Source organism: Luteimonas salinisoli (assembly GCF_013425525.1).
In the GTDB taxonomy this organism is placed as follows: domain Bacteria; phylum Pseudomonadota; class Gammaproteobacteria; order Xanthomonadales; family Xanthomonadaceae; genus Luteimonas; species Luteimonas salinisoli.
In genome coordinates, this window is the sequence record NZ_JACCKA010000093.1 from 68,172 (window position 1) to 120,685 (window position 52,514).

41 protein-coding genes, 2 tRNA genes and 1 pseudogene are annotated in these 52,514 nt (G+C 70.8%); 21 read left to right on the plus strand and 23 right to left on the minus strand.

The genetic code is table 11. From position 1 onward, the window contains the following. A partial coding sequence (locus H0E84_RS20265) for a hypothetical protein (protein WP_219339843.1) occupies positions 1-210 on the minus strand: 210 nt, incomplete at its 3' end. Positions 211-236: 26 nt separating this feature from the next. Between H0E84_RS20265 and metX the strand changes: the two genes are divergently transcribed. After that, on the plus strand, positions 237-1,352 hold the full coding sequence (gene metX, locus H0E84_RS19020; protein WP_180680232.1) for a homoserine O-acetyltransferase MetX: 1,116 nt from the start codon (positions 237-239) through the stop codon (positions 1,350-1,352). A 163-nt stretch (positions 1,353-1,515) separates the two neighbouring features. Here metX and rlmB read toward each other — a convergent pair whose 3' ends face one another. Continuing rightward, entirely contained in the window at positions 1,516-2,265 is a 750-nt protein-coding gene (gene rlmB, locus H0E84_RS19025) for a 23S rRNA (guanosine(2251)-2'-O)-methyltransferase RlmB (protein WP_180680233.1), read from the minus strand. Positions 2,266-2,536: 271 nt separating this feature from the next. Next, positions 2,537-4,960, minus strand: coding sequence for a ribonuclease R (rnr, locus tag H0E84_RS19030; RefSeq protein ID WP_180680234.1), 2,424 nt, complete (start codon positions 4,958-4,960; stop codon positions 2,537-2,539). A gap of 115 nt (positions 4,961-5,075) precedes the next feature. Here rnr and H0E84_RS19035 point away from each other — a divergent pair. From H0E84_RS19035 to H0E84_RS19045, 3 genes are all read left to right on the plus strand, one after another. Beyond that, positions 5,076-5,162: transfer RNA gene (locus H0E84_RS19035), tRNA-Leu, on the plus strand. Between the two features lie 177 nt (positions 5,163-5,339). After that, the gene (locus H0E84_RS19040) at positions 5,340-5,840 is read left to right on the plus strand and encodes a type 2 periplasmic-binding domain-containing protein (RefSeq protein ID WP_180680235.1); all 501 of its coding nucleotides are present in this window, start codon (positions 5,340-5,342) and stop codon (positions 5,838-5,840) included. After that, a complete protein-coding gene (locus H0E84_RS19045; protein ID WP_257644311.1) occupies positions 5,837-6,829 on the plus strand; it encodes a cation efflux transmembrane domain-containing protein in 993 nt (330 codons plus the stop codon). Before H0E84_RS19040 ends, H0E84_RS19045 begins: the two co-directional genes overlap by 4 nt. Positions 6,830-6,837: 8 nt before the next feature. On the opposite strand, the gene H0E84_RS19050 is transcribed toward H0E84_RS19045, so the two are convergent. After that, positions 6,838-7,350, minus strand: coding sequence for a ferritin-like domain-containing protein (locus H0E84_RS19050; RefSeq protein ID WP_180680236.1), 513 nt, complete (start codon positions 7,348-7,350; stop codon positions 6,838-6,840). 249 nt (positions 7,351-7,599) lie between these two features. Between H0E84_RS19050 and cydD the strand changes: the two genes are divergently transcribed. Continuing rightward, complete coding sequence (cydD, locus tag H0E84_RS19055) at positions 7,600-9,444, plus strand: thiol reductant ABC exporter subunit CydD (RefSeq protein WP_257644312.1); 1,845 nt, start codon at positions 7,600-7,602, stop codon at positions 9,442-9,444. After that, positions 9,441-11,117, plus strand: a complete 1,677-nt coding sequence (gene cydC / locus H0E84_RS19060; RefSeq protein WP_180680238.1) for a thiol reductant ABC exporter subunit CydC — start codon at positions 9,441-9,443, stop codon at positions 11,115-11,117. Before cydD ends, cydC begins: the two co-directional genes overlap by 4 nt. A 201-nt stretch (positions 11,118-11,318) precedes the next feature. Here cydC and H0E84_RS19065 read toward each other — a convergent pair whose 3' ends face one another. Then, positions 11,319-12,083: a Crp/Fnr family transcriptional regulator gene (locus tag H0E84_RS19065; RefSeq protein WP_180680239.1), complete on the minus strand. Its 765-nt coding sequence runs from the start codon at positions 12,081-12,083 to the stop codon at positions 11,319-11,321. Positions 12,084-12,252: 169 nt separating this feature from the next. Here H0E84_RS19065 and parC point away from each other — a divergent pair, with 169 nt between their 5' ends. The 3 genes from parC to H0E84_RS19080 all read left to right on the plus strand — a co-directional run bounded on the left by parC (position 12,253) and on the right by H0E84_RS19080 (position 17,664). Continuing rightward, positions 12,253-14,496 carry a DNA topoisomerase IV subunit A gene (parC, locus tag H0E84_RS19070; protein ID WP_180680240.1) on the plus strand — a complete coding sequence of 748 codons (2,244 nt, stop codon included), beginning with the start codon at positions 12,253-12,255 and terminating at the stop codon, positions 14,494-14,496. Positions 14,497-14,507: 11 nt separating this feature from the next. After that, positions 14,508-15,179: a thiopurine S-methyltransferase gene (locus H0E84_RS19075; RefSeq protein ID WP_180680241.1), complete on the plus strand. Its 672-nt coding sequence runs from the start codon at positions 14,508-14,510 to the stop codon at positions 15,177-15,179. Positions 15,180-15,243: 64 nt separating this feature from the next. Continuing rightward, the gene (locus tag H0E84_RS19080; protein WP_180680242.1) at positions 15,244-17,664 is read left to right on the plus strand and encodes a penicillin acylase family protein; all 2,421 of its coding nucleotides are present in this window, start codon (positions 15,244-15,246) and stop codon (positions 17,662-17,664) included. 137 nt (positions 17,665-17,801) lie between these two features. Here the strand turns inward: H0E84_RS19080 and asnB are convergent, their stop codons facing one another. Further along, entirely contained in the window at positions 17,802-19,520 is a 1,719-nt protein-coding gene (gene asnB / locus H0E84_RS19085; RefSeq protein ID WP_180680243.1) for an asparagine synthase B, read from the minus strand. A 522-nt stretch (positions 19,521-20,042) separates the two neighbouring features. Here asnB and H0E84_RS19090 point away from each other — a divergent pair. The 3 genes from H0E84_RS19090 (at position 20,043) to H0E84_RS19100 (ending at position 21,387) form a co-directional block, all read left to right on the plus strand. After that, the gene (locus H0E84_RS19090; RefSeq protein WP_180680244.1) at positions 20,043-20,636 is read left to right on the plus strand and encodes a cysteine dioxygenase family protein; all 594 of its coding nucleotides are present in this window, start codon (positions 20,043-20,045) and stop codon (positions 20,634-20,636) included. 161 nt (positions 20,637-20,797) lie between these two features. After that, a complete protein-coding gene (locus tag H0E84_RS19095; RefSeq protein ID WP_180680245.1) occupies positions 20,798-21,250 on the plus strand; it encodes a DUF2214 family protein in 453 nt (150 codons plus the stop codon). 50 nt (positions 21,251-21,300) lie between these two features. Continuing rightward, positions 21,301-21,387: transfer RNA gene (locus H0E84_RS19100), tRNA-Leu, on the plus strand. 202 nt (positions 21,388-21,589) lie between these two features. Here the strand turns inward: H0E84_RS19100 and H0E84_RS19105 are convergent. Further along, positions 21,590-22,048 (minus strand): NIPSNAP family protein, encoded by a 459-nt coding sequence (locus H0E84_RS19105; RefSeq protein ID WP_180680246.1) that lies wholly within the window; start codon positions 22,046-22,048, stop codon positions 21,590-21,592. Positions 22,049-22,319: 271 nt separating this feature from the next. On the opposite strand from H0E84_RS19105, the gene H0E84_RS19110 reads away from it, so the two are divergent. The 7 genes from H0E84_RS19110 to H0E84_RS19140 all read left to right on the plus strand — a co-directional run bounded on the left by H0E84_RS19110 (position 22,320) and on the right by H0E84_RS19140 (position 30,504). Further along, positions 22,320-22,925, plus strand: a complete 606-nt coding sequence (locus H0E84_RS19110) for a CDP-alcohol phosphatidyltransferase family protein (RefSeq protein ID WP_345776354.1) — start codon at positions 22,320-22,322, stop codon at positions 22,923-22,925. A 29-nt stretch (positions 22,926-22,954) separates the two neighbouring features. Then, on the plus strand, positions 22,955-24,703 hold the full coding sequence (locus H0E84_RS19115; RefSeq protein WP_180680248.1) for a bifunctional alpha/beta hydrolase/class I SAM-dependent methyltransferase: 1,749 nt from the start codon (positions 22,955-22,957) through the stop codon (positions 24,701-24,703). A gap of 6 nt (positions 24,704-24,709) precedes the next feature. After that, positions 24,710-26,047 carry a phosphatase PAP2/dual specificity phosphatase family protein gene (locus H0E84_RS19120; protein ID WP_345776355.1) on the plus strand — a complete coding sequence of 446 codons (1,338 nt, stop codon included), beginning with the start codon at positions 24,710-24,712 and terminating at the stop codon, positions 26,045-26,047. Continuing rightward, positions 26,044-26,487, plus strand: coding sequence for a hypothetical protein (locus H0E84_RS19125; protein ID WP_180680249.1), 444 nt, complete (start codon positions 26,044-26,046; stop codon positions 26,485-26,487). Before H0E84_RS19120 ends, H0E84_RS19125 begins: the two co-directional genes overlap by 4 nt. A 12-nt stretch (positions 26,488-26,499) precedes the next feature. After that, positions 26,500-27,156 carry a lysophospholipid acyltransferase family protein gene (locus H0E84_RS19130; protein ID WP_180680250.1) on the plus strand — a complete coding sequence of 219 codons (657 nt, stop codon included), beginning with the start codon at positions 26,500-26,502 and terminating at the stop codon, positions 27,154-27,156. Then, entirely contained in the window at positions 27,153-28,100 is a 948-nt protein-coding gene (locus H0E84_RS19135; RefSeq protein WP_180680251.1) for a phosphatidate cytidylyltransferase, read from the plus strand. Before H0E84_RS19130 ends, H0E84_RS19135 begins: the two co-directional genes overlap by 4 nt. Before the next feature lie 85 nt (positions 28,101-28,185). Then, entirely contained in the window at positions 28,186-30,504 is a 2,319-nt protein-coding gene (locus tag H0E84_RS19140; protein WP_180680252.1) for a M20/M25/M40 family metallo-hydrolase, read from the plus strand. Positions 30,505-30,541: 37 nt separating this feature from the next. Here H0E84_RS19140 and yiaA read toward each other — a convergent pair whose 3' ends face one another. Continuing rightward, a complete protein-coding gene (yiaA, locus tag H0E84_RS19145) occupies positions 30,542-31,000 on the minus strand; it encodes an inner membrane protein YiaA (protein ID WP_180680253.1) in 459 nt (152 codons plus the stop codon). A gap of 394 nt (positions 31,001-31,394) precedes the next feature. On the opposite strand from yiaA, the gene H0E84_RS19150 reads away from it, so the two are divergent. After that, on the plus strand, positions 31,395-33,080 hold the full coding sequence (locus H0E84_RS19150; RefSeq protein ID WP_180680254.1) for a hypothetical protein: 1,686 nt from the start codon (positions 31,395-31,397) through the stop codon (positions 33,078-33,080). Between the two features lie 372 nt (positions 33,081-33,452). Here H0E84_RS19150 and H0E84_RS19155 read toward each other — a convergent pair whose 3' ends face one another. The 9 genes and pseudogenes from H0E84_RS19155 to H0E84_RS19195 form a co-directional block, all read right to left on the minus strand. Next, the gene (locus tag H0E84_RS19155; protein WP_180680255.1) at positions 33,453-34,541 is read right to left on the minus strand and encodes a T6SS immunity protein Tli4 family protein; all 1,089 of its coding nucleotides are present in this window, start codon (positions 34,539-34,541) and stop codon (positions 33,453-33,455) included. Further along, positions 34,538-35,461: a T6SS immunity protein Tli4 family protein gene (locus H0E84_RS19160; RefSeq protein WP_180680256.1), complete on the minus strand. Its 924-nt coding sequence runs from the start codon at positions 35,459-35,461 to the stop codon at positions 34,538-34,540. The genes H0E84_RS19155 and H0E84_RS19160 overlap by 4 nt, the downstream gene beginning before the upstream one ends. A 557-nt stretch (positions 35,462-36,018) precedes the next feature. Further along, positions 36,019-36,198 (minus strand): annotated as a pseudogene (locus H0E84_RS19165) (type VI secretion system tip protein VgrG); the annotation flags it as partial. 51 nt (positions 36,199-36,249) lie between these two features. Beyond that, positions 36,250-38,112 (minus strand): T6SS phospholipase effector Tle1-like catalytic domain-containing protein, encoded by a 1,863-nt coding sequence (locus H0E84_RS19170; protein WP_180680258.1) that lies wholly within the window; start codon positions 38,110-38,112, stop codon positions 36,250-36,252. Further along, positions 38,109-38,603 (minus strand): DUF3304 domain-containing protein, encoded by a 495-nt coding sequence (locus H0E84_RS19175; RefSeq protein WP_180680259.1) that lies wholly within the window; start codon positions 38,601-38,603, stop codon positions 38,109-38,111. Before H0E84_RS19175 ends, H0E84_RS19170 begins: the two co-directional genes overlap by 4 nt. Next, the gene (locus H0E84_RS19180) at positions 38,600-39,130 is read right to left on the minus strand and encodes a DUF3304 domain-containing protein (RefSeq protein ID WP_180680260.1); all 531 of its coding nucleotides are present in this window, start codon (positions 39,128-39,130) and stop codon (positions 38,600-38,602) included. The genes H0E84_RS19175 and H0E84_RS19180 overlap by 4 nt, the downstream gene beginning before the upstream one ends. Continuing rightward, positions 39,117-39,452 carry a hypothetical protein gene (locus H0E84_RS19185; RefSeq protein WP_180680261.1) on the minus strand — a complete coding sequence of 112 codons (336 nt, stop codon included), beginning with the start codon at positions 39,450-39,452 and terminating at the stop codon, positions 39,117-39,119. Before H0E84_RS19185 ends, H0E84_RS19180 begins: the two co-directional genes overlap by 14 nt. A gap of 21 nt (positions 39,453-39,473) precedes the next feature. After that, entirely contained in the window at positions 39,474-40,346 is an 873-nt protein-coding gene (locus H0E84_RS19190) for a DUF4123 domain-containing protein (RefSeq protein ID WP_180680262.1), read from the minus strand. Then, positions 40,343-43,183: a type VI secretion system Vgr family protein gene (locus H0E84_RS19195; protein ID WP_180680263.1), complete on the minus strand. Its 2,841-nt coding sequence runs from the start codon at positions 43,181-43,183 to the stop codon at positions 40,343-40,345. The genes H0E84_RS19190 and H0E84_RS19195 overlap by 4 nt, the downstream gene beginning before the upstream one ends. Before the next feature lie 175 nt (positions 43,184-43,358). Between H0E84_RS19195 and tssA the strand changes: the two genes are divergently transcribed. Next, a complete protein-coding gene (gene tssA, locus H0E84_RS19200; protein ID WP_180680264.1) occupies positions 43,359-44,420 on the plus strand; it encodes a type VI secretion system protein TssA in 1,062 nt (353 codons plus the stop codon). 212 nt (positions 44,421-44,632) lie between these two features. Here tssA and H0E84_RS19205 read toward each other — a convergent pair whose 3' ends face one another. The 6 genes from H0E84_RS19205 to H0E84_RS19230 all read right to left on the minus strand — a co-directional run. After that, complete coding sequence (locus tag H0E84_RS19205; protein WP_425600513.1) at positions 44,633-45,388, minus strand: OmpA family protein; 756 nt, start codon at positions 45,386-45,388, stop codon at positions 44,633-44,635. 2 nt (positions 45,389-45,390) lie between these two features. Then, complete coding sequence (gene tagF, locus H0E84_RS19210) at positions 45,391-46,374, minus strand: type VI secretion system-associated protein TagF (protein WP_180680266.1); 984 nt, start codon at positions 46,372-46,374, stop codon at positions 45,391-45,393. Next, positions 46,371-50,081 carry a type VI secretion system membrane subunit TssM gene (gene tssM, locus H0E84_RS19215; protein WP_180680267.1) on the minus strand — a complete coding sequence of 1,237 codons (3,711 nt, stop codon included), beginning with the start codon at positions 50,079-50,081 and terminating at the stop codon, positions 46,371-46,373. The genes tagF and tssM overlap by 4 nt, the downstream gene beginning before the upstream one ends. Positions 50,082-50,098: 17 nt before the next feature. Beyond that, positions 50,099-51,550 (minus strand): hypothetical protein, encoded by a 1,452-nt coding sequence (locus H0E84_RS19220; RefSeq protein WP_180680268.1) that lies wholly within the window; start codon positions 51,548-51,550, stop codon positions 50,099-50,101. Between the two features lie 46 nt (positions 51,551-51,596). After that, positions 51,597-51,752, minus strand: a complete 156-nt coding sequence (locus tag H0E84_RS19225; RefSeq protein WP_180680269.1) for a hypothetical protein — start codon at positions 51,750-51,752, stop codon at positions 51,597-51,599. Between the two features lie 110 nt (positions 51,753-51,862). Next, positions 51,863-52,514, minus strand: a 652-nt coding sequence (locus H0E84_RS19230; RefSeq protein ID WP_180680270.1) for a M15 family metallopeptidase, incomplete at its 5' end; no start/stop codon positions are given.

Consider the following 52,514-nt stretch of genomic DNA (forward strand, 5'->3'; position numbering starts at 1 on the left):
GGGCGCCGCACCGGCCCGCCCGCGAAGTTGCCCGCCCTTGCGGATCGCAATCCGCACCGCCTGCATCGCACGCCGGGGTCGCGACTTCCGTCGCTCCCACGCGGGCATCTTCGTACCAGCGCCGCCGCGTGCATCGCACGATGCGCGTTCGCGTTCGCGTTCGCGGGTGCGGGTGCGGGTGCGGGTGCGGGTGCGGAAGTTAGCGGGCATTGCGCCACCCCGCTAGACTGCCGCGCATGACCGAGTTCATCCCGCCCGGCAGCCGCTTCCATGCGCTGTCCTCGCCGCTGCCGATGAAGCGCGGCGGCACCCTGCACGGCGCGCGCATCGCCTACGAGACCTGGGGCTCGCTCGACGCAGCCCGCGGCAACGCCATCCTGGTCCTCACCGGCCTGTCCCCGGATGCGCACGCGGCTTCCCACCAGGCCGACCCGTCGGCCGGCTGGTGGGAGGCGATGCTCGGTCCCGGCAAGGCGATCGACACCGACCGCTGGTTCGTGGTCTGCGTCAACTCGCTGGGGAGCTGCAAGGGCTCCACCGGCCCGGCATCCCCTCATCCCGACGACGGCCGGCCCTGGCGCCTGCGCTTCCCCGACCTCTCGGTCGAGGACGTGGCCGATACCGCCGCGCAGGTGGTGCGCGCGCTCGGCATCGGGCAGCTGGCCTGCGTGATCGGCAACTCGATGGGAGGCATGAGCGCGCTGGCCTTCCTGCTGCGCCATCCCGGGCTGGCGCGCAACCACGTCAACATCTCCGGCGCCGCGCGGGCACTGCCGTTCTCGATCGCGATCCGCTCGCTGCAGCGCGAGGCGATCCGCCTCGATCCGGACTGGAACGGCGGCGACTACGACGAGGACACCTATCCCGAGAGCGGGATGCGCATGGCCCGCAAGCTCGGCGTGATCACCTACCGCTCGGCGCTGGAATGGGACGGGCGCTTCGGCCGCGTGCGGCTGGACTCGGACCGCCGCGACGACGAGGATCCCTTCGGCCTGGAATTCGAGGTGGAGAGCTATCTCGAAGGGCACGCGCGCCGGTTCGTGCGTCGCTTCGATCCCAACAGCTACCTCTATCTCAGCCGCTCGATGGACTGGTTCGACATCGGCGAGAGCGTGGGCGGCGACACCGACGCGGGCCTGGCGCGCATCCGCGTGGAGAAGGCGCTGGCGATCGGCGTGGAGACCGACATCCTGTTCCCGCTGCAGCAGCAACGGCAGATCGCCGACGGCCTGCGCGCCGGAGGCGCCGATGCCAGCTTCCTGCCGCTGCCCTCGCCGCAGGGGCACGACGCGTTCCTGGTCGACATCGCCCGGTTCGGACCGGCGGTGGCGGAGTTTCTGCAGACGATCTAGCGTCGTGCCCGTAGGAGCGGCCCATGGCCGCGAAGGCCGCGGCAGGCCCCGGCCGGATCGGCGGCGATTCCGGGCGTTGCAGACCGCGTCGGCTTTCGCGTGCATGGCACGCTCCTATGACGGCGCCACCCCTGCCGTAGACACGAAATCCACGCCGCGGGCGTCAGCCCGCCTGCCGCTGCCGCACCGCCTCGAACAGCACCACGCCGGTGGCGACCGAGACGTTGAGGCTTTCGAAGCCGCCGGGCATCGGGATCGAGGCCAGCCCGTCGCAGTGTTCGCGGGTGAGCCTGCGCAGGCCCTCGGCCTCGCCGCCCAGCACCAGCGCGACGTTGCCGCGCAGGTCCAGGCCGTACACCGAATCGCCCGCGTCGCCGGCCAGCCCGTAGAGCCACACCCCGAGCTTCTGCAGCTCGCGCAGCGCCCGCGCCAGGTTGCTGGCGCGGATGATCGGCACGATGTCGGCGGCCCCCGCCGAGGTCTTGCGCACGGTGGCGTTGACCTGCACCGACTTGTCCTTGGGGATGATCACCGCGGTCACACCGGCGGCCGCGGCGCTGCGCAGGCAGGCGCCGAGGTTGTGCGGGTCCTGCACGCCGTCGAGCACCAGGACGAGCGCGCGCCCTCCGGCGGCCTCTACCAGCCCCGGCAGCTCGTGTTCGTCCCAGGTCCGCGCCGCCGCGTAGCGCGCTGCGACGCCCTGGTGACGCAGGCCGCCGGCGACGCCGTCCAGCGCCTGCTGGGCGACGCGGCGCACGTCGATGTCCTTGCGCCGCGCCTCGACCTCGATCGCCGCGAGCCGCGGGTTCCTGCCGCCCGCCTCCAGCAGCACTTCGCGTACGTTCTCGGCGTCGTGCTCGACGGCGGCGGAGACGGCATTGATGCCGGCGATCCAGTGGTTGTCCTTGCTCATGGCGTCGGCTCCGGGCGGGGTGCATATTGTAGGAGCGTGCCATGCACGCGAAAGCCGGCGCGATTGCCGGTACCTAGAATCGCCGCCCGACTGGACGGGACTTCCCTCGGCCTTCGCGGCCATGGGCCGCTCCTACAGGGGAGCCGACGCTGCCGCCCTCGTAGGAGCGTGCCATGCACGCGAAGGCCGGCGCGGCCGGCCAGACCTGGAATCGCCGCCAACCGGCTGGAGGCTCCCGCGGCCTCGCGGCCATGGGCCGCTCCCACGGGGGTCAATACTTCTGCTTGCTGCGCTTGGCCGGCTTGCCGCGCTGTGCCTGCGCTTCCGGCGCCTGCGCGCCTTCCTCCACCAGGCCGAAGTCGATCTTGCGCTCCTCCAGGCTGGCCTTGAGCACGCGCACCGTGACACGGTCGCCGAGCCGGAACTCGCGGCCGCGGCGCTGCCCGGTCAATGTCTTGCGCACCGGGTCGAAGTGATAAAAGTCCTGCGGCAGCTGGGTGACGTGGATCAGGCCGTTGACCTTGGACTGGTCCAGCTCGACGAACAGGCCGAAGCTGGTCACGCCGCTGATCACGCCGTCGAACTCGCCGCCCACGTGCTGCTCCATCCACGCCGCCCGGTAGCGCTCGTCGACCTCGCGCTGGGCTTCGTCGGCGCGGCGCCCGCGCTCCGAACTCTGCAGCGACAGCGCCGCCATCTCGCGGTTGCCGTACTGGAACGCCGAGACCGGCTTGCCGGCGAGCATGTGCTTGATCGCGCGATGCACCAGCAGATCCGGATAACGCCGGATCGGCGAGGTGAAATGGGCATAGGCCTCCAGCGCCAGGCCGAAATGGCCGATGTTGTCCGGCGCGTACACCGCCAGGCTCTGGCTGCGCAGCAGCACCGACTCGATCAGCGGACCGTCCGGGCGCTCGCGCACCTTGGCCAGCAGATTGGTGAAGTCCTTCGGCCGCACCCGGCCCCACGGCGGCATGCGCAGCTGGAACTCCTTGAGGAACTCCAGCAGGTCCGCGTACTTGGACTCCGGCGGCTTGTCGTGGATCCGGTACGGGGCGGGCACTTCGGCCTCGAGCAGGAACTTGGCCGCCTCGACGTTGGCGGCGATCATGCACTCCTCGATCAGCTTGTGGGCGTCGTTGCGCGCCAGCATCCCCGCCTGCACCACCTCGCCGCGGTTGTCGAGCACGAAGCGGACCTCGGAGGTCTCGAACTCGATCGCGCCGCGCCGCGTCCTGGCCTTGGCCAGCAGCTGGTAGAGCTGATGCAGCCGGCGCAGCTGCGGCATCAGCGCGCCGACCTGCTCCTGCGCCTCCGGATCCTCCTCGCCCACCGCCTGCCACACCTGGGTGTAGGTCAGCCGCGCGTGCGAATGCATCACCGCCTCATAGAACTGCGAATCGCGCACGGTGCCGTCGCGGCCCACGTGCATGTCGCAGACGAAGCACAGCCGGTCCACCTGCGGGCGCAGCGAGCAGATGCCGTTGGACAGCGTCTCGGGGAGCATCGGCACCACGAAACCGGGGAAATACACGCTGGTCGCGCGCAGTTGCGCCTCGTCGTCGAGCGGGCTGCCCGGGCGCACGTAGTGCGAGACGTCGGCGATCGCCACCAGCAGGCGGAAGCCGTCGCGGGTGGGCTCGCACCAGACCGCGTCGTCGAAGTCCTTGGCGTCCTCGCCGTCGATGGTGACCAGCGGCAGCTTGCGCAGGTCGACGCGGCCCTTCGCCTCGGCGGCGCCGACCTGCAGCGGCACCGCGGTGGCCTCGTCCAGCGCGGCCTGCGGGAACTCGTGCGGCAGGTCGTGGCCATGGATTGCGGCCTCCACCACCAGCGATGGCGTCAGCGCATCGCCGAGCACCGCGAGGATGCGGCCGATCGGCGGCCGCCGCGTATCCGCGGCCTGGACGATCTCGCACACCACCAGCTGGCCGTGCTGCGCCTCCAGGCGCGCGTCGACCGGGATCTGCACGTTGCGCTGGATGCGGCGGTCGTCGGGTACCACGAAACTGATCCCGGATTCGATGGTGAAGCGACCGATCAGCCGGTTCAGGCGGCGCTCCAGCACCTCGACGATCACCCCCTCGCGGCGGCCGCGGCGGTCGACTCCCGACACGCTGGCCATCACCCGGTCGCCGTGCATCGCCTTGCGCATCTCGTAAGGCGGCAGGAACAGGTCGTCGCCGGCGCCGCTGTCCGGGCGCAGGAAGCCGAAACCGTCCGGGTTGGCGATCACCGTGCCGGCGATCAGGTCCAGCTGCGACGCCGGCGCATAGCCGCCGCGGCGGTTCTGCAGCAGCTGGCCATCGCGCACCATCGCGCCCAGGCGCTTGGCCAGGGCGTCGAAGCGGTCCGGTTCGGTCAGGCCCAACTGCTCGGACAGCTCGTGCGCCGACTGGGGGCCCTCGGCCTCGGCCAGCAGTTGCAGGATCGCCTCACGGCTCGCGATCGGGTTGGCGTAGCGGTTGGCTTCGCGGTCGGCATGGGGATCGGCCGGTGTCCGGCCGCCACCGCCCCTGCGGCGTCCTTCGGGCGCGGCGCCGCCGCTGGCGGAGGCCGTCTCCGGCATCCAGGGCGGTGGCTTCGCGCCGCGCCCGGCGCGGCCGCCGCCGGCCTTGGCCTGTCCAGGGGGGGCGTCCTGCGGGGACGACTGCTTGCCGCGGCGGCTGCCGCGCTTTCCGGGTGTTTTCGCCATTGCCGGGATGGTACACGCGGCGCCGCCGCAGTGGCGTGATCCGACCGTCCGGGCGGGGGTCCGTCGGAACGTTGACAACCCCGCCCCTGCACCGCAACATACGCGCCCTCGACCCGCCCAGGTGGCGGAATTGGTAGACGCACTAGCTTCAGGTGCTAGCGGGGGCAACTCCGTGGAGGTTCGAGTCCTCTCCTGGGCACCATGGGTCGAGCGATGCAGTCCGGGCTCCATGCCGGGCGCCAGGGAACCCCGCAGAACGCGGGGTTTTTTTGTGCCTGCGCGCCGGCGGCGGAAATCGGGGTGCTGGCGGTCCCGCGGCCGCGCAGCGGCACGCGCCCGCGTGACGCACCGTTGACGGGCGCGCAGGCATAAGCGGCCGATGAAGGTGCCGCTGCTCCCGTCGCTGCTTCTTGCCGTGCTGCTGCCCGCCCTCGCCGAGTGCGACCGCTATCCGCGCGATGCGGCCGGCAGCACCGAGCGCGCGGATCGCGCGGCGATTCGCGTTGGACTCAGCCACGAGCCGCCGTTCGTGGTGGTGCCGGCCGACGGCGGCGCGCCCTCGGGGGCCGAGGTCGAGATGCTCGCGGAACTGGCGCGCGGTCGCGGGACCCGCATCGAGTGGGTGGTCGGCGGCCACGACGCGCTGATGCGCGAGCTCAAGGAGTTCCGGCTGCACGCGGTCGCCGGCGGCCACCTGCGCAGATCGCCCTGGAAGCCCGAGGTCGGCTGGTCGCGCGAGTATCACCTGCGCCCCGCCGCGTCGGGGCCGCTCCACGCGCGCCGGCTGGCCCTTCCGCCCGGGGAGAATGCATGGCAGCTCGCGGTCGACGGCTTCCTGCATTCCCGCCAGGCGCGCGCGGCCATGGCGAGTGGCCGATGAGCGGCGCGGAGGCAGTCAAGCTGCGCGACATGCGCGGCCTGCCCGCAGCGCAGCGCGCGGCGCTGGCGCACGCGCGCCGTCTGTGCTGGTGGTCGCTGCTGTGGATGAGCCTGGTCTCGGCGATGATGTACTCGGTGATGGGCGGTTCGCAGGCGATGAAGACCGCCTTCGTCGAGGACCTGCTGAGCCTGCTGCCGCCGCTCGCCTTCCTGATCGCCTCGCGCTTCCAGGCGCGGCCCGCCGACGAGGAGTACGTCAACGGCCGCACCCGCGCGTTCGATATCAATTTCCTGATCGCCGGCGCGGCGCTCGCCGGGTTCGGGCTGTTGCTGCTCTGGGACGGCCTGCACACCCTGCTCACCGCGACCCATCCGGTGATCGGCACCGTGCTGATCGGCGACGCCGTGGTCTGGAAGGGCTGGCTGATGATCGGTGCGCTGCTGCTGTCGGCGATCCCGCCGGCCATCCTCGGCCGCCGCAAGCTGAAACTGTCGCGCAAGCTGTCGCTCAAGCCACTGCACGCCGACGCCGACATGGGCAAGGCCGACTGGAGTACCGCCCTCGCCGGCGTGGCCGGAATCGTCGGGATCGGCTTCGGACTCTGGTGGGCGGACGCGGCCGCGGCGGTGTTCATCTCCGCAAGCGTGCTGCACGATGGCCTGACCAACCTGAAAGGCGCGATACGCGACATGCACGATGCGCGTCCGCAGCGCATCGATCGCAGCGATCCGGATCCCCTGGTCGGGAAGGTGCACGATGCGGTATGCGGCCTCGAGTGGGTGGAAACCTGCCGGGTGCGCTTCCACGAGGAGGGCTTTCGGCTGTCGGGCGTGGTGTTCGTGCAGGCGCGCGACGGCGTGACCACCCCCGGGCGGCTCCGGCAGGCGCACGAGGCCGCACGCGCAGCGCACTGGCGCATCGACGAGATCATCGTCACGCTGCTGGGCGAAGAGCCCGAGGACGGCGAGGGCGATCAGGCCGCGACCTGAGGCGGGGCTCAGCGCCTGGCGAGCTCCGGTGCATTCGGTTCGCGCTGCAGGAACTCCTGCACGATGCCTTCGTGGTTCGCGCGCAACCACTCGGCCATCGCCAGTTCCTGCTGCAGGATGCGGTTGCAGACCTCGGCGATGTCGCTCTCGCCGGCGGCCTCGGCGGCGATCACCAGCGCGCGGTAGGTGGCCACCTCGAGGTATTCGAAGGCATATCCGGCGCCGATGCCCTTGACCACCTCGTCGCTCATCAGCGCGGTCCCGAGGGCCTGCATCGAGCCGATTGCGGTAGCCGCCATGCCCTGTGCGGCCGGCACCGCCCCGCCCAGCCGCTCGATGCAGCCCCTGACCTCGTCGGCCTGCTGCCGCGTCTCGGCCGCGTGCCCGAGAACCCGGTTGCGCAGGCTGGTGTAGTGCTCCAGGCGCTTGCCCAGCGCACTCATCATCGTTTCCGACTGCTGTTCCATCGCATAGGCGTCCTGCAGCCATTTCAGCAGGCGTTCGCGGGTGGATGTCGACATCGCAAGGCTCCTCCTGATCCCGGCCCGCGGTGTGCGGGGCGCGGGGCACGATGATGGCGCCCGCGGCGCCAAGCCGGCGTGAGGCCGGACCGCGGCCCTTTCCGCCATCGCCATGAGGCGATCGTGCACGGGCAGCGATCGGCCGGCGCCCCCCGATTCCCCTCCGCCGTACGGTCGGCAACTACAATGACGCCGTCGTTCCGTCCGGCCGGCGCCCTGCCGCCGCCCCTACTCCCCTCGCGATCCCGCATGGACCAGACCCTCGCGGCCGAACCGTTGCCGCAGCCGTCCGCCACGCGCGCAGCCGTGCTGCACCGCCTCGACGCGCTGGCCGCGCCGGTACGCGGTCGCCTGCGCGCGGCCGGCGCGTGCGCGGTGCTGGCCGGCTGGCTGCTGGTGGCGCAGGCCGCGCTGATCGCGCTGGCGGTGCAGCGGGTGCTGGTCGAAGGCCATGCGCCCGCCACGCTGTGGCCGGCGCTGGCCGCCCTGGCCGGTATCGGCCTGGCGCGCGCGCTGCTGGGCTGGGCCTCGCGCGAACTGGCCGACGGCGCCGCCACGCGCATCCGCACGCGGCTGCGCGGCACGCTGCCGCGGCGCCTGTTCGCCGCCGGGGTGCCGTGGCTGCGGCGCCAGCGCAGCGGCAGCCTGAGCGAGCTCACCGGCACCCACACCGACGCGCTGGAGGGCTACTTCGCCGGCTACGTGCCGGCGCGCGCCGAGGTGCTGGCGGTCCCGCCGCTGATGCTGGCCGCGGCGTTTTCGGTGGACTTCGTGGTCGGCCTGGTGCTGCTGCTGACCATGCCGCTGATCCCGTTCTTCATGATGCTGGTGGGCTGGGGCGCGGAGGCCGCCAGCCGTCGCCAGCTGCGCGCCCTGGCGCGCATGGGCGGCCACTTCGCCGACCGCCTGCGCGGGCTCGGGCTGATCCGTCTGTACGGGCGCGGCACTGCCGAACTGGAAGGGATCCGCGAGGCCGCCGAGGGCCTGCGCACACGCACCCTCAAGGTGCTGCGGCTGGCGTTCCTGTCTTCGGCGGTGCTGGAGTTCTTCGCATCGGTCAGCGTGGCGGTGATCGCGCTCTACCTCGGCCTCACCTATCTCGACATGATCGACCTGCGCGGTGCGCCGCTCACGCTCGGCACCGGACTGTTCTGCCTGCTGCTGGCGCCCGAGTTCTACGCGCCGATGCGGCGGCTGGCGGCGCATTACCACGACCGCGCCGGCGCGCTCGCGGCGCTGGAGGAGATCGAATCCGCACTGGGCACGAAGGCCTTTGCGCCCGCACCGTCGCCCTTGCGAGGCGAGGGAGCGGACGCGGCCGCAGCGGATGCCGAATCTCGCGTTCCGTCCCGGTCGCGACACGGTCGCCAGGCGGGCCGGGAGAGCCGCGACGACCAGGCGGGCAACGGGGAGCGGCTTGCCGCGTCTCCCGCGGCCACCCTCCTGCGGGACGGCGATCGCTCCGCGCCGGCCGTGATCCTCCGCGGCGTGGCGCTGCGCCATGCCGGCAGCGATTGCGATGCCATTGCCGGATTCGATCTCGAGATCGCCCCGGGCGAATCGGTCGCCCTCACCGGTCCCAGCGGCTGCGGCAAGAGCACCTTGCTGGAGGCGCTCGCCGGCTGGCTGCCGCCTGCGGCGGGCACGGTGCGCGTCGAACCGGCGGCACGGATCGGCTACGCGCCGCAGCGCCCGTTCCTGTTCCACGGCAGCATCGCCGACAACCTGCGCCTGGCCAAGCCGGATGCCACCGACGCGGAACTGCAGGCCGCCGCCGAAGCGGCGCAGGTGATGCGCTTCGCCGCGCGCCTGCCCGACGGCCTGGACACGATGATCGGCGAACGCGGCTTCGGCCTGTCCGGCGGCGAAGCGCGACGCGTGGCGCTGGCGCGCGTGTACCTGCGCGACGCTGGGCTGCTGCTGCTCGACGAGCCGACCGCCTTCCTCGATCCAGAAACGGAGGCGGCGCTGCTCGATGCCCTGCATGAGCACGCACGCGGCCGCACCCTCGTCTTCGCCACCCACAGCGGCGCGGCGCCGCGCATCGCCGACCGCGTGCTGCCGATGACCACCGCTGCTGAGCCTCCACGATGAGCGCGAGACCGCCGGACACGCTCGCCGGGGTGTTCCGCCGCCACGCCCTGCTGATGGCGCTGGCGGTGCTGCTGCTGCTCGCTACGCTGGCCGCCGGCACCGGACTGCTGGCGCTGTCCGGGCACTTCCTCACCGCGGCGGCGCTGGCCGGCGGGCTGGCGGCGGGATTCAACTTCTTCGCCCCGTCGGCGGGGATCCGCGCATTGACGTTCGCGCGCATCGTCTCGCGCTATGCCGAGAAGCTGTTCGGCCACGACGTCACCCTGCGCCTGGCGCGCGACCTGCGGCTGTGGTTCTTCGCCCGAATGCTGCCGCTGGCGCCGCTCGGGCTCGGCCGCGAGCGTGTCGGTGACCTGCTGGCGCGCCTGGTCGCCGACATCGACCTGGCCGACGGCGTGCTGGTGCGCGCGCTCGGACCGTTGCTGGCGCTGGCGGCGATGGCGCTGCTGGTGGTCGCGGCGAGCGCCGCGGTGCTGCCGGCCGCCGGCCTGTGGATGGCGCTGGTGCTGACGTTGCTGGGCGCGGGGGTGCCGCTGGTGGCGACGCTGGGCGCACGCACCGCCGAACGCCGGCGCGCGGAGGCTCGCGCAGCGCTGCGCCGGCAGGTGCAGGAAGCGCTGGAAGGCGCCGCCGACCTGGTGGCGCTGGACGCGGTGGAAGCCCGCGCCAGGGCGATCGACGGCCGGTCCGAGACGCTGGCCGGCGGCGAGCGGCAGCTGCAGCGGCGGCTCTCGGCCGCTACCCTGCTGCACGCCGTGGTGGTCGCGATCGCCCTGCCGGGGCTGCTCGGCCTGCTGCTGTTCGCCCATCACGATGCGCGGATCGACGCCCCGACCGCGGCAGCGCTGCTGTTCGCGGGCATCGCGATGTTCGAAGCCGCCGCCGGCATCGGCCTGGCCTGGCAGTCGCTGCGTGCCGCGCTGGCTTCGCTCATGCGCCTGCGCGACATCGCCTGCCGCGCGCCTGCGGTGATCGACCCCGCGGCACCGAGCGTACTTCCGGCCAGTGGCGAACTGCGGCTGCAGGATGTCGCATTCGCCTGGGGCGGCGACGCGCCGCGACGGGTGCTAGACGGTATCGATCTGATACTCGCCCCCGGCCGGCGCATCGCCATCGCCGGCGACAGCGGCGCCGGCAAGTCCTCGCTGCTGGCGCTGCTGCTGCGGCTGCGCGACCCGGACACCGGCACCCTGCACTTCGGCGGCGTCGACCTGCGCGAATGCACCCAGGCGGACTGGCACCGGCGCATCGCCTGGCTGCCGCAGGACGCACCGGTCTTCGCCGGCAGCGTGCGCATGAACCTGCGGATGGGCGATCCGGGCGCCGACGACGCGCGCCTCTGGCAAGCGCTGCGGCAGGTACGGCTGGACGACGCCGTGCGCGCCCTCCCCCGCGGCCTGGATGCCTGGATCGGCGAGAGCGGCAGCAGCCTGTCCGGCGGCCAGGCGCGGCGTCTGGCGCTGGCGCGCGCGCTCCTGCGCGACGCCGCCATTCTGCTCCTGGACGAGCCGACCGGCGGCCTGGACGTCGACACCGCGAACGCGCTGATGCAAGACCTCGCGTCGGCCTGCGAAGGGCGCAGCGTGGTGGTGATCAGCCACGACACCCTGCCCGCGGGCGTGGTACACGTCCGCTACCGCCTGCACGACGGCCGCCTCCACGGCCCCATGTAGGGCGCCGGCACCGGGCGGCCGCCCGTAGGAGCGCGCCATGCGCGCGAAGGACGGCGCGGGCGGATGCGCCGGGGATCACCGCCGTCCCGGCCGGAGCCTCCCGCGGCTTTCGCGGCCATGGCCGCTCCTACGGGACGCTACCGCTCCGGCCATCGGCGCGCGTGGACCGCGTCGACTTGCGCGGCCACGCCGCGCGGCGGTCTACGCCGGCGAGCCCGCCAGCGCCCGCAACCGCGCAGGCTGCAGCAGGGTGATCAGGCGCGGCGCGTCGAACTCGATCATGCCGTCCTGCTTCAGGCGGGTGAAGCTGCGGCTCACCGTTTCGATGGTCAGGCCGAGGTGGTCGGCGATGTCGTTGCGGGTCATCGGCAGGTCGACACGATCGGCCGAAGCGCCGAGGCGCTGCTGACGCATCGCCATGTCGAGCAGGAAACCCGCCAGGCGCTCCACCGGCGTCAGCCGCGCCAGCGTCATCAGGCTCGACCGCGTGGCGTCGAGCTCCGCGCAGGCCTGCCGCAGCATGCCCGCTTCCAGCTCCGGATGGCGCCGGCACAGCTGCTGCATGTCCTGCAGCGCGAACACGCACAGCGTGCAATCGGTGATCGCCTCGAACGTGTGGCGATAGTGCGAAGCGCCGCTGAAACCGATGAAGTCCCCGGCCATCAGGAACCCGGCCACCAGCCGGCGCCCGTCCGGCAGCAGCCGCACCCGCCGCAGCATGCCGCGGGTGATGGTGTAGACGTCGCGACGCACTGCGCCTTCGCGCGCCAGGGTGGCGCCGGCCTGCACCCGCAGTTCGCCCGCGGCCGCCTCCAGTTCCACGGTGTCGGCCGGCGGCAGGGCCGCGCACACCGCCAGGCTGCGGGTCAGGCAGCCTTCGCAACCCGCATGCGGCTGGCGGCGGCCCGGGCTGCCGGTCGGGCGCGACGGGGCCTCGGCTTGGAGGAGGGACGAACGGGAGGTCATCGGTGGATCCACGCGGTTGCACGCATCATACCGCCGGGACCATGAAGCGCCGGAGAAGCAAGCGGCGGCGGCCCCGACGTACGGGGCGCGTGGCCGGGTGCGCGCGCCGGCCCGGGCCCTGCGACCGGGACCCGGTAGAATCGGCGCCCCCACGCCGCAGTCCCGCCACATGACCGAGACCGTCCGCCCCACCTTCCACGGCTTCGAGCAGATCCCCCTGCGCGAGTACGCCGAGCGCGCCTACCTCGACTACTCGATGTACGTGGTGCTGGACCGCGCCCTGCCATTCATCGGCGACGGCCTCAAGCCGGTGCAGCGGCGCATCATCTACGCGATGAGCGAGCTGGGGCTGAACGCCGCGGCCAAGCCGAAGAAGTCGGCGCGCACCATCGGCGACGTGATCGGCAAGTACCACCCGCACGGCGACTCGGCCTGCTACGAGGCGATGGTGCTGATGGCGCAGCCGTTCTCCTACCGCTATCCGCTGGTCGACGGCCAGGGCAACTTCGGCTCCAGCGAAGACCCCAAGTCGTTTGCGGCGATGCGCTACACCGAGTCGCGCCTGACCCCGATCGCCGAGGTACTGCTCGGTGAACTGGCGCACGGCACCGTGGACTGGACCGCCAACTTCGACGGCACCCTGGAGGAGCCGAGCTGGATGCCGGCACGGCTGCCGCACCTGCTGCTCAACGGCACCACCGGCATCGCCGTGGGCATGGCCACCGACGTGCCGCCGCACAACCTCAACGAGGTGGTCAGCGCCTGCATCCACCTGCTGGACGATCCGAAGGCCGGGGTGCGCGAGCTCTGCGAGCACGTGCGCGGCCCCGACTACCCGACCAGCGCCGAGATCATCACTCCCGCCGCCGACCTGCTGGCGCTGTACGAGACCGGGCACGGCGCGATCCGCGCGCGCGCCACCTGGAAGCGGGAACAGCAGAACATCGTGATCACGGCGCTGCCGCACCAGGTCTCGCCGAGCAAGGTGATCGAGCAGGTCGCCGCGCAGATGCGCGCCAAGAAGCTGCCCTGGCTGGAGGACATCCGCGACGAGTCCGACCACGCCAACCCGGTGCGGGTGGTGCTGGTGCCGCGCTCCAGCCGCGTGGACGCCGAGCAGCTGATGGGGCACCTGTTCGCCACCACCGACCTGGAGAAGAGCTACCGCGCCAACTTCAACGTGATCGGCCTGGACGGCCGGCCGCAGGTCAAGAATCTAAAGACGCTGCTGGCCGAGTGGCTGCAGTTCCGCACCGACACCGTGACCCGGCGCCTGCAGCACCGGCTCGACAAGGTCGAGCGGCGCCTGCACCTGCTGGAAGGCCTGCTGACCGCGTTCCTCAACCTCGACGAGGTGATCCGCATCATCCGCAGCGAGGACGAACCGCGGCCGGTGCTGCAGAAGCGCTTCGATCTGAGCGACGAGCAGGTCGACTACATCCTCGAGACCCGCCTGCGCCAGCTGGCACGGCTGGAGGAAATGAAGATCCGCGGCGAGCAGGACGAGCTGGACAAGGAGCGCGACCGCCTCATCGCCACCCTCGGCAGCAAGGCCAAGCTGAAGAAGCTGATCCGCGACGAGCTGCTGGCCGACGCGAAGAAGTACGGCGACGCGCGCCGCTCGCCGCTGGTCGAGCGCGGCGCCGCGCAGGCGCTGGCCGAGACCGAGCTGGTGCCGAGCGAGCCGGTCACCGTGGTGCTCAGCGACAAGGGCTGGGTGCGCGCGGCCAAGGGCCACGATGTCGACGCCGCGGCGCTGTCCTACCGCGAGGGCGACCGCCTGCGCGCGGCGATGCGCGGCCGCAGCACCCAGGCGGTGGCATTCCTCGATTCGGCCGGACGCAGCTATTCGACCGTCGCCCACAGCCTGCCCTCGGCGCGCGGCAACGGCGAGCCGCTGACCGGCCGGTTCTCGCCGGCGCCGGGCGTCTCGTTCCAGGCGCTGGCGACCGGCGAGCCGGACACGCGCTTCGTGCTGGCCTCGTCGCACGGCTACGGCTTCGTCACCCGCTTCGAGAACCTGGTCGGCCGGCAGAAGGCGGGCAAGGCCATGCTCACCCTGTCGCCCGGCGCGCAGGTGGTGCAGCCTGCCGCGGTGACCGATCTGGAGACCGATCGCATCGTCGCGGTCACCAGCGCCGGGCACCTGCTGGCGTTCCCGGTGTCGGAACTCCCGGAACTGGACCGCGGCAAGGGCAACAAGATCATCGAGATCCCGAAGGCCAAGCGCGGCACCGAGCGGGTGGTGGCGGTGGCGGCGGTGCCGCCGGGCGGCACCCTGCAGGTCAGGTCCGGCGCGCGCACCATGAGCCTGGCGTTTCGCGATCTGGAGAACTACCTCGGCGCCCGCGCCAGCCGCGGCGGCCTGCTGCCGCGCGGCTGGCAGAAGGTCGACGGCCTTTCCGTCGAATAGGAGGCCGACGCATGCACCCCGAATTCTGGCACCAGCGCTGGCAGGAAGGCCGCATCGGCTTCCATCAGGAGCGCATCACTCCGCTGCTCGAACGCCATTGGGACGGCGTCGGCGCAGCGCCCGGCAGCCGCGTGTTCGTGCCGCTGGCGGGCAAGTCGCTCGACATGGCCTGGCTGGCGGCGCGCGGCCATCGGGTGCTCGGCGTGGAACTGTCGCGCCTGGCCGTCGAAGGGTTCTTCGAGGAGCACGGCCTCGTCCCCGAACGCCGCGAGTCGCGCTACGGTATCCACTACGGCGCCGGCGACATCGAGCTGATCTGCGGCGACGCCTTCGGCCTGGACGCCGACCTGCTCGCCGGCTGCGAAGCGGTCTTCGACCGCGCCGCGCTGATCGCCCTGCCCGAGGACCTGCGCAGGCCCTACCTGGGCGAGCTCTACGCCCGCCTTCCCGCGGGCTGCCGCGGTCTGCTGGTCACGCTCGAATACCCACCGCACGAAAAGGAAGGTCCACCGTTCCCTGTGGCCGAGGCCGAGGTGCGTGCCGGGCTGGAACGCGACTGGCGGGTGGACGTGCTGGAACGCCGCGACATCCTCGACCGCGAGCCACGGTTCGCGGAGGAAGGCGTCACCGCCCTGGCCACGGTGGCGTACGCCCTGCAGCGGCTCCCTGCGCCCGAGGGCTGATCCGGGCTGCCGGTCCTCCCGGCCTTCCCGCCTACAATCGGGGTTTCGCCCGGGGAACCGCTCGATGCTCCGCTGGCTCAAGCGCCTGACGCTGCTGCTCGTCCTGCTGCTCGCGATCGCGCTGCTCGCCGCCTGGTGGCTGCTGCGCGGCAGCCTGCCGGTGCTCGACGGCGAAGCCGGCCTTGCCGGCCTGTCGGCACCGGTGGTCATCGGCCGCGACGCGCTCGGCACCGTGACCATCGACGCCGCCAGCGAAACCGACGCGCTGCGCGCCCTGGGGTACGTGCACGCACAGGAGCGCTACTTCGAGATGGACCTGATGCGCCGTACCGCCGCCGGCGAACTGTCGGCGCTGTTCGGCCCGATCGCCCTGGACACCGACCGCCGGCGCCGCGTGCACCGCATGCGCGCGCGCGTGGAAGCGGACCTTGCCGGCGTCGCCGGCGAGCGCATGCCGCAGCTGCGGGCCTACGCCGACGGCGTCAACGCCGGCCGCGAGGCGCTGCGCGTGCGCCCCTGGCCCTACCTGTTGCTGCGCCGGCCGCCGGAGCCCTGGAGCCCCGCCGACTCCGCGCTCACCGGCTTCGCCATGTACTTCGACCTGCAGGACGCGGATAACAAGCGCGAACTCGCCCTGCTGCGGATGCGCCCGCACCTGCCGCCGGCGCTGTACGCCCTCGTCGCCCACGACGGCAGCCGCTGGGACGCCCCGCTCGCCGGCGAACCACGCGGGGACGCGTCCCTCCCCGGCCCCGACGAGGTAGACCTCCGCACCCTCCCGAAGCCGGGGTCCATTGCCGCAACCTCCCGGCATTCACCTGCCGTCTCCCTGCCATCCCTCCTCGACGCGCCCATACGTCCCGCCGCCGCCGACCTCCTCCCCGGCAGCAACAGCTTCGCCGTCGCCGGCACCCTCGCCGCCGACGGTCGCGCCATCGTCGCCAACGACATGCACCTGGGCCTGCGCGCCCCCGGCATCTGGTTCCGCGCACGGCTGCGCTATCCGGATCCGCGTGCACCGGGCGGCAGGGTCGACATCACCGGCTTCACCCTGCCGGGCCTGCCGGCCGTGGTGGTGGGCAGCAACACCCACGTCGCCTGGGGCTTCACCAACAGCTACGTCGACACCCTCGACTGGCGCCGGGTGCGCCCGTGCGCGGCCGGAGATGGCGCCGCGCGGCCGGGGCCCTGCGAGCGCATCGTCCGTCGCGAGGAAGCCATTGCCGTCGCGGGCTCGGATCCGGTCGCGATGACGGTGGAGGAAGCCGCCTGGGGCCCGATCCTGCACCACGAACCCGACGGCACCGCACTGGCCCTGCGCTGGACCGCGCACCAGCCGGGCGCGCTCAATCTGGGGCTGCTGGACATGGCCCGCGCCGCCGATCTCGACGACGCCCTCGCTGCCGCCGACCGCACCGCCATCCCCACCCAGAACCTGCTGGTCGGCGACCGCGCCGGCCGCATCGCCTGGCGGCTGCTCGGACCCGTCGCACGGCGCGACGAGGCCTGCGATTCCGCTTCCGCTTCCGCGACCTGCGCGCCCTGGCCCATCTCCACCGCCGCCAGCCCGCTGCTCGCCTCGCCCACCGCCGACCGCCTGTGGACCGCCAACAACCGCGTCGTCGGCGGGGAGTCGCTGCGGCGCGTGGGCGACGGCGGCTACGCCCTGGGCATCCGCGCCCACCAGATACGCGAAGGCCTGATGGCCGCCGACCGCTTCGCCGAGCGTGACCTGTTCGCCATCCAGCTCGACGACCGCGCCGTGCTGTTGGGCGAATGGTGGCAACTCATGCGCAGCGCTGCGCTCGAGCGCGGCGAGACGCCCGCCTTGCGCGAACTGGCGGATGCCGCGACGCGCTGGGAGGGCCGCGCCAGCATCGATTCGGTGGGCTACCGCGTCGTCCGCGCCTGGCGCCTGGCCGTGCACGAACGCATCGCCGCCGGACTGACCGCTCCCGCCCGCGCAGCCCTGGGCGAGGACTTCGAGCTGCCCGCGTTCAACCAACTGGAGGGCGTCGCCCGGCCACTGCTACAGCAGCGACCGGAACATCTGCTGCCGCGGGACTACGACAGCTGGACCGCCCTGCTGGAAGACGCCGCCGCCGAGGTCCGCGACGAACTGAAAGCCATCGGTCCGCTCGCAGAGCGGACCTGGGGCGAACGCAACACCGCCGCCATCTGCCACCCGCTTGCAGGCGCCCTCCCGCTGTTCGGCAGGCGCCTGCTCTGCATGCCGCCCGACCCGCTGCCCGGCGATGGCACCACCCCGCGCGTCCAGAGTCCCGGCTTCGGCGCCTCGGAGCGGATGGTGGTCGCTCCCGGCCGCGAGGCCCGGGCCATCGCGCAGATGGCCGGTGGCCAGAGCGGACACCCGCTGTCGCCGTTCTGGGGCGCGGGGCACGCGGACTGGGTGAAAGGCACCCCCACGCCGTTCCTGCCGGGCGAAGCGGCGCATACGTTGCGCCTGGCTCCGCCCCGGGACTAGGCGCATGCCTGCAGGGGCGTGCCATGCACGCGAAAGCCGGCGCCGGCACCGACGCCCGGGGTCGCCGCCGACCCGACCGCAGCTCCCGCGACCTTCGCGGCCATGGGCCGCGGCTGCAGACGCGGCCGCCCGGCCGGTCACCCCGCCGCGTTGTGCACCCCCGCGATCGCCCGGCCGGACGGATCGGCCGCCGCGGCGAATGCCGCGTCCCAGGCGATGGCCGCCGGCGAGGAGCAAGCGATCGACTTGCCCCCGGGGACGGTCTGCGCCGCCGCGGGAGCGGGGAAGCACTGCTCGAACAGACTGCGGTACCAGTAGGCCTCCTTGGTCTGCGGCGGGTTGACCGGGTAGCGCCGCTCCGCCGCGGCGAGCTCGCGGTCGCTCACCTGGCTTTCGGCGTGGGCCTTGAGGCCGTCGATCCAGCCGTAGCCCACGCCGTCGCTGAACTGCTCCTTCTGCCGCCACAGGATCGACTCCGGGAGGTAGCCCTCGAACGCCTCGCGTAGTACCGCCTTCTCGATGCGGCGGCTGCCGCGGGCGCCGACCATCTTGTGCGTGGCATCCATGCGCATCGCCACGTCGAGGAACTCTCGATCCAGGAACGGCACCCGCGGCTCCACGCCCCAGGCCATCATCGACTTGTTGGCGCGCAGGCAGTCGTAGTTGTGCAGTGCGTCGAGCTTGCGCACCAGCTCCTCGTGGAACTGGCGCGCGTCGGGCGCCTTGTGGAAATAGAGGTAGCCGCCGAAGATCTCGTCGCTGCCCTCGCCCGAGAGCACCATCTTGACCCCCATCGCCTTGATCCGCCGCGCCAGCAGGTACATCGGGGTGGACGCGCGAATGGTGGTGACGTCGTAGGTCTCGATATGGCGGATCACCTCGGGCACCGCGTCCAGGCCTTCGTCGAAGGTGTACTCGAAACCGTGGTGCACGGTGCCGATGGCCTCGGCGGCGATCTCGGCGGCGGCCAGGTCGGGCGAGCCCTGCAGGCCGATCGCGAACGAGTGCAGGCGCGGCCACCAGGCTTCGCTGCGGTCGTCGTCCTCCACGCGCCGGCGCGCGTAGCGCGCGGCGACTGCGGCCACCAGCGAGGAGTCCAGCCCGCCCGAGAGCAGCACGCCGTAGGGCACGTCGCTCATCAGTTGGCGGTGCACCGCGCGCTCGAAGGCCTCGCGCAGTTCTTCGCGATCGACGGGCGTGTCCGCCACCCCGTCGTAGTCGCGCCAGCCCGGCGCGTAGTAGCGCCGCAGAGCGGAGCTTGCTCCACTGCCGTCCACAAGCGCGCTGTCGTAGTAGTGCCCAGGCGGGAACTGCGCGACGTCGGCGCAGCTGTCGGCCAGCGCCTTCATTTCCGAGGCCACGCGCAGGCGGCCCTCACGGTCGTGGCCCCAATACAGCGGGCACACGCCGATCGGATCGCGGGCGATCAGCACCCGGCCGCGTTCGCGGTCCCACAGGGCGAAGGCGAAGATGCCGTTGAGGCGGTCGAGGAACCCCGCCGGGGAGGCGCCGCCGGCGGCGGTTTCGCGGTACAGCGCGCTGATCACCTCGCAGTCCGAGCCGGTGGTGAAATCGTAGAGCGCCGCCAGCGCCTCCTGCAGTTCGCGGTGGTTGTAGATCTCGCCGTTCACCGCCAGCGCCAGGCCGCCGTCGCGCGAGCGGATCGGCTGCGCGCCACCGGCCGGGTCGACGATGGCCAGGCGCTCGTGTACCAGCAGCGCGCTCTCGTCGAGGTAGACCCCGCTCCAGTCGGGGCCGCGGTGGCGCTGGCGCTGCGAGGCTTCGAGCGCCTGCCGCCGCAGGGCTGCGGCATCGTCACCCGGCTGCAGGCCGAAGATTCCAAGGATCGAGCACATCTGCATTGACTCCATTGCTGCGGGGAGGGGAACGGCAGCCGCGTCCGGGAGAGGACGCGGGCCGCGGCCGCACCACGCAAAAAACCCGCGCGGTGCGCGGGTTTCGGGATCAGGACTGCTCGCTCGTGCCGCTATGCCTGTTCGCCGACCCGCCACGTGGGCGCGCGATTGTTCGAACGCGGATTGTTCGCGTTGCGGTCGGCGCGGATGGGGGCGGTCGGGAACGGCATGGAGTCGAAGCTAACCTCGCGGGCCCGGCCTTGCAAGTAGCGCGTCGCGCTACGCGGCCGCTGCCGCCACCGCCAGGAGTGGCCCCTGTAGGAGCGGCCCATGGCCGCGAAAGCCGCCGAAAGCTCCGGCGGGTCGGCGACGATCCCGGACGGCTCCGCAGCTCCGCCTTCACGGCGACCGCGCGTGGCAGCCCGTGGCGTTCCTGCGCCCGCCCTGCGCCAACCTGGCCCGGAGGGCCGCGGCGCCATGCAGTTTGGGCAACGCCGGCGCGGGAGGCTTAGAATGTCCCGCATGACAGCCACCGCCCAGCCCGACGTGGCCTTCGCCGGCCACGACAAGTTCATCGCCGCGATCGACGCCGCCGTCGGCTCCGGCGACGAGCACGCCGTCACCGCAGCCCTGCGCAACACCCTGTGCGAAATGATCCGCGACCCGGACGTGCACCTGCCCGCCTGCGTCTACGAGCCGATCGAGGACCACTACGCCCGCCGCGAGATCTACCGCAGCCCCGAGCACGGCTACAGCATCGTCGCCATGACCTGGGGCCCCGGCCAGGGCACCCCGGTGCACGACCACTGCGGCCTGTGGTGCGTCGAAGGCGTCTGGGACGGCCAGGTGGAGATCACCCAGTTCGAACTGCTCGAACGCGACGGCGAGCGCTTCCGCTTCCGCGCCGCCGGCGGCATGCAGGCCGGCCCCGGCAGCGCCGGCAGCCTGATCCCGCCGCACGAGTACCACACCATCTGCAACGCCAGCGACGACCGCGTCGCGGTATCGGTGCACATCTACAAGGCGCCGATGGAGCATTGTTCGAAATTCGTCCGCGACCACGGCGAGTGGTACCTGCGCGCCGAGACCTGCCTCAGCGTCGACTGCGCGGCCTGAGGCCGCGCCGCGCCACGCAGGAGCGCACCGCGCGCGCGAACACCGTGGCAGCCTGCCGCACCGCTTCACGCGCCGCTGCTGAAATCGTGCCTTCCGGCACCTGACCCCAGGGCTGCGGGCGCTAAGCTCGGCGGCAGTTCCCCCCCCGCGGACCACCCGGCATGCTCGTCGACTTGTTCCTCGCCTCCCTCCACCACCTGCTGGTCTTCGGACTGGTGGCCATGCTTGTGCTGGAATCGGCCATCCTGCGCGGCACCGTCGACGGCGCAACGGTGCGGCGCCTGGCCGGCATCGACGGCGGCTACGGGTTGACCGCGCTGCTGCTGCTGGTGGTGGGCGCGGCCCGGCTGGCGTGGGGCGCGAAGGGCTGGCAGTACTACCTGTCCAACCCCTGGTTCCACGCCAAGTTCGGGCTCTTCCTGCTGGTGGGGCTGCTGTCGATCGTGCCCACCCTGCGCTACCTGCGCTGGCGCAGGGCACTGCGCGCCGATCCCGCCTTCCTGCCCGCGCCGGCCGAGCTGGCGCGCATGCGCGGATTCGTCCGGCTGCAGCTGGCGCTGGTGGCCGTCATCTTCGTCCTGGCCGCGGCGATGGCCCGATACCGGATGTTCTGACCCCGCCCGGAGCCGCCCGACCCGGCGGCTCCGCTATACTCTGCGCCCGCGCCGAAGTGGCGGAATCGGTAGACGCAGCGGACTCAAAATCCGCCGGCCTTAAAACCGTGTGGGTTCGAGTCCCACCTTCGGCACCAGCAGCTCGCGCCCTGCACGATAGGTTCGGTGCTACGGGCCCAACTCGCCCTCGCCCGGCCGCCGAGGCCGTGCCGCGCTACCCCTCGCACCGTCCCTCACGGCCCCCGCGTAGAGCCGAGCTTGCTCGGCTGTCCTGGCTCCGGAGCCTTGAGCAGCGGAGCAAGCTCCGCTCTACGGGGGGCCGGGTGGTTGACCCATCGTTTACCGGAGCCGGCCGGGCGGCGAGTAGTCGACCAGGCGCATGGCGCGCTCCTCGATGCCGCCGACGAAGCGGCCGTGCTCGGCCCCGGTGACGCGCTTGATCTCGGCCCACTCCTCGTCGGCCATGAAGCGCTCCCAGCGGGCGGTCATCGTGGCCTCGTCGGGCCAGCGCAGCAGGTAGACGAACTCCGGGCCTTCCTCGCCGCGCGCCTCCCACATCGCGACGATGTCGAAACCGTGGCGTTCCATGATCCGGGCGGCGTGGTCGCGAAAGCGGTCATGAAAGGCCGCGCGCGTCTCATCGAAGATGCGATAGATGCGCAGCTGGTGGACCGGCCCGGCTTCGGCTTCGGCTTCGGCGACCAGTGCCGGTGCCGGTGTCGGGCCGGCCGCCAGGGGGGTGACGAACGCGGCGGCCGCCAGCAGCACCAGCAAACGGGAACCTGTCAGTCGAGACATGACGACTCCTGATGGATGGGACGAGCTCTGGGACAGGAGACGGCCGCGCAGGTTCCCGGGACGCCCGCGCTGGCGAACGGGCCGCCGCTTCCGGACCCGGCCCCCGGCACTGGCGCTGGCTTCGGGCGCAGCGGACCGCTCCGATGCGCAAGCCGAATGCAACCGCGGGCATGCCGCCACGCCCGCGATACCTCCGCCGCGACTCCTGCGGCGCCTGCCTTCGCGATGCGCTAACCTTTCCGGTCGCCGCGGCGCAGGGAACGGGCAGGCAGTGTCGATCTACGCATTGAAGGGACGCTTCCAGGCGCTGCTGCGCCCGCTGGTAGGCGCGCTGCACCGCGCCGGCGCTACCGCCAACCAGGTGACGGTGGCCGCACTGGCGCTGTCGCTGGCGGTGGCCGCGCTGGTCCATCTTCGGGCGCCCGAGCAGCCGCTGCTCTACGTGTTGCTGCCGGGCTGGATGCTGCTGCGCATGGCGCTCAACGCCATCGACGGCATGCTGGCCCGGGAGTTCGGGCAGCAGTCGCGGCTCGGCGCCTACCTCAACGAGCTGTGCGACGTGATCGCCGATGCCGCGCTCTACCTCAGCCTGTTGAGCGTGCCCGGCGTGGTCCCGCATCTGCCCTGGGCGCTGGCGCTGCTGGCGGCATTGACCGAATATGCCGGCGTGCTCGGCGTCATGACGGGAGCGTCCCGCCGCTACGACGGCCCGATGGGGAAAAGCGACCGGGCGTTCGTGGTGGGACTGCTGGGGCTGCTGCTGGGATTGGGCCTGGTCTCGGCGCCCGCGGTGAATGGCGTGTTGGTAGCGATGGCACTGCTATGCCTGGTCACGGTGTGGCGGCGGGTGGCTCGGGGATTGCGGGAATCGCACTGAACGGCCGCGAGGCCATTGGGGATGCATCGATGCGTGAACAGAAGGAACTGGATTTTCCAAGCTGGGACGGCGTACGGCTGTTCTACCGGCACTGGCCGGCGCAGGGGCCCTCGCGCGGCGCGATCGTGCTGCTGCACCGCGGCCACGAGCACTCGGGGCGGATCGCGCACCTGGCCGACGAGCTGGGGATGCCCGAGTTCGACGTCTTCGCCTGGGACGCGCGCGGCAACGGCCGCTCCCCGGGAGCGCGCGGCGATGCCCCCGGCTTCGATGCGCTGGTGCGCGACCTGGACTGCTTCGCGACCTGGATCGCGGACAACCACGGCATCCCCGCCGTGGACACCGCGGTGGTGGCGCAGAGCGTGGGCGCGGTGGTCGCCGCCACCTGGGTCCACGACTACGCGCCGGCGCTGCGTGCCCTGGTGCTGGCCTCGCCGGCCTTCAAGGTGAAGCTGTACGTGCCGCTGGCGCGGCCCGGGCTGGCGCTGATGAAGAAGCTGCGCGGCAACTTCTTCGTCAACAGCTACGTCAAGCCGCAGTTCCTGACCCACGACCCGGCGCGCATCGCCAGCTACCGCAGCGATCCGCTGATCGCCCGGCCGATCTCGGCGCGGGTGCTGCTGGACCTCTATGCCACCGCCGAGCGCGTCGTCGCCGACGCCAATGCGATCATGGTCCCGACCCAGCTGCTGGTGTCCGGCTCCGACTTCGTGGTGCATCGCGCCCCGCAGGATCGCTTCTTCGAGCGCCTGGGCGCGCACGTCAAGGAGCGGCACCTGCTACCCGGCTTCTTCCACGACACGCTCGGCGAACGCGACCGCGCCGTCGCGGTCGACAAGGTCCGCGACTTCCTGCAGGCGCGCTTCGCCGAACCGGCGCGGCTGCCCTCGCTGCTCGAGGCCCACCGCCACGGCGCCACCTTCGACGAGTCGCAAGTACTGTCCTGGCCACCGGAGCGCTGGTCGCTGCGGGCCCTGCGCTGGGGCGGAGTACGCGCCGGGCTGCGCTTCGGCGGACTGCTCTCGCGCGGCATCCGGCTCGGGCTGGACACCGGCTTCGACTCCGGCAGCACCCTCGACTACGTCTACGAGAACACCGCGCGCGGCGCAGGCCCGCTTGGACGGATGGTGGATCGCAACTACCTGGACGCGATCGGCTGGCGCGGCATCCGCGTGCGCCGCGAACACCTGCGCGAGCTGCTGGGCGAGGCGCTGCGGCGGCTGCGCGCGGCGGGCATGCCCGCGGTCGCCACCGACATCGCCGCCGGCCACGGCCGCTACGCGCTCGAGGCGCTGGCCCGCGGCAGCGACCGCGCCGACCGCATCCTGCTGCGCGATTACAGCGAGTTGAACGTGGAGAAGGGCCGCGCCCTGATCGCCGCGTTCGACGCGGAGGACATCGCCACCTTCGAGCAGGGCGATGCCTTCGACCGCGCCGCGCTGGCCACCCTCGATCCGCGCCCCACCCTGGCGATCGTCTCCGGCCTCTACGAGCTGTTCCCCGACAACGCCCTGCTGCGGGCCTCGCTGGGCGGCCTGGCCGATGCCGTGCCCGCCGGAGGCTACCTGGTCTACACCGGGCAGCCCTGGCACCCGCAGCTGGAGTTCATCGCCCGCGCCCTGACCAGCCACCGCGACGGCCAGGCCTGGGTGATGCGGCGCCGCACCCAGGCGGAGATGGACCAGCTGGTGGCTGCGGCCGGCTTCCGCAAACTGACCCAGCGGATCGACCGTTGGGGCATCTTCACCGTGTCGCTGGCGCAGCGGGTCGAGGGCTAGCGCCGGGTGGAGGCGCAGGCGCCCGGCCGGCCGTGGAAGCGTGCGCTCGCGTGGCTGGCGCTGCTCGGGCCGTTCTTCTACGCCAGCTACGGCTTCGCCAACGCGATGGCGGCGCGGCGCGCAGACGTCCCCAGCATCGTCTTCGGCTGGGAGCAGGCGATGCCGTTCCTGGCCTGGACCATCGTGCCGTACTGGACCACCAACCTGTTCTACGCGATCTCGCCGTTCCTGTGCCGCGACCGCCGCGAGCTCGACACGCACTGCCTGCGGCTGCTGTCGGTACAGGTGCTGGCGGTGTCCTGTTTCCTGCTGTGGCCGCTGGCCTTCAGCTTCGAGCGGCCGGCGAGCGACGGCGTGTTCGGAGGCATGTTCGCGGCGCTGGAAGGATTCGACCGCCCGTACAACCAGGCGCCGTCGCTGCATATCGCCATCACCGTGGTGCTGTGGACGCGCTACGTGAAAGCGCTGCACGGCGCCTGGCGCTGGCTGCTGCACGGCTGGTTCGTGCTGGTCTGCGCCTCGGTGCTGACGACTTTCCAGCACCATTTCATCGACATCCCCACCGGGCTGGCCGCGGGGTGGCTGTGCGTGTGGCTGTGGCCCGAGCGCATCGTCGCGCCGTGGCGAGGGGCGCGACTGGCCGCCGATCCTGCGCGCTGGCGGCTGGCGGTGCTGTACGCGGCGGCGGCCGCGGCCTGCGCCGCCGTGGCAACGCTGGCCGGTGGCGGCTGGCTGTGGCTGTGGTGGCCGGCGTTCTCGCTCGCACTGGTGGCGGGCAACTACGCCTGGTTCGGCGCCGCAGGCTTCCAGAAGCGCGACGACGGCAGGCTGAGCACTGCGGCGCGCTGGCTGTACGCGCCGTACCTGGCGGCGGCATGGATCAACTCTCGGGCCTGGACCTACCGGCGCCCGGCGCCGGTGGAAGTGGCGGACGGGATCTGGCTCGGGCGCACTCCCGGGCGCGCCGATCGCGATCGGTTCACGGTGGTCGACGTGTGCGCGGAACTGTCGCTACCCGGCGGCGCCCGGCCCGGCGATCGCGTGGTACCGATGCTCGACTTGGTGGCGCCTTCGCCCAGCGCGCTGCGCGAGGCGGCCGCCGCCATTGCGGACGTACGCCCGCGGGGTCAGGTGCTGGTCTGCTGCGCGCTGGGCTATTCGCGCAGCGCGCTGGCGGTGGCGGCCTGGCTGCTGGCCAGCGGCCGCGCGCAGGATGCGGATGCCGCGTTCGCGCGGGTGCGGGCCGCGCGCCCCGAGGTGGTCTTGCGCGAAGGCCACCGCCGTGCGCTGCTGGCGGCGCAGGCAGCGCCGGCGACGGCCCTGGCAGCAGAGGCGGCATCGTGACCGGCGCCCCGTTCGATCTGCAGGCGATGGGATTGCTGCTGCACCAGGGCCGCCGGCTGCATGCCGTGTCGATGGGGCTGGCGGGCCTCGCAGGGCTGTGGCTGGTGCTTGGTGCCGTGGCGGGAATATCGCTTGGCGCCCCGGTCCAGGCCCTGCTCATCGCAAGCCTGCTGGCGGCGGCCTTGCAGCTGTACTGCGCGATGCGCACCGACTTCGACGCCGGCCTGTTCCAGGCCGTTGCCGCACTGCCGCCGGCCGATGCCATGCGCATCCTCGATGCCTCCCTGCAGTCGTTGGGGCTGCAGCCCGTCGATCGCGCCGGCCGTTCCTGGGACGCGCGCTGGCGCGGCGCGCGCACCTGGCTGCGCCGGCAGGGCTTGCTGGCCGGGGCGCAGCTGCTGCTGATGGCGGGCGCATGGCTGGCGGCGCTCGCCCGATGACGGGAGACACCCATGATCGATAGGCTGATCGCGCGCGGCTTCAGCGCCGCCATCCACGCGCTCACCGGCGCACGCGCGCTGTGGGAGGGCTGCATTCCTACGGCGGAGCGGCGCGTCTATTTCGGCAACCACGCCAGCCACGGCGATTTCGTGATGATCTGGTCGGCGCTGCCGCCGGCGCTGCGGCGCGGGGTGCGCCCGGTGGCCGGGGCCGACTACTGGAACCGCGGACCGTTCCGCCGCTACCTGATCCGCAACGTGTTCCACGCCGTGCTGATCGAGCGCAATGCGTCCGAGCGAAACGGGGAAGACCCGATCCAGCAGCTCTGCGATGCGGTCGATGGCGGCGCATCGCTGATCCTGTTCCCCGAGGGCACCCGCAACACCGGCGAGGGCCTGCTGCCGTTCAAGAGCGGCATCTATCACCTGGCCCGGCAGCGGCCGGAGCTGGAATTCGTGCCGGTGTGGCTGGACAACCTGAGCCGGGTGATGCCGAAGGGCAAGCTGCTGCCGCTGCCGCTGTTGTGCACCGCACGCTTCGGCGCGCCGCTGCGCCTGGCTGCCGGCGAGGACAAGCCGGCATTCCTGGACCGCGCGCGGGCGGCGCTGCTGGCGCTGTCGGAGGACGGCGGCACCGCGACCGCCGCGGTCACGGGAGAGCCGGCATGAAGGCGCTGGTGCAGGGCTGGTCCGATGCCACGCTGCTGTTCGCCGGGATCGGCGCGGTGCTGCTGCTGGCCACCGCGGTCGCCGAAACGCTGCGCTGGCGCGCGGACGGCCCCAGCGCGGTGCTCGACAACCTGGTGGCGCGGATCCGCGCCTGGTGGGTGATGGCAGCGGTAGTGGGCATCGCCTTCCTCGGCGGGCGCACCGGGATGATCGTGCTGTTCGCGCTGGTCTCGCTGTTCGCGTTGCGCGAGTTCATCACCCTCACCCCGACCCGGCGCGGCGACTACTACGCCCTGCTCGCGGCGTTCTACCTGGTGCTGCCCTACCAGTACTGGCTGGTGTACGCCGACTGGTACGGCCTGTACACGCTGCTGATCCCGGTCTACGCCTTCCTGCTGCTGCCGATCCTGGCGACGATCGGCGGCGACACCGACCGCTATCTGGAGCGGACCGCCAAGGTGCAGTGGGGGCTGATGATCAGCGTGTTCTGCGTGTCCCACGTACCCGCGCTGATGAACCTGCAGATCGCCGGCTACGAGGGCCGCAATCTGCTGCTGATCGCCTTCCTGGTGATCGTGGTGCAGTCCTCCGACGTGCTGCAGTACGTCTGGGGCAAGCTGGCCGGCAAACGCCTGATCGCCCCGCGCCTGTCGCCATCGAAGACGGTGGAGGGCTTCATCGGCGGTGTGGCCTCGGCCAGCCTGCTCGGCGCCGCGCTGTGGTGGATCACCCCGTTCACCCCCTGGCAGGCGGCGCTGCTGGCCCTGGTCGCCAACCTGATGGGCTTCCTCGGCGGCCTGGTGATGTCCGCGATCAAGCGCGACCGCGGCATCAAGGACTGGGGGCACATGATCGAGGGCCACGGCGGCATGCTCGACCGCATCGACTCGGTCTGCTTCGCCGCGCCGGTGTTCTTTCATTTGATCCGGTACTGGTGGACCTGAACACCCCGGGTGCTACGCGATACTTTGTGGCGGGCGCACGCCTCCACTACCATCGAGACCGGGGTGATCGAGCCGAGGTGGGAAGATGATGGAGGCCAGGTCCAGCGAACCGACCCTGACCGCCTCCCTGGTGGTGCTGGCCGTACTGGCCGCCTGCGCTACCTGGTGGAGCGGGCTGTCGCCATCGCTGCAGCCGCCTGCGGCGGTGGCGGCAACGGCGCCGTCCACGGAGTTCTCCGCCGAGCGTGCGCGCGCGCACCTGCGGATCATCGCCGAAAGTCCCCGGCCTCTCGGTTCCGCCGCCCATGCCCGCACCCGCGGCCATGTGGTCGAAGCGTTGCGCGGACTGGGCCTGGACCCGCAACTCCAGCAGGCCACGGTGGTGCGCGGGACCGAGCGGACCGTCAACGCCGCGGCGGTATCCAACATCGTGGCGCGTATACCGGGAACCGGGTCCGGGCAGGCGGTCGTGCTGGCGGCGCACTACGACTCGGTGCCGCATTCGCCCGGTGCCAACGATGCGGGCAACGGCGTCGCGGCGATCCTGGAGACGGTGCGTGCGCTGCAGGCCGGGCCGGCGCTGCGCAACGACGTGATCGTGCTGATCACCGACGCCGAGGAGCCCGGCCTCGTGGGCGCGCGCGCATACGTGGATGAGCACCCCTGGGCCCGGGAAACCGGGATCGTGCTCAACGCCGAAGGGCGGGGAAACGCCGGTCCGGTGTACATGTTCCGCACCGTCGGCGCCAACGGCGGCATGGTCGGGACCCTGGCGCGCTCGGTTCCTGGCGCGCTGGCCGACTCCGTGTCCAACGAGCTCTTCAAGGTCATGCCCAACGACACCGATCTGAGCGTGTTCCGGGATGCGGGCTACCTGGGCATGGACTTCGCCAACGTGCGGGGATTCACCCACTACCACACTGCCCTGGACAACTACGAGCAGGCCGATCCGCGCACGCTGCAGCATCATGGCGAGTATCTGCTGGCGCTCACCCGCGCCTTCGGCCGGATGGACCTGTCGCGGCTGGCCGCGCCCGAACGGGTCTATTTCGCCCTGCCGCTCGTGGGCATCGCGCACTACCCGGTGGCCTGGGCGCTGCCATTGTCCCTCGCCGCGCTGGCGCTGGCGGCCTGGCTGGCGGTGCATCTGTACCGCGGCGGCCATTGGCGCCCGCGCGGTGCGGCCATCGGCCTGCTGCATTTCATCGCGGCGCTGATCGGCCTGCCGGTGCTGGCGGTCGCGGCATGGGCCTTGGTCGGTCGATGGGTCCCCGAGTTGGCCTGGTTCCATCACGGCGCCCCCTACGACGGCCATCGCTACCTGCTTGCCCTGGCACTTCCAGCCATCGCGGTGTATCTGGCGTCGCTGGCGTGGCTGCGGCGCCGCGCGCAGCCGACGGAGATGGTGCTGGGTCCGGCGCTCGTCTGGCTGTTGCTTGCGCTGGCGACTGCGGCATGGATGCCCGGCGCGGGCTACGTATTTCTCTGGCCGCTGCTGTTCGCACTGGCCGGGCTGGCGGTGGTTCGTCTGCACGCCGTGCGGCGGCCCGCCGTGGCGGCGATCGCGCTGGTGCTGGGGGCGCTGCCGGTCGTGTACTTCATGACACCGATGGTCGTGGGCATGGAAGAGGCGATGACCCTGGATGCAGTGGCGCTTCCGTTCGTGCTGCTGGCGCTGACGCTGGGCCTGCTCGCGCCGCAGCTGGACTTCGTGGCCCGCCCGACGGGGCGCATCGTGCCGGGCCTGCTGCTGGCGGCCGGCGTCGGCGTGCTGGCCGCGGCGTTGCTGGCGACCGGGTTCCATCGCGACCGCAGGCAGGCCGATACGCTCGAATACGTCGCCGATGCGACACGCGGCGAGGCGTTCTGGGCCTCGCTGGATCCCGAGCCCAACGCGTGGACCCGGCAATATCTGGGCGACGCGCCGCAGCGAACCGAGGTGCCCGACTGGGCATCGGAGCTGTTCGCGCGCGACTCGGATCCCTTGATCCGCCCTGCCGTCGCGACACACCTTGACGCACCCGGAGCCGAGCTGATGGACGAGATCGTCGAAGGGGAAACGCGGCGCCTGCGCCTGCGGATCGCCAGCCCGCCGAACGCCTATGCGACGGTGATCGAGTTCCCGGAGGGGGTACCGGTCACCGGGCTGCGGATCGATGGACGGCCGGCTCCCGCCGACATCGCATCCGACGGTGTGCGGGTCACCTGGTTCGCGCCGCCTGCGCAAGGCGCGGTTCTGGAGTTCGTAGCTCCCACCGCCGCGCGGCTCGAGCTCCTGCTGCGCTCCAATATCCCGGGCGTGCCGCCGCCGGACGGCGCGGAGGCGATCGCGCGGCCGCAGCACACCATGGCCGCCGGCCCGTGGACCGAGCGCACGCGCCTGCAGCGGACGGTGAGCTTCTGAGCGCTTGCGGCGTCCGGCGCGGATCCGTCCGCACGCGTCAGGCGCTTTCGTCCCTCTCGTTGCCACTGAAGCGCCCAGACGGCCGCGCCTCGGGCTCGCCATCCAGGCTGTCGCGGGTGTTCTTCTGCACCGCGATCGCCGCGAACAGGCTCAGCGCATAGGACATGCCGTAGAAGCCTTTCTCGCTCAGCGCGAGGCCGGCGTTCCAGAGGCCCACGAACAGCAGCAGCAGGGCCGAAATGACCGCGAACCAGGACAGGCCGTAGTAGATGTTGGTCACCGGAATGCCTTCCATCCGGTCGCGCACGCTCTTCTGCACCGACACCGCCGCGAACAGCCCGTACAGCAGCAGGGTGAAGTAGTAGCCCCTCTCGTTGAGCTGCATGTCGGCGTTCCAGAGCCCGACCAGGTAGGCCGTCATGCCCAGACCGAGCGCCACCCAGGAGGCGCCGACGAAGGCGGGGGAAGGTTTGCGGGAAACGGCCGTTTCGTTCATCCGGGTCTGCTCCGTGCGGGAAGATGGGAACCGCGACAGGCGGACGCTCAGTGCCTCCGCCACACCAGCCCCCTGTCCCGGGGGCTGTCGACGCCAATGCTACGGCGCTGAAGCGGCTTCGCGCCAGATGCTTGCGATACATCCCTTCCTCACCGCCCCCCGCGCGGAGATCGCCTGCCCCGCAAGCGAATGCGTGGGGCGGGGGCGGGCACATCCGCTCCGGCGCGGCAATCCCTCGGCTCTCCAAGTTCGCCTCCTCGGCGCAGGCGCAGGCGCCGGCCGCGGGCGACGGCATGGCAAGCGCTCGGGACGGCACCCCCTGGAACAGTTTCAGGCTGAAATCCGCGGGCAGGATCGACTTCACGATCTCGTATCTGCCCTCCTGCAGTTCGGCATGCTGCAGGTAGGCGATCAGCTGCGCGCGCAGGCGCCCGAGTTCGGCCGTGCTCCGCCGTTCGACCTCCGAGGGCGCGCCCAGGTCGCCGAAATAGACCCCCATCCCGACGAACAGGCCGGCAGCCTGGACTCCGGCGACGTCGTCGCGGGCCAGGGCGACCTCCCTCGGGGCCGGGGCGCCACCGCACCCGCGCGCTTCGGCCCGGTACCCGCCGGGTTCGAGCGTACCGTGCGCCAGCAGCGCATCGAGTGCCTGCAGTGTGCCGAGCCACGCCGCGTCCTCGAGGTCCGGAACCTCTTCGTCTCCGAGCGGGAAGAACGCGAAGCCGTCGTCGGCGGCCCCGACGCAGACCTGCCTCGCCGACGCGATCTGCTCCTCGTCGAGCCACATCGTTCCCTGCGGCAGCTCCGGCATCAGGGCTCGATACAGGGAAAGCGGGTCGGCCCCCTCGTCTCCGGCGTTCCCCGGCGGATCGACGGCGATCAGGTAGTTCGCCAGCGAAAGCAGGCGACGGCCGAGCCGGGTGTCGCCGCCATGTTGTGCGGCCACCGCGCCAAAGGCGTGGACACGGGCGCGATCGCGCACGTCGTCGGGGCGGATCCGGGCAAGCCCGGCGGCGTCGAACAGCCTGATCGCCGCGTCGGTACGGCCGCTGGCGAGCAAGCCCTCGCACAGGTCGAGTATGTCGCCCGCCAGCGGGCGGACGCCTGCCTCCGGCAACTGCGGCATCAGTTCCGCGGCACGTTCGACCCATCCCGCGACGAATCCCTCGGGCAACCGTCGACCAGCACCGTCGCCGTAGCCGACGATGTCGAGCAGCGCGAGGATCGCGGCGAGCCGGTCGCGGGCGTCCTCCGCCCGCCCGGCGTTCCCTGCGGCGCGGCGGGCATCGCGGGCGACATAGTCGAGGGCGACCTCGTCGAGGGCGCCCGCCTCGGCGTTCACCGCCGCTCGGAGCATTCGCTCGAGCAGCCACCGCGTCGACAAGCTGCTCGCGGCGGTCGCATCGCCCCCGTCGTGCAGGCGCACGAGTTCGCGATAGACGGCCAGCGTTTCCGCCGCATCGGTGGTCCGCACGCTGCGGTTGAGGATCGCCGCCGTTTCGTGCCAGGCCGTCGACCCCGGCTGCAGGTCGATGAGCCGGAGTTCGACCTGCATCTCCCGATCTCTGCGGACCTCCGCAGTATCGCCGCGCGAGTCGGTGACGCCGAGAAATGCAGCGCCATCCTCGGGGGCCAGCAGATAGCCGCGATGCGCCGCGGGCGTTCCGTCCGGATACGAGATGCGGCTCTGCGCCTTCCAGGCGCCCGTGCCGATCAGCGGGCGCGCCGAAAAATCGGCCTGCTCGGCGGGCTGCCCAATGCGCACTATGGCCGTCCGGCCGGCGGCATCTGTGTTGCCCTCGATGTCCAGCACCGCTTCCCCGTCCTGGTAGACCAGCAGGCGGTAGGGCTTGTCCACCCAGGGCTCCCGAGTGACCGGGTCCTCGATCGAGGGCCGGAGCTCATGCGCTCCGGTCCCGACGACCGCATCCGGGGCCACGCGCTCCTGCGCGCAGGTGGAACCGGCAACGAGGCAGCTGACCACCAGCAGCGCGAAGGCCGCACGACGGCCGCCGCCCGGATTGCCATCCTGCAGCGCCCCCCGTGCCTCGCGGCCGGGCGATACCCTAGCGCTCGATAACCGATCCATCGCCTCACTCTCGTCTGGAAGGTTCTTCCGCGCCGGAATCACCGAAGGTAGCTCGGGACGCGCTCCAGGAACCTGCGGCGCGGCGTCTGGCGATGCGGATGCGGAACGCGGGCAATTTGGCATCCATCCGCCCCCTGGCCCTGCTTTTGCAGAGTTGATCTCGATTTGGCAAGCAACTTCCTGCCCGCTGGTGCCTCTCTCGGCATACTCGATTGCTTCCACTCGGTCTGCTTCGCCGCGCGTAGTGTTCTCCCGTCTGATCCCGTGTTGGTGGACCGAGGGGTTCGGTCGGCGGTGGGCCGACGCCGCGATTTCGTGACCCCTGGGTGATCGAGGCGCCGACAACCCCTGGAAGCACCGAACCTACGCGCCAGGACGCTCTCGCAGTGATGCGACGATGGTCTCCCACAAGGCAATCGCCTCCTCGTCGCCGAGCGACGACGCTGCCGGCCCACCGCTGGCGTCCTCGCCGCCGGTGAACATTTCGACCATGAGCTTGGGCTGGCGCGGGGAGGGCGAGCGAACATTGGTCTCGGCATAGAATCCGTGCTGGGGCCTGCCCTCCTCCTCGAACCTGCCCAGCCACTGCTCGCCCTCCATGCCGGCCAGCTGGCATTCGCCCTTCTTCAGGGTCTTGGGCTTGACGCCGAGGCCGGCGAGGTTGGCCTCGCCGCGTGCGATGAGCGTGGGCTCATCGTCCGGCGGGCGGAAGGTATCGAGGCTGATCTGGAATCGGACGTCGGAATGGGCGCGGCCCTCTGCGCGAAAGCCCAGTTGAAGCTCCTCGTAGTCGCTGTCCGCATCGACCACCACGGCTCCCAGGCAGAGACCGCGGCCCGCGCTCGCCGGGTCGCCCACCCTCCGCACCCTCTCCAGCATGTCGCGCAACCGCGCCTCGGCATCCTGGAGCTGGGCAGCATCGTATGCAGTCGTAGTGATCGCCACATGGGCATCCTCGACGAGCACGTGCAGTTCGCGCACCTGGGCATCGGCGACGTCGACACTCGCGTAATGGCTGAGGAGGGTCTCGGTCGGGGACCATGCCTCCTGACTCGACAGCATCGAGGTATTGCTCTCGTAGTTGGTGCCACGCGCCAGCTCTTCCGATCGCGCGGCCACGACCGCATCGAACTGTACCGAGGTCACTCGTTGGGCGAAGCTGGTGACGGTCATGGTATGAAAGTCCGCGTCCCTACCGAAATAGAAGATCGCTTCGCCGGCGCCGCCGCCCATCGAATGGCTCGGCCGGAAGCTCTCGGGAAGATCAACCAGGAAGCGGCCTACGCAGTGGGTACGGGGCGCTTGCCCAGCAAGCGAGCCCATCGCGAGGTCCACGCCCTCGAAGCCTGCTGACCCTGGTGAACCGCCACAGCCGGCAACGAGCGTCATCATCAATCCGACAAGTATCCGCACCGCATGCGGCTGCCCGATCCCGGCAACCCGCTGGCTCATCGGGACTGGTACGCGCCAGGCCGCGGCTGAATGCTCTCGAGGATCGCGTCCCATAGCAGCAAGGCATCCTGCTCGCTCAGCGACGAGGCAGTTCCCTCACCGTTGAACTCGAGCTCCAGAGAGAGCGTTGGCGCGTTGCCGGGCGCTCGATCGACCGTCGCTTCCCAGGAGAACAAGTGCGTGCGTGTGCCATCCCGCTCTGCATAGCTCTCCAGGACTTCCTCGCCGGCGATTCCGTTGACGGTCTTCTCGCCCTCACGCAAGGTCGTGATGCGTGCGCGGCCGGCGGACGCGATGCCTTCCTTTCGGCCCATTCTGCTCAGCAGCGGCTCTGGAGCCTGCGCCGGCATCGTGGTGGCGAACTTGCCTTCCAGCCCTGGCTGCTGCGGAAACCCGAAGAACAGGGTGACGCTCTCGCGCTCATCCGGGAGCGACGGCTCCCCGACCAACCCGCGGTCGATACAGAAGCCTGGCCCCGCAGGAACTTCCCCGGCGACGCGTGGAGTGAGGCGGCGGGAAATGTCGGAAACATGGTGAAGGTACTTTTCATCGAGCTCTCCCCTCAGTACGTACTCGGCCTCCCGCGAGTGCAGAATCGCCTCCATCGTCATCCCCCCTGCGGTGACCTTCTGGCCGTTCTCGTACCAATGGATGGACTTCTTGCCGTACCCGAACACAATGCCCCGCAACTGATCGTGCTCAATGGGCTCGACGGACACCAATGTCGGTGCGCCCGCCTGGCCCACCTCTCTGCGCAACTCTTGCTCTCGAGCTGCAAACCTGTTCTCAGCCGCTTCCGGCGCGCCCACGGTCCTGATATCTACCCCCGCGATCCAGGCTGTTCCAAAGCTCACTCTGGCGTTCGAGGGAAGATCGAACAAGTAGCGCCCGATGCAGATTGTCCGGGAGTCATCCACCATGGGGACCATAGCATCGCTATGCCTCGCAAGCTGGAGGGAGACAGCCGCTGCAGCCAGCCCGCAAGCCAAGATGGCACCCACTACCTCCGCCCGGCTCCGATCGGATGCAAGAGTCATGCAAGCTTCTTGGTTGGCTCTAGTGTCGCGTTGGACATCGATTTCGGCCGGATTGTTCTACTCATTCCGAAGATCGCGCCCGCAGTGCAGGATTCAATCTGCTCTCGTCGCAAAGTTGCCAGGCACCTAAAACAAGGACGGCGACCGACATTTCCTGGCCATTGCCTGGCGCTCCTTGTGAAAGCCGCGCTCGATCATGCAGCTTTCCATCGCAGGTCCATGGCAATTGCAGGCGCGGACGCAATCGCGCCGCGCCTCCTGCGGTGTGGCCAAGCCCGTGACGCCGGGCGAGGCGACCCAGACCTCTTGGGTGCCGGTTCCGGAACTGCCGTACGCGCAACAGCCCGCAAGGCCCGTGGCCAGCACCCATGCCAGTGGTCGCGCGCACCAGGTGCTCGCGAAGCGCATCAGCGTCCCACGGCGCCAGGACGGACCCGTAGCTGCCAGTGCAAGCGCACCCGGATCCGGCCGAGCCGGTCGCAGTGGAGCTCCTGCACGCCGGACGGGCTCGGCTGGCCGTCGGCGTCGACCGCGATCGCGGTCTGGTAGCCCGGCGCGGTGGGCCGCGGGTTGAGCCGCGCGCCGGTCTCGTCGACCAGCACCGAGCGCCACGGGCGCTCATTTGCAGGTACTGTGCCGTCACCATCACGTGCCATGCACCAGCTCCCGGCTCAATACTTCATCCGGGAAATGGCGAATATCTGCCGCTTGTGCAGATAGCTCCAACTTGGTTCGCGACGGCCACCGATTCTCTGCACCAGATCCCGCCCATCGAGCACATCGTCCGTACTGGATGCCGGATACTCATCCGTATAGAGCGGGTTTTCTCCCCTGCGGTAAACGTCGAGAATCGACCTTTGGCGCGGAGTCAGAGGATCGCGGGGAGCCTGGGTCCTTTGCATGATCATGTGATCGCTGCCTCGATGAGCACGCCCCGACGCCATGTCTTGGCGATGCCGCTCTAGGTCCTGCTGGTAGCGGCGATCCGTCGCTTCCAGGCGGTCGTGAATATCGCGGTGCTCGCGCTCGTCCTGCGGGTCGGTCAGCAGGAAGTGCGCGCGCGAGTCGTGTACGTACTGGGCGAAGAATGCCGCCACTCCCTGCGCGGGCGCCGGCGCCTCTTCCCAATCCTCGCGGAATTCGTACGCCAGCGGAGGCGGTAGCGGACGATGATCGGGTCCAGTCCCACCCCGGCGCATGTGCTCCCGCTGCCGTTGCGGAAAGCTCGCGATCTCCTGCAGCTGCCGGATCATCTCGTCGTTGGCCTCGATCAGGTCGTTGCGATCCTGGCCACCAGAGCGGCGCACGAAAAGTTGCCTTGCGAACTCGTCTCTGTTCAGGATCTGCTTGCGCCAGCCCAGGTACGGCCTGCGGTGCGCCAGCACCTGCGCTTCCACTGACCGGCCGCTCCCGTCGGGCGCCACGGCCGCCATGTATGCATCGAAGGCGGCCTTGAGTTCGGGGCGAATCGCGAACTCGTCCTGCAGGCCGGCGCGGTCCACATCCTCTCGGCTGCGCAACGGCACCTTGGCCGCCAGCGCACGTTCGTACATGTCGTTCAGCGCGATCTGCGACAGCTTGTCGGCATGGGTCTGCCCTACCCTGCCATCTGGGAACCAGGTGCCCTTGCCTTGCGAATACAGCCCATAGCCGCCGCCCACATCCGAATGCATGCCCGGATAGACGACCTCCAGGCAGTTGCTCTGGTAGGCATGTGGCCTGCGCGCGAGATCCACCGGAAACGACGCCCGCGCCTCGTGCGCTGCAACGAAATGCACGCACTGCTCTACATCGTCCGGGATGGTCAAAAGGCTCTCGTCGCCCCACCCCTGGTGCCCTTCCACCGGCAACGGGAAAGAGTCGGCATAGCCCACCGAGGCTACCGTATCGAACAAGCCCATGAAGCGCACGCGCATGGGCACACCGCAATAAAATCCGCGCACGTCGCAGAAATGCCGCTGCAACTGATTCAGGAACGAACGAGCGGCCGCCGCGCCGCGCGAGAACCCGAAAAGATCGAATACGATGCCGTCGATCTTCGGGTTCTCTGACGCAGTCAGCATGTGGGTCAGCTGGCGCTTCCAGCGCGGCAGCAGGTCGTCGTTCTTGACCGCGTTGGTGATGTCGCGTGGCCTATCGGGCACAAGAAGGCGCCTGGATACCTTCCGGGAAACTTCATTGGCGATGTAGAGAAAGGCGTAGCGGATTCGCTCCGCCCCCATCGTGCCTTTGGCGGCACCGTCCTTGTGCGGCCTGGGCTCACCGATTTCAGGAAACGGCGTGCCGACGCCTTGAACATAGAGGCGGTACACGCCTTCATTGTTCCGTTCCTCGCAAGCCTTGAACAGCCTAGCCACGTTGCTATGCGCCCCGGAAGGTTCGTCCTCTGTCAGATGATTGCGGGTGCCATCGAAGAAGATCGAGAAGCTAAGTGTCAACCGGCAGGTGCTGCCCGGCTCGCAGAGATTCGGACGCACTGGACGCCCGGCCCGGGCGGACGGAGCATTATCGGGCGTATAGGCAACCTTGCTCATGGCGTGTCCTTCTTCCTGAAGAAATCCTTCTCGGGATACCCCGGCCCCGGATAGTCCGGATGATCCGGAGCGAGCATGCTCGGAATAATCGCGACTTCGTCGTCATTGACGATATGCAGCCACACCCTGCCGACTTCGGTATAGGGATGGATCGGCACCGCCTTCTCGTGCCACCGGCAGTTCTCCCCGTATGGCTCGCATCGCTCCCACCGCACCGTTGCCTGCAGACCTTCGTGCCAGCGCACCGGCAACGACACGCAGCAGACCGTACTTCCTCCCGTCCCTGCTGGGCCGGCCCATGCACCATCCACCGTCACGCTTCGCACGAGCGTATCGCTTGGGTCGTGGTCCATCGCCGTCACGCTGGTCCCGAACCGCGCATCCGGGTCCGCGCCGCAGGCGACCAACATCGGCAGAAGGGACAAAATCACCGAGACCGGCAGCTTCGCGGAATCTGCCCTCTCGCAGGCTAGCAGAACCCCTTTTGTCATGACACTTCCCGCTCACTGAAGTAATCCTTAGCTGGAAAATCCAGGCCGTGGTGCTCCGGATGACCTGGACCTACCATGCTCGGAATGACCAGCACTTCACTGTCGCTGCTGATATGTAGCCAAGTTCTGCCCAACTTCTCGTATTGGTGGACTGACAGCACGTTTTCATGCCTGTCACAAGCCTCCTCGCCAAGCACCGGGTTCTCGCGATCGAATGGTTCACTTCGCTCCCGACACAGCTTCGCCTGCAGACCTTGGCGCCAGCGCACCGGAAACGACACGCAACAGACCGCAGTGCCTCCCGTTCCTGCTGGACCGCCCCATGCACTCTCCACCATTCCGCTGCGCGCCAAGGTATCGGTGGGGTTGTGGCGCATCAGCGTCACGCTGCTGCCAAACGTGCGCTCCCCGGTTGCCGGATCCGTGTAGGCGCTACCATTTCCGCAAGCGGCCAAAACCGGAAACAACAGAATTGTAATCTGTGCACTTCTGATACCCAGGTAGAGACTGGCGCTATTCTTGCCCATTTCTATCACCGCCCTTCTCGCCGTTTTTTGCCCTTTTCAAGTAACGCGACCAGACGAAAATGACCAGCATTGCCAACACTGCATAAGGGGTCGCGGCGAGATAGCCGTCATTCATGGATCTATCGAAAAAAATCCAAGTCCAGAACGGCACAATGGCAAGGACATAGCCAGACGAATGGACTACTGGAAACACAGCAACAACACGCAACGCGGATTTCCATGCTAGCGATGGCATCGTCGTCCAGCCTTTCGGCCATGCAAACTTAATAAAAAGCTCAGCAACAACAAAAGAAGATATCGCTAGGAGTGCAAAAATTCCCATCACGCCTTCCGCTTTCCTAACTCACGCCGGTGATGCATCAATAGCGTGCGAACCTTCGCGGGATCGAAGCTCAGACGGCATCAGCACGTCCCACAGCATGTCGCCCCGCAGGCGGTCTCGCACCGCGCGCTGCTCGGATAGCTCCTCAACCGACGCTCCGCGTTCAAGGCACCACCCGATCAGGCTGATCTGATCGGTGGGATCTTCGTAGCCCATTGCTTTGGCTTTCTCGATCACCTTTGTCGCCATCGCATGCTGCGCTTCTCGCTGGGACAGGGAGGTATGCGGCGCAACGTAACCTTTCAGTTCGTGCAGCAAAACGTCCGGCGCGCTGCTGTCGAGCAACGCCTGATATTGGCGCTTGTCCAACAGGGGCGAGACGTTCAGGGGTGAGACGTTGATCCGCGGCACCTCGGTGGCTGATGGCAACGGCAGCATATAGCCATGGCCGTCCCGGTCGGCGCAGCAGACTTGCCGCCATGGTAAGCAGAAGGCCGCACGCTGGCGTGGGTTCCAGATCTCCAGTATGGCGCGCAACACGCGCCCGTCGCCCAACCTCAGATACCCGCGTTTCACACCGTCCGGAAACGGTGTGACTATCCAAGGCTGCAAATGGCGGAAGGCTTCGCTGGAATCGCACGTGCCTGCCAACCAGGTGACGCCGCGAGCGATGCCGTCGATGCCCGCCACCTGGGCCTGTTCCGCATCCAGCAGCCAGGGGCCGAGCCCTTGCGCATCTTCGGACTCCTGATCGAAGAAGCTGTGGCCGGCATAGCGCCTTTTGCGCAATGCCTGCCCCAATTCGTGCTGCATGGCGCCGTCGAGCAGAACGAAGCGATGAATCTCATTCGCACCGTCCAGCGTCTGCGTCCACGCCTCAGGCAAGGGGTTCATAGTGGCACCACCGGGTTGCCACTCAGCGCGGCCTTGGCGATGCAGTCGAGGCAGACTTCCTGAAACTGTACAAGTTCCATATCCAGGCTCGTCGGCCCCACGAAGCTCTTCTTCCCCGCATGCACCCGGATCTCGCCCGGGCAGGCGATGACGATGTTGCCGTCCTCGATGGTCAGGCTGGCCCCGCCTGCTGTTGCCAGGTGGATGGTCTTGCCGGCGGCCATCTCGATTTCGGCGTTGGCGCTGATCAGCTTCAGCTGGTCCTTCGACTGCAGCTTGAGCTGGTCGTTCTGGGCCTGGAAGTCCAGCTCGCCTTCGCCGGTCACCAGGCTGAGCGTGATTTCCTCCTGCTGGCCCTCCACCGCGGCGGCGAGCATGCCGATGGCCTGGCCGGCGTGCAGGCGCAGATTGCCGGCCACCGCCAGGTGGCTGGCCTGGCCGCTGGCCAGGGTGAGGGTCTCGCCGACCGCCCAGGTCAGGCCTTGGCCGGCCACCAGGCCGATACCGGCCGGCGCGGCCAGCCCCAGCAGGGCGTCGCCGGTGTGCGGGATGCGGCCCGCGCCGGCGGCAGGGCTGCGCTCGACGGCCGCACCGCGCGCGTCGTCGAACCCGTCGCCGGGCACGGTGGTCTTGGCGCTCGCCAGCAGGGCCTGCAGCGGCGCCTGGTCGTCGACCAGGCGCGAGGCGGCGACGGCGTGGGCGCCCTCGTGGCCGGCCAGGCGCACGGTCTGGTGGGTGGCGGCGGCGCTGGAGAAGGTCTCGCCCAGCGCCCGCAGTTGCCCGAGCAGTGCGGCCGGGCCGACGGCATCGCCGGCCGGGGTCTCGCCCGGCTTGTCGTAGGCGCTCAGCCACAGCCCGGCCTCGGCCCGCACCGCGCCCCAGGCGTCGGTGCGCAGCTCGAAGCCTTCGCCGCGGAAGCTGCCGCGGTAGTTGTCGGCCTGGTTGATCAGGTGGCCGAGGTTGAGCTGGCTGGCGGCCTGGGTGGTCGCCAGCTGCAGGCGCAGCTGGCCGTCGCTGTCGTCGAACACGAGGCGGCTGTGGCCTTCGCCGCCCCATTCCTTGGATTTGACGCCCCACAGGGCGGCGGCGTTGCGGTGCGCATCGTCGCCGGCGCCCATGCCGTGCCAGGGCGGCGCGTGGCCGCCGGCGAGGTTGGCCTGGGCGCTGGGGCGATGGTCGGAGGCCTGGGCATAGGCGCTGGCATCGGCGTCCGCCGAGCGCCCACCGGGCGTCGGCGCCACGCCTGCCTCGCCCTGGCCGTTGTACAGCGCGCCGGTCACCACCGGGCGATCGATATCGCCCTCCAGGAACGCGACCAGCACCTCCTGCCCGATCCGCGGCAGGAACTGGCTGCCCACGCCCGGCCCGGCGTAGCGCTGCGCCACGCGCAGCCAGCAGCTGTCGGCGGCCTCGCCGGCGCCCTGGCCCTGCTGCCAGTGGAAGCGCACGCGGATCCGGCCGAGCCGGTCGCAGTGGAGCTCCTGCGCGCCGGACGGACTGGGCTGGCCGTCGGCGCCGACCACGATCGCGGTCTGGTAGCCGGGTGCGGTGGGGCGCGGGTTGAGGCGGGCGCCGGTCTCGTCGGCAAGCACCGGGCGCCAAGGGCGCTCGCGGTCCACGCCCTCGAAGCGGTTGGCATAGCCCACGGCGTCGGCGCGGGCGAGGATGGCGCGCTCGCCCTCCGCGTCGTCGGCGTCGCGGGGCCAGGCCGGCGCCGGGCCGAGCCGGGTGCCGATGCCCTGGCGCAGATCCAGCGGCAGGTTGTTGACGCCGGCTTGGTGGATCCGGGTGATCAGCACTTCGGACGGGGGCGTTTCGCCCTGGGCCGGGGCCTGGGTCAGGCGGAACCAGGTGCCGGCGCGGAAGCTGCGCGCCGTGCCCTGCCCGAACCACGCCTGCTGCCGCGCCTCGCGCGCCTGCGCCAGCAGGCCGGCCAGGCGCTCGGCCTCGCCCGAGCCGGCGAAGGCATACGCGCCGGACGGGTCGTAGGCTTCCAGCGCCGCGTCGGCCGCGCCGGCGGACTCGAGCGGCAGCTGCGCGGTTCCGGCCTGGCAGGTTTGGTAGTCGCTGCTGAGCAGGGTCAGGCGGCCGGCGCCGATGCCGCGGCGGCGGCCGAAGGCCAGGATGCTGTCGTGCGATTCGGTGGCGTCGCTGCGGTGGAAGCGCACCCCGCCGTGCCGCTCGGAGCCGGCGTCCTCCGGCTGCGCTGCGCTGTCGGCGAAGATCACCATGCGGTGGCCGCAGGCGTCGTCCTCCGACTCTTCCAGCCGCCAACCCAGCCCTTCCTCGGCCAGCAGCCGGCCGATGAAATCGAAATCGCTCTCGCGGTATTGCACGCAATAGCTGCGCGGCCGCGCCTGGGCCAGGAACGGGCCGACGTCGTCGCCCAGCCGCCAGGCCGCCAGCGGCGCGTAGCCGGCGAACACGGTTTCCACGATCTCGGCCACGCTGCGTTCCTGGAACACGCGGCTGTGGCGGCCCTGGGTGAGCAGCCAGGTCCACGGCACCAGGCACAGGCGGTAGCGCGCCATGCCGCCGTCGGTGCCGATGCAGGCCGCCTCGCGCACCAGGCCGGTGCGTACGGCCTGGCCGCCGTCGGCCAGCCGGGTCAGCAGCCGCGCCGGCCGGCCGAGCCAGCCGTCCAGCGGCAGGCCGGCATCGGGCGAGAGCGCGTCCACCCACCACTCGAACCCCTGCGAGAGTTCCTCGCGGCCGCGCCAGCGTTCCACCAGCAGGTCGGCGGGCGCGTCGGGCAGTTCCAGGCGATAGAGGCGGGTCGCATCGTCGATGCGGATGAGCGAGGCCAGAGCATCGCGCACGTCTTCCAATGAGTGCATCACGCAGACTCCGTGGCTTGACCAGGCCCCGTCCGCTCCGTGCGACACCCTCGCGACGGTCCGGCGGTGGCCGACTTCCTGTTCCGCAACTTAGCAAAAACCGCGGCCCTCGAGTATAGGGAAAGTCCGGCGACTCTGTAGAATCGGTTCCACAATCCACCTGCCGAGCACCGCCATGCTGGAACTGGAAGACCTGCTGGCCCCGATCTCCGAGGACCTGCCCACCGGCGAGGACCTGTCGTTCTCCCCCGAATTCGACGCGATCCAGGAAGCCCGCCGCGCCGACGACCCGACCCTCGAGCAGGGCGAATGGGTCACCGACATCAAGTACGCCGACTGGACCGCGGCCTCGAAGATGTGCGCCGAACTGCTGCAGCGGCGCACCAAGGACCTTCGCCTGAGCGCGTGGCTGGCCGAGGCCAATGCGCAGGTGCACGGCTTCCCCGGGCTGACCATCGGTTTCCGGCTGGTGGCCGGGCTGTGCGACCGCTACTGGGACGAGGTGCACCCGCAGGCCGCGGACGGCGACTACGAGGAGCGCATCGGCAACCTCGCCTGGCTGCTCACCAACGCGCTGCAATGGCTGCGCACGCTGCCGATCGCGCAGGGCCCGCAGGGGCGCTTCGGGCTGGGCGATTTCGAGGCGGCGCATGCCCGCAGCGGCGCCGGGGAAGCCGGCGGCGAGGGCCAGCCGGACCTCGAGCTGATGGAGGCCGCGCGTCGCGACACCCCGCACGAGTTCTACCTGCAGCTGATGCGGGACGTGCCCGACTGCGTGGCGGCGCTGCAGGAGCTGCAGCTGTCGGTGGACGCGCGGCTGGGCACCGACGGCCCCAGCTTCACGCCGGTGCGCGACCAGCTGGAGCACCTACAGAAGACCGTGCTGCGCTTCGCGCGCGATGCCGGGGTGCTGGTCGGCGACGCGGGCGCTGCCGGCGACGGCCCGGCCGACGATGCCGAAGGCGGCGCGGCCGGCGCGGAAACGCAGGCGGCCACCGGCCAGGGCGGGGCGATCGCCTCGCGCCGGCAGGCGCTGGCGCAACTGCGCCAGGTGGCGGAGTTCTTCCGCCGCACCGAGCCGCACAGCCCGGTGGCGTATCTGGCCGACAAGGCCGCGCGCTGGGGCGAGATGCCGCTGCACGTATGGCTGAAGCGGGTGATCAAGGACGATAACGCCCTGTCGCAGGTGGAAGAGTTGTTGGACGTCGACGGCAGCCAGGAGTCGTTCGGGGGCTGACCCCTCGGATCACCGGGGGCGGCGCCGGGGCCCCATACTCCGGGGGCGGCCCAGATTCCCGTAGGAGCGGCCCATGGCCGCGAAGGCCGCGGGAGATTCCGGTGGGGATGGCGGCTATACCGGGCGCTGCCGACCGCGCCGGCTTTCGCGTGCATGGCACGCTCCCAAGAGAGCCGGCCGCCCGCGACACCGGGCGCGGCCGAATGCCTTGCTCAGAGCACGCGGAACTGGATGCGGCGGTTGCGGGCGCGACCGTCGTCGGTGGCGTTGTCGGCGATCGGCTCGTCCGGACCCTTGCCGAGCACGCTCAGGTTGGCGCGCGGGATGCCCTGCTCTACCAGGTAGCTGCGCACCGCTTCGGCACGCGCCTGGCTGAGCGCCAGGTTGGCCTGGCGCTGGCCGACGTCGTCGGTATGGCCGACGATCTGCACGCGGGCATCGCCGATCTCCTGCAGCTTCTCGGCCATCTCGTCGAGGATGTAGCGGCCCAGATCGGTGAGCCGCGCGCTGCCGCTCTCGAACTCGATGATGCGGTCGCCCAGCGTGGCGTCCAGCAGCCCCTGCCCGGAACCGCCGGTGCCGAGACTGTTGGTCACGGTGTAGGTGCTGTTGCTGGCCAGGCTGAGCTCGCTGGCGACCTGCTGACGCTGCGCCTCGTTCACCACCTCACCGCTGATGCGCACGGCCTGGCCGTTGACCTCCAGCTTGCCCGCCGAGACGCGCTGCAGGCCCGGACCGATCATGCCGGCGACGTAGCGGCCCCAGTTGGGCGGCGTCGGAATGGATTCCACCTGCACCCGGTCGACCACCCGCTCGCTGCCGTAGACCTCGCGCAGCTTCTCCAGGATCTGCGTCTTGGTGGCCTGGTCCGGCACCACGCCCTCGGCGATCACCGGCGCCGCGGCGTCCTGGGCGGTCAGGGCGCCGGCGCACAGCGCCAGGACGAGGAAAGCGACGACACGCTGCATGTTCATGCTCCGAGGAAGGTTTCGCCGAAGATCGCGCGCGCGGCCTTCAGCGACAGGTCGTGGCGGTCGACGTAGCTGGCCAGCTTGTTGAGCGCGTAATCGCCGGGCAGGTGATCGTCCACCCACTCGGCGTCGTCGACCCGGATCAGGTGTTCGGCGGCGGCCTGGGGATCGAGCACCGCGCGCAGGATCTGCTGGTCGGCGCCGTTGAAGCCGACGATCATCCGCGGCGCGTCCTCGTCGCGCACCAGCACCGCCAGCTCGAAGTCGCCGCGGGCGACGAAAGCGGCGACGATGTCCAGCCAGAACGCGCCCACCAGCGGCCGGTACAGCGGATCGCGCGGCAGCGGCAGCTCCAGGCCCTTGTCGATCGTGACGCCGCTGCCGGTGAGCACCGGCTGCAGCAGCAGCCCCAACGCCGGCAGGGTGCGCCGCAGCACCACGTCGGCATGCCCGGAATCGCGCAGCAGCCGCTCGAGCGAGCCGATCGTCTGCAGGTCCATGAAATCGGCGAACGGCGCCGCGTAGGCCGTCGGATCGATGCTCAGGTCGTAGCGGCTCTCGGCCAGTTCCTGCAGCGCCGCGGCCGCCTCGTCCGCGTCGACCGCGCTGCGCGCCTGCCGCGACAACCCGTTCCAGACCCGGCTGAGCGCCATCGGGCTGCGACCGATGAAGCCGAGCGGGCTGCCCACCTCCAGGCGGATCGCCGAGAGCAGCGGGAAGCGCCGCTGCGAGGCGTCGCGGCTGGGCAGGAAGTGTCCGCACACCACCAGCCGGCTACGCGAGCCCATGAAGGCGTAGTGGACGTCCGGCGCCTGGTCGTAGAGGCGCTTCCAGTCGGGATTCTGGCTGAGCAGTTCGATGCTGCTGCCGGCCCAGCGGTCCAGCAGGCCCATCAACTGGTGATTGTCGGCGGTGCGCACGAAGTCCCCGCGGGAGGGGACCTTGCCGAAGTAGCTGACCGCCGCCGAGACCGTCTGCGTCATGCGCCCTCCTCCGTGTCCTGCGCGTCCGCGGAACGCGCCGTCGCCCCGGCGACCGTCGCCGGCAGCTGCAGTCCGCGCTGCCAGTCGCTGTTGCCTCCGCCCGAACCGGGACGGCGGGTGATGCGCATCACCACCGACACCGACACGCCCTCCTTTTCCCAGGTCAGGGTGCTGCTGTCGTCGCGATGCGCGGCCGAGGCCAGCTCCATCATCCGCGCCAGGCCGTTGCCGCCCGGCGCGTTGACCAGCTCCACGGTGCGTCCGTCGCTGGTCACCGCCGACAGCTTCACCCCGGGGATCGCGCCCGGGTTCGGCCATTGGAAGGTCTGCCAGGCCGGCGGGGTGTTGCGATAGCGCAGGACCTGGCCGTCGATCTCGAGGGTGAACTCGACCGCGCCGATCGCCGGCTGCGGTTGGATCTCGAAGATCGTGGTGTCCGCGGCGCCGGCCCCGCCCGGCTGGCCGCTCACCCAGTCGCCGTAGCCACTGACCAGCGCCGGCTGCAGGGTGATGCCGAGGCCGGCCCAGCGCCGCGCCTCGAGCAGGTTGCCCCGCTGCAGCACCAGGGTGCCCAGGGTTTCCTTGTTGAACGCCGCGATCGCGCCGGAGGCGCCGAAGATCGCCGCCACGTCGCTGGGTGCGGCATCGACGTCCGCGCCGGGATCGAACGGAAACTGCCGGCCGATGCGGCCGCGGAACGGTTCGTAGACCTGCGCCGCCCAGACCCGGTTGACCTCGGCCTCGGTGGGCGGCACCAGCGCGGCGAAGGTCTCGGTGAGCGGCCGCAGCAGCAGCGGCCGCAGCGCATCGCGCTGGCCCTCGTCCAGGCCGGTGAGCATCTGCTCGTCGACCAGCGCCAGCGCCGCATTGAGCTCCGAGCCCTCGTTGCCCAGGGTGTCCTGCATCAGCCGGCGCGCGCCGGGGCCCGGCTCGCCCTCGGTGCGGATCGCGTTGAGCCGGCTGCGCAGCTTGCCCAGGGTCTGGAAGTAGCTGTCGATCAGTGCGGCGCCGTCGCGCTTGGACACCAGCCGCGCGAAGCCTTCGAAGGCCTTGCCGATCGGGCCCATCGGCGCGGTGGCCGGCCGGCCCGTTTCCGGGTCGACCTGCGAGGACACCGACGACGGCGTACGCCGCAGGATCACTCGCTGGAACCAGGCGACGAAGCCGCCCTTGGCCGCGTCCATGCCGCCGGCCGCGGCGGCGGGGTTGTCCCAGACGGTCTGCTCGTTGACCGCCTCGAGCAGCGCGCGCAGCGGCGAATTCTGCGGGTCGCCGATGCTGTTCATGCGGGTGACGGCGGCATCGAAGCTGCCGAACGGCGCCACGCTCACGCCCTGCAGGAACTTCTGCCACTCCTGCGCGTACTCCTGCTTGTACATCGTCGCCAGCTCGCGCGAGATGTGCTCGGGGCTGCCGGCCAGCGAAAGATCGCTCTGCTCGGTGGTGTCGAGCACCCAGTCGGTGGTGCTCAGCTCGGTGTTGGCGGCCTCGTCGATCGCACCCTTGACGTAGTCCTCCCAGGCCTTGCGCGAGAACGCCCCGGAGATGGCGTAGCTGCCGGCGATGGCATCCTTGTTGCGCTCGTCGCCGATCAGGCTGTTGACCGTGATCGTGGGGAAGCGGGTGGCCGCGCGCGCCTTGACCTGGGCGAAAACGCGGTTGATCGCCGGCTCGCCGCGGGTGGCCTGGGTCAGCGCGGCGCGGGCGTCGGAAATCAGCGAGACGCGGGTGTCGACCCGCGGCCAGGCCGGATGGTCGGCACGGGCGACATAGAAGCTCATCAGCTTCTCCGCCGCGCGTGCCATGTCCTCGCGCGACATCTGGCCGCGGTTGGCATCGAGCCAGCCGCGCCAGAAGCGGGTGAGCTGGTGGCCCAGGTGGGCGCGCTCGACGCGCTCGGGATTGCCGAGCATCAGGTAGGTCTTGAGCGCGTTGTAGGCATCGTTGGTATCGGTGGGCGAGGCCTCCTGGTACAGGCTTTCCTCCTTCGCCTGCTCGCCCCGCGTGGGCTCGGCGAGCGCGTCTCCCTGCGCCACCACCTCACCGAGGAAGGCCTCGATGCGCGCGCCGGTCGGCGCCAGCATCACCTGGCGCATGCCGTCGAAGTACTCCTGCAGCAGCTTGGCCTCGATCCGGTCGCCCTGGTAGAGCCCGAGCCGGGTGGCCACGCTGCGCTGCTCGCGGTAGCGCGACACCTGCTCGAGTCGGTCCTGCAGCAGCAGCAGCGCGTCGATGCGGGATTTGAGGTCGACGCGCTCGTTCTGCACCCGGACCGCCTGCTCCAGGTCCTTGGTGGCGTTGGCGACCAGCTGGCGGTTGGTGGTGTAGGACCAGGTCCACAACCCCAGCACCAGCGCCAGCGCCGCCACCGCACCGAGGAACACCGCATAGCGCAACCGGGTCTGGTGCGGGCTGGAATACTGCTGCACCAGCTGGCGGTCGGCGAACACCACCTTGCGGAACAGGTCCTTGAGGAAGTGCGCGGTCTGCCCGGAGGGTTCGGAGCCAGCGGCGCGCGCCCCGCCCTGCAGCGAGAACTCCCGGCCGATGCGCTCGGAGGCGTAGTGCACCGAGTTGCCTTCCTGCAGCGCGCTGGTGAAGTAGAAGCCGCGGAACACCGGCTTGAACTGGTACGGATTGTCCTCGAACAGCGTCGCCACGAAGGTCCGCAGCGCCGGCTTGATGCCGACGAACTCCAGCGGCAGCGCCAGCAGCCCGGGCGACACTTCCCGCCCGCGCTGCATCGCCATCTGCGCCAGGCTCATTTCCTTCAGACCGTCGGCGAGCTCGTCGAAATGCCGGTCGAAGCTGGCCAGCGCATCGCCGCCGGCCTGCGGATCGAACGGCAGCGTCGCGCCCCACACGTTCTCGCGCTCGGACGGGTCCAGGCCGCGGAAGAACTCGGTGAATCCGGCGATCAGGTCGGCCTTGGTGAACACCACGTAGACCGGCGCGAACACCTCGAGGCGCTCGGTGATCTCCTGCACCCGCTGGCGCAGGTTCTTGGCCAGCTCGATCGCGAACTCGGGCTTGCTGCCGGACAGCTCCGCGATGCTGGCGGCGATGATGATGCCGTTGATCGGCGCGCGGGGACGGTGCTTCTTCAGCAGGTCGAGGAACGTCAGCCACTCCAGCCGGTCCTCGACGCTCACCGAGTAGCGGCCGGCGGTGTCGAGCACGATCCCCTCGGTGGTGAAGTACCAGTCGCAGTTGCGGGTGCCGCCGATGCCCTGGATGACGTTGCTGCGGTTGTCCTCGAACGGGAACTTCAGCCCGGAATTGAGGATCGCCGAACTCTTGCCGGCGGCGGGGTTGCCGATGATCACGTACCAGGGCAGCTCGTACAGCGCCGCCTTGCCCTTGAGCACGCCGATCCGCGACGACTTGATCGCCTTGACCGCCTCGAGCATGCGCTCGCGCAGTGCCTCGGTGTCGGCACGCGTGGCGGGCTGCGCGTTGGCGACGGCGCGCTCCGCCTCGCCCTCGACCATCTGGTCCAGGCCCTTGGCGGCGCGCCGCGCGCGCACCCGGCGCACTCCCCACACCATCGCCCAGACCAGCAGCGCCACGACCAGCAGCAGCAGCGCCCAGACGCCGATCTGGCGCAGGCCGTCGGCGCCGAAGTACATCAGCGCGGCGGCGGAGGCGATGCCGATCACGGCCAGCACGCGGTAGTCGGTGAGGTAGTACCTGAGTCTGTAGAACATCTGCGGGCGGGATCCGGTTAGGCGGCGAGGTCCGGCGCCTGGCCGGAGACCTCGGGGGAGGACACGTGGTCGGAGGAAGGCGCGTCGGGTGGCGCGAACGCGACCGCGGCGCGCTCGCGCCCGGCGGTCACGGCCAGCGCCAGCGCGGGCTGCCCGGTCGAACGGACCTGCGCGGCCGCCAGCGCCAGCAGTGCCAGCGGGGCGACGTGGCCGAGGTGGCCGCAGGACCCGCCGAGAGCCGGCGCCTGGACGGCGACGTCGAGTTCGGGACAGGCGGCCGCGGCCGCGGAGCCGGCTTCGACGGCGCAGCCGGCACGCTGGTCGGCGTCGCTGAGCAGCAGCGCCACCGCATCCGGCTCGAGCGACGAGGCCCGCAGCGCGCGCTCCAGCAGCGCGGCGCTGGCGCGCGCCGCGACGCGCGCGCTGGCGTCGGGATCCACCGCGCACAGGCGCACGCGATGCAGGGCGACGGCGGCCTCGGAGACCTGCGCAGTCGCCGGCCCCGGCGGCCGAAGCAGCACCCCGGCGGCGCCTTCGCCCGGCACCAGGCCCTCCCGGCGGCGGCCGTCCATCAGCCGTCCGGCGTCGGCCAGCGCGGCCACGCTGCGCTCGCCGACCGCCGAATCGCAGGCCAGCAGCAGTTGCCACGGCGCTCCGTCCGGCTCGGCGGTGCCGAGGCGGTCCAACAGCCGCCAGACGTCCGCCGCTCCCTGCATCGGCATCGCCTCGAACCCGACGCGCCGCGGGTCCAGCCCGGCGTCCAGCGCCAGTTGTCGCAGCCGCCCGTCGCAGGCCTGGCGCAGTGCCGCCGGCCAGCTCGCGGGCAGCAGCGCGCGCACCTGCACGGCCTCGCGCACGTCCTCCCGTTCGCTGCGACGCAGCCCCGCGATCACCCGCTGCTCGGCGACCGGCAGCGGCGGCAGCAGCGCCGCGAGCGCGTCGAACAGCTCCAGCGCCACCGGCTCCAGCAGCGCCAGCGCGCGCAGCTGCTCCGGGTCCGGCCGCAGCGCCTGCGGCAGCGCGTCGGCCGCTGCATCGGTGTCCAGGTCGGCGACGAAGGCCGCGAAGACCGGCATGCCGTCGCGGTCGCGCAGGCGCGGATGCAGCCCCGGCCGCGGCGCGTCCGGCAGCGCGGCCAGCACCGCTTCGGGGGTCTCGCCGCAGGGCAGGCGCACCGCGCCCGCAAGGCAGTCCAGCGGCCGATGGAAGCGCTCGGCATCGCTCTCGAGGGCTTCGGCAGGCGCCGCCGGCGCCTCCGCGGCCGGCGCGCGGCGGCGCGCGGCGCGCAGGCGGCCGACCGCCCAGAATCCGGCCAGCAGGCCCAGCGGCACCGCCGCGAGCCAGAGCAGCATCTGTCCACCGCCGGGCGTGGCGCCGCTGGCGCGCCAGTACAGGATCGCGCACAGCCAGACCGCCGCGAAGACCGCCACCACGACCAGACCCGTACGCCAGAATCCCGACAACTTCATCCTCGCTCCCTGAGCCTTCCCTGCGCGGGAATCCCCCGTTTCCCGGTCAGCACCCCGCCATCGGCGCCCGTGCAGGCGCCGGCGCGCAACGGGCGCCGCTGCGGAAGGTCCTCTCGGCCACGATGCCGTCGACCGCATGGCCGCCTGCGATGCAGCGGCCGCGACCGCGGCGGTCGCCGGACACGGTGAAAGGATGCGACATGGTCCATCTCCCCAACTGCGCGCACTGCGCTCGATCCTTCGGCGCCCCGTTTCGGGGCCCCGGCCCCTCCCGGGCCGGAGAGGGAAGATAGCAGGACTGGGCCGCCGATATCACCTGCCCTGCCCCTCCTGCTGGCGCCTGGCGCGCTTGGCCCGCACGCACTCATCGCCCATTTCCACGTGCACGTAGTCCTTGATGCTGCGCCAGTTGCCGCCCCAGACCAGCCCGGCCTGCACCGCCAGCTCGCCATAGAGGAAATACGCGCGCCTGGTCCAGGCGTCGCCCATGTCCCATTGCAGCTTGCCTTCGCGCATCGGCGCGCTGTCCAGCGCCAGCCCGTACTGGTGGCAGCTCGACCACGCCCCGGCGTTGGTGGCGCGGCCGCCGCGCAGCAGCTCCGCCTGGCGCTCGGGACTGCGGTAGCCCTCCACCAGCACCATCTCGATACCGTACTGCTCGCGCATCACCCGGTAGATGGCCAGCACCCGCTGCTGCAGGTCGGGGCTCAGGCGGTCCCACTTGCGGTCGGCGGTCACGATTTCGGGCTTGATCCGCCGCACCTCGGCGGTGGTGAAGACCGCCGGCGGCGGCGGCGGTGGCGGCACCAGGCGCTCGCCGCGCAGCAGCTCGGCGATCATGGTGCGCGACTCGGACAGGTCCTGGCCGGTGAAGCCCTCGAGGACCACGTGCTGGCGGAACGCCAGGATCAGCAGCGGCGGCACGCAGACCAGGGCGACGGCGATGCCCAACACCAGGCGGTGC

Excerpts from the sequence above, each read along its gene's own strand:
- H0E84_RS19115 (WP_180680248.1), top strand. The coding sequence starts at position 22,955 with ATGCGTGAACAGAAGGAACTGGATTTTCCAAGCTGGGACGGCGTACGG.
- yiaA (WP_180680253.1), bottom strand. The coding sequence starts at position 31,000 with ATGAACGAAACGGCCGTTTCCCGCAAACCTTCCCCCGCCTTCGTCGGC.
- H0E84_RS19135 (WP_180680251.1), top strand. The coding sequence starts at position 27,153 with ATGAAGGCGCTGGTGCAGGGCTGGTCCGATGCCACGCTGCTGTTCGCC.
- H0E84_RS19040 (WP_180680235.1), top strand. The coding sequence starts at position 5,340 with ATGAAGGTGCCGCTGCTCCCGTCGCTGCTTCTTGCCGTGCTGCTGCCC.
- H0E84_RS19205 (WP_425600513.1), bottom strand. The coding sequence starts at position 45,388 with ATGCAGCGTGTCGTCGCTTTCCTCGTCCTGGCGCTGTGCGCCGGCGCC.
- H0E84_RS19160 (WP_180680256.1), bottom strand. The coding sequence starts at position 35,461 with ATGGTGGATGACTCCCGGACAATCTGCATCGGGCGCTACTTGTTCGAT.
- rnr (WP_180680234.1), bottom strand. The coding sequence starts at position 4,960 with ATGGCGAAAACACCCGGAAAGCGCGGCAGCCGCCGCGGCAAGCAGTCG.
- H0E84_RS19175 (WP_180680259.1), bottom strand. The coding sequence starts at position 38,603 with ATGACAAAAGGGGTTCTGCTAGCCTGCGAGAGGGCAGATTCCGCGAAG.
- H0E84_RS19065 (WP_180680239.1), bottom strand. The coding sequence starts at position 12,083 with ATGACCTCCCGTTCGTCCCTCCTCCAAGCCGAGGCCCCGTCGCGCCCG.
- tssA (WP_180680264.1), top strand. The coding sequence starts at position 43,359 with ATGCTGGAACTGGAAGACCTGCTGGCCCCGATCTCCGAGGACCTGCCC.
- metX (WP_180680232.1), top strand. The coding sequence starts at position 237 with ATGACCGAGTTCATCCCGCCCGGCAGCCGCTTCCATGCGCTGTCCTCG.
- cydD (WP_257644312.1), top strand. The coding sequence starts at position 7,600 with ATGGACCAGACCCTCGCGGCCGAACCGTTGCCGCAGCCGTCCGCCACG.
- H0E84_RS19075 (WP_180680241.1), top strand. The coding sequence starts at position 14,508 with ATGCACCCCGAATTCTGGCACCAGCGCTGGCAGGAAGGCCGCATCGGC.
- asnB (WP_180680243.1), bottom strand. The coding sequence starts at position 19,520 with ATGTGCTCGATCCTTGGAATCTTCGGCCTGCAGCCGGGTGACGATGCC.
- H0E84_RS19045 (WP_257644311.1), top strand. The coding sequence starts at position 5,837 with ATGAGCGGCGCGGAGGCAGTCAAGCTGCGCGACATGCGCGGCCTGCCC.
- parC (WP_180680240.1), top strand. The coding sequence starts at position 12,253 with ATGACCGAGACCGTCCGCCCCACCTTCCACGGCTTCGAGCAGATCCCC.
- H0E84_RS19220 (WP_180680268.1), bottom strand. The coding sequence starts at position 51,550 with ATGAAGTTGTCGGGATTCTGGCGTACGGGTCTGGTCGTGGTGGCGGTC.
- H0E84_RS19185 (WP_180680261.1), bottom strand. The coding sequence starts at position 39,452 with ATGGGAATTTTTGCACTCCTAGCGATATCTTCTTTTGTTGTTGCTGAG.
- H0E84_RS19130 (WP_180680250.1), top strand. The coding sequence starts at position 26,500 with ATGATCGATAGGCTGATCGCGCGCGGCTTCAGCGCCGCCATCCACGCG.
- H0E84_RS19170 (WP_180680258.1), bottom strand. The coding sequence starts at position 38,112 with ATGAGCAAGGTTGCCTATACGCCCGATAATGCTCCGTCCGCCCGGGCC.
- H0E84_RS19190 (WP_180680262.1), bottom strand. The coding sequence starts at position 40,346 with ATGAACCCCTTGCCTGAGGCGTGGACGCAGACGCTGGACGGTGCGAAT.
- rlmB (WP_180680233.1), bottom strand. The coding sequence starts at position 2,265 with ATGAGCAAGGACAACCACTGGATCGCCGGCATCAATGCCGTCTCCGCC.
- H0E84_RS19095 (WP_180680245.1), top strand. The coding sequence starts at position 20,798 with ATGCTCGTCGACTTGTTCCTCGCCTCCCTCCACCACCTGCTGGTCTTC.
- tagF (WP_180680266.1), bottom strand. The coding sequence starts at position 46,374 with ATGACGCAGACGGTCTCGGCGGCGGTCAGCTACTTCGGCAAGGTCCCC.
- cydC (WP_180680238.1), top strand. The coding sequence starts at position 9,441 with ATGAGCGCGAGACCGCCGGACACGCTCGCCGGGGTGTTCCGCCGCCAC.
- H0E84_RS19090 (WP_180680244.1), top strand. The coding sequence starts at position 20,043 with ATGACAGCCACCGCCCAGCCCGACGTGGCCTTCGCCGGCCACGACAAG.
- H0E84_RS19150 (WP_180680254.1), top strand. The coding sequence starts at position 31,395 with ATGCTGCAGGTAGGCGATCAGCTGCGCGCGCAGGCGCCCGAGTTCGGC.
- H0E84_RS19050 (WP_180680236.1), bottom strand. The coding sequence starts at position 7,350 with ATGTCGACATCCACCCGCGAACGCCTGCTGAAATGGCTGCAGGACGCC.
- H0E84_RS19195 (WP_180680263.1), bottom strand. The coding sequence starts at position 43,183 with ATGCACTCATTGGAAGACGTGCGCGATGCTCTGGCCTCGCTCATCCGC.
- H0E84_RS19225 (WP_180680269.1), bottom strand. The coding sequence starts at position 51,752 with ATGTCGCATCCTTTCACCGTGTCCGGCGACCGCCGCGGTCGCGGCCGC.
- H0E84_RS19180 (WP_180680260.1), bottom strand. The coding sequence starts at position 39,130 with ATGGGCAAGAATAGCGCCAGTCTCTACCTGGGTATCAGAAGTGCACAG.
- H0E84_RS19105 (WP_180680246.1), bottom strand. The coding sequence starts at position 22,048 with ATGTCTCGACTGACAGGTTCCCGTTTGCTGGTGCTGCTGGCGGCCGCC.
- H0E84_RS19155 (WP_180680255.1), bottom strand. The coding sequence starts at position 34,541 with ATGAGCCAGCGGGTTGCCGGGATCGGGCAGCCGCATGCGGTGCGGATA.
- tssM (WP_180680267.1), bottom strand. The coding sequence starts at position 50,081 with ATGTTCTACAGACTCAGGTACTACCTCACCGACTACCGCGTGCTGGCC.
- H0E84_RS19080 (WP_180680242.1), top strand. The coding sequence starts at position 15,244 with ATGCTCCGCTGGCTCAAGCGCCTGACGCTGCTGCTCGTCCTGCTGCTC.
- H0E84_RS19140 (WP_180680252.1), top strand. The coding sequence starts at position 28,186 with ATGATGGAGGCCAGGTCCAGCGAACCGACCCTGACCGCCTCCCTGGTG.